Origin of the sequence: Hyphomonas sp. CY54-11-8, from assembly GCF_000682735.1 — a bacterium.
Classification (GTDB): Bacteria; Pseudomonadota; Alphaproteobacteria; order Caulobacterales; family Hyphomonadaceae; genus Hyphomonas.
The window spans coordinates 1-54,249 of record NZ_AWFD01000002.1; the positions used below are offsets into that span (position 1 = coordinate 1).

65 protein-coding genes and 3 tRNA genes (1 of these 68 only partly in view) are annotated in these 54,249 nt (G+C 60.3%); 32 read left to right on the forward strand and 36 right to left on the reverse strand.

The window, feature by feature from the left end; translation table 11 throughout:
- Positions 1 to 247: 247 nt before the first annotated feature.
- From HY17_RS03430 to HY17_RS03445, 5 genes are all read left to right on the forward strand, one after another.
- Entirely contained in the window at positions 248 to 1,798 is a 1,551-nt protein-coding gene (locus HY17_RS03430) for a hypothetical protein (protein ID WP_034762706.1), read from the forward strand.
- Positions 1,799 to 1,802: 4 nt separating this feature from the next.
- On the forward strand, positions 1,803 to 2,834 hold the full coding sequence (locus HY17_RS03435) for a ribonuclease E/G (RefSeq protein WP_034762710.1): 1,032 nt from the start codon (positions 1,803 to 1,805) through the stop codon (positions 2,832 to 2,834).
- Positions 2,831 to 3,052, forward strand: coding sequence for a DNA gyrase inhibitor YacG (locus HY17_RS19825; RefSeq protein WP_081812956.1), 222 nt, complete (start codon positions 2,831 to 2,833; stop codon positions 3,050 to 3,052). The genes HY17_RS03435 and HY17_RS19825 overlap by 4 nt, the downstream gene beginning before the upstream one ends.
- Positions 3,053 to 3,108: 56 nt before the next feature.
- Positions 3,109 to 3,183 (forward strand) — tRNA-Phe (locus tag HY17_RS03440).
- Positions 3,184 to 3,288: 105 nt separating this feature from the next.
- Positions 3,289 to 3,564, forward strand: coding sequence for a hypothetical protein (locus HY17_RS03445; RefSeq protein ID WP_139068947.1), 276 nt, complete (start codon positions 3,289 to 3,291; stop codon positions 3,562 to 3,564).
- A gap of 14 nt (positions 3,565 to 3,578) precedes the next feature.
- Here the strand turns inward: HY17_RS03445 and HY17_RS03450 are convergent, their stop codons facing one another.
- Complete coding sequence (locus tag HY17_RS03450; protein ID WP_034762716.1) at positions 3,579 to 4,625, reverse strand: acyl-CoA dehydrogenase family protein; 1,047 nt, start codon at positions 4,623 to 4,625, stop codon at positions 3,579 to 3,581.
- A gap of 3 nt (positions 4,626 to 4,628) precedes the next feature.
- Entirely contained in the window at positions 4,629 to 5,822 is a 1,194-nt protein-coding gene (locus HY17_RS03455) for an acyl-CoA dehydrogenase family protein (RefSeq protein WP_034762719.1), read from the reverse strand.
- Positions 5,823 to 5,981: 159 nt separating this feature from the next.
- Between HY17_RS03455 and HY17_RS03460 the strand changes: the two genes are divergently transcribed.
- Positions 5,982 to 6,746 carry a crotonase/enoyl-CoA hydratase family protein gene (locus HY17_RS03460; protein ID WP_034762722.1) on the forward strand — a complete coding sequence of 255 codons (765 nt, stop codon included), beginning with the start codon at positions 5,982 to 5,984 and terminating at the stop codon, positions 6,744 to 6,746.
- Between the two features lie 6 nt (positions 6,747 to 6,752).
- Here HY17_RS03460 and HY17_RS03465 read toward each other — a convergent pair whose 3' ends face one another.
- Entirely contained in the window at positions 6,753 to 7,976 is a 1,224-nt protein-coding gene (locus HY17_RS03465) for a TIGR03862 family flavoprotein (protein ID WP_034762725.1), read from the reverse strand.
- Positions 7,966 to 8,727 (reverse strand): RNA methyltransferase, encoded by a 762-nt coding sequence (locus tag HY17_RS03470; protein WP_034762730.1) that lies wholly within the window; start codon positions 8,725 to 8,727, stop codon positions 7,966 to 7,968. Before HY17_RS03470 ends, HY17_RS03465 begins: the two co-directional genes overlap by 11 nt.
- Positions 8,728 to 8,804: 77 nt before the next feature.
- Here HY17_RS03470 and HY17_RS03475 point away from each other — a divergent pair, with 77 nt between their 5' ends.
- Complete coding sequence (locus HY17_RS03475) at positions 8,805 to 10,025, forward strand: NADP-dependent isocitrate dehydrogenase (protein ID WP_034762732.1); 1,221 nt, start codon at positions 8,805 to 8,807, stop codon at positions 10,023 to 10,025.
- A gap of 55 nt (positions 10,026 to 10,080) precedes the next feature.
- Here the strand turns inward: HY17_RS03475 and HY17_RS03480 are convergent, their stop codons facing one another.
- The 8 genes from HY17_RS03480 to fabD form a co-directional block, all read right to left on the reverse strand.
- Positions 10,081 to 10,269, reverse strand: a complete 189-nt coding sequence (locus HY17_RS03480) for a hypothetical protein (RefSeq protein ID WP_034762735.1) — start codon at positions 10,267 to 10,269, stop codon at positions 10,081 to 10,083.
- 83 nt (positions 10,270 to 10,352) lie between these two features.
- Positions 10,353 to 11,006, reverse strand: coding sequence for a guanylate kinase (gmk, locus tag HY17_RS03485; protein ID WP_034762737.1), 654 nt, complete (start codon positions 11,004 to 11,006; stop codon positions 10,353 to 10,355).
- Positions 10,996 to 11,883, reverse strand: coding sequence for a YicC/YloC family endoribonuclease (locus HY17_RS03490; protein WP_034762739.1), 888 nt, complete (start codon positions 11,881 to 11,883; stop codon positions 10,996 to 10,998). The genes gmk and HY17_RS03490 overlap by 11 nt, the downstream gene beginning before the upstream one ends.
- Entirely contained in the window at positions 11,880 to 12,908 is a 1,029-nt protein-coding gene (mltG, locus tag HY17_RS03495; protein ID WP_034762743.1) for an endolytic transglycosylase MltG, read from the reverse strand. Before mltG ends, HY17_RS03490 begins: the two co-directional genes overlap by 4 nt.
- A gap of 67 nt (positions 12,909 to 12,975) precedes the next feature.
- Positions 12,976 to 14,262, reverse strand: a complete 1,287-nt coding sequence (fabF, locus tag HY17_RS03500) for a beta-ketoacyl-ACP synthase II (protein ID WP_034762747.1) — start codon at positions 14,260 to 14,262, stop codon at positions 12,976 to 12,978.
- Between the two features lie 25 nt (positions 14,263 to 14,287).
- On the reverse strand, positions 14,288 to 14,521 hold the full coding sequence (locus HY17_RS03505) for an acyl carrier protein (protein WP_034762761.1): 234 nt from the start codon (positions 14,519 to 14,521) through the stop codon (positions 14,288 to 14,290).
- Positions 14,522 to 14,633: 112 nt separating this feature from the next.
- Positions 14,634 to 15,371 (reverse strand): 3-oxoacyl-[acyl-carrier-protein] reductase, encoded by a 738-nt coding sequence (fabG, locus tag HY17_RS03510; protein ID WP_034762763.1) that lies wholly within the window; start codon positions 15,369 to 15,371, stop codon positions 14,634 to 14,636.
- A 4-nt stretch (positions 15,372 to 15,375) separates the two neighbouring features.
- Positions 15,376 to 16,323: an ACP S-malonyltransferase gene (fabD, locus tag HY17_RS03515; protein ID WP_155843524.1), complete on the reverse strand. Its 948-nt coding sequence runs from the start codon at positions 16,321 to 16,323 to the stop codon at positions 15,376 to 15,378.
- 213 nt (positions 16,324 to 16,536) lie between these two features.
- Between fabD and rpsF the strand changes: the two genes are divergently transcribed.
- The 4 genes from rpsF to HY17_RS03535 all read left to right on the forward strand — a co-directional run bounded on the left by rpsF (position 16,537) and on the right by HY17_RS03535 (position 19,411).
- Entirely contained in the window at positions 16,537 to 16,875 is a 339-nt protein-coding gene (gene rpsF, locus HY17_RS03520; protein WP_034762768.1) for a 30S ribosomal protein S6, read from the forward strand.
- A 14-nt stretch (positions 16,876 to 16,889) separates the two neighbouring features.
- The gene (gene rpsR, locus HY17_RS03525) at positions 16,890 to 17,147 is read left to right on the forward strand and encodes a 30S ribosomal protein S18 (RefSeq protein ID WP_034762771.1); all 258 of its coding nucleotides are present in this window, start codon (positions 16,890 to 16,892) and stop codon (positions 17,145 to 17,147) included.
- Positions 17,148 to 17,159: 12 nt separating this feature from the next.
- Positions 17,160 to 17,747 (forward strand): 50S ribosomal protein L9, encoded by a 588-nt coding sequence (gene rplI, locus HY17_RS03530; protein WP_034762773.1) that lies wholly within the window; start codon positions 17,160 to 17,162, stop codon positions 17,745 to 17,747.
- A 164-nt stretch (positions 17,748 to 17,911) separates the two neighbouring features.
- Positions 17,912 to 19,411: a replicative DNA helicase gene (locus HY17_RS03535; RefSeq protein WP_034762776.1), complete on the forward strand. Its 1,500-nt coding sequence runs from the start codon at positions 17,912 to 17,914 to the stop codon at positions 19,409 to 19,411.
- 3 nt (positions 19,412 to 19,414) lie between these two features.
- On the opposite strand, the gene HY17_RS03540 is transcribed toward HY17_RS03535, so the two are convergent.
- Positions 19,415 to 19,900 (reverse strand): CinA family protein, encoded by a 486-nt coding sequence (locus HY17_RS03540; RefSeq protein ID WP_034763064.1) that lies wholly within the window; start codon positions 19,898 to 19,900, stop codon positions 19,415 to 19,417.
- Positions 19,901 to 20,012: 112 nt separating this feature from the next.
- Between HY17_RS03540 and HY17_RS03545 the strand changes: the two genes are divergently transcribed.
- Positions 20,013 to 20,783, forward strand: coding sequence for an SDR family oxidoreductase (locus tag HY17_RS03545; protein ID WP_034763066.1), 771 nt, complete (start codon positions 20,013 to 20,015; stop codon positions 20,781 to 20,783).
- A gap of 19 nt (positions 20,784 to 20,802) precedes the next feature.
- Here the strand turns inward: HY17_RS03545 and HY17_RS03550 are convergent, their stop codons facing one another.
- Entirely contained in the window at positions 20,803 to 21,774 is a 972-nt protein-coding gene (locus HY17_RS03550; protein WP_034762779.1) for an alpha/beta fold hydrolase, read from the reverse strand.
- On the reverse strand, positions 21,771 to 22,691 hold the full coding sequence (locus HY17_RS03555) for a crotonase/enoyl-CoA hydratase family protein (protein WP_051599624.1): 921 nt from the start codon (positions 22,689 to 22,691) through the stop codon (positions 21,771 to 21,773). The genes HY17_RS03550 and HY17_RS03555 overlap by 4 nt, the downstream gene beginning before the upstream one ends.
- 206 nt (positions 22,692 to 22,897) lie before the next feature.
- On the opposite strand from HY17_RS03555, the gene HY17_RS03560 reads away from it, so the two are divergent.
- The 5 genes from HY17_RS03560 (at position 22,898) to HY17_RS03580 (ending at position 27,786) form a co-directional block, all read left to right on the forward strand.
- A complete protein-coding gene (locus tag HY17_RS03560; protein WP_034762781.1) occupies positions 22,898 to 24,205 on the forward strand; it encodes an amidohydrolase family protein in 1,308 nt (435 codons plus the stop codon).
- Positions 24,206 to 24,216: 11 nt separating this feature from the next.
- Positions 24,217 to 25,146 (forward strand): sterol desaturase family protein, encoded by a 930-nt coding sequence (locus tag HY17_RS03565; protein ID WP_034762786.1) that lies wholly within the window; start codon positions 24,217 to 24,219, stop codon positions 25,144 to 25,146.
- Positions 25,143 to 25,544, forward strand: coding sequence for a ketosteroid isomerase-related protein (locus HY17_RS03570; RefSeq protein ID WP_034762791.1), 402 nt, complete (start codon positions 25,143 to 25,145; stop codon positions 25,542 to 25,544). Before HY17_RS03565 ends, HY17_RS03570 begins: the two co-directional genes overlap by 4 nt.
- On the forward strand, positions 25,523 to 26,125 hold the full coding sequence (locus tag HY17_RS03575; protein WP_034762794.1) for a GNAT family N-acetyltransferase: 603 nt from the start codon (positions 25,523 to 25,525) through the stop codon (positions 26,123 to 26,125). Before HY17_RS03570 ends, HY17_RS03575 begins: the two co-directional genes overlap by 22 nt.
- 113 nt (positions 26,126 to 26,238) lie before the next feature.
- Positions 26,239 to 27,786 carry an acyl-CoA synthetase gene (locus tag HY17_RS03580; RefSeq protein ID WP_034762797.1) on the forward strand — a complete coding sequence of 516 codons (1,548 nt, stop codon included), beginning with the start codon at positions 26,239 to 26,241 and terminating at the stop codon, positions 27,784 to 27,786.
- Between the two features lie 80 nt (positions 27,787 to 27,866).
- On the opposite strand, the gene HY17_RS03585 is transcribed toward HY17_RS03580, so the two are convergent.
- Both HY17_RS03585 and HY17_RS03590 read right to left on the reverse strand, forming a co-directional pair.
- Positions 27,867 to 28,250, reverse strand: coding sequence for an EthD domain-containing protein (locus HY17_RS03585; RefSeq protein ID WP_034762800.1), 384 nt, complete (start codon positions 28,248 to 28,250; stop codon positions 27,867 to 27,869).
- The gene (locus tag HY17_RS03590; protein ID WP_255342741.1) at positions 28,247 to 29,194 is read right to left on the reverse strand and encodes an NAD(P)-dependent oxidoreductase; all 948 of its coding nucleotides are present in this window, start codon (positions 29,192 to 29,194) and stop codon (positions 28,247 to 28,249) included. The genes HY17_RS03585 and HY17_RS03590 overlap by 4 nt, the downstream gene beginning before the upstream one ends.
- 80 nt (positions 29,195 to 29,274) lie before the next feature.
- On the opposite strand from HY17_RS03590, the gene HY17_RS03595 reads away from it, so the two are divergent.
- The 5 genes from HY17_RS03595 to HY17_RS03615 all read left to right on the forward strand — a co-directional run bounded on the left by HY17_RS03595 (position 29,275) and on the right by HY17_RS03615 (position 34,693).
- Positions 29,275 to 30,090, forward strand: coding sequence for a helix-turn-helix domain-containing protein (locus HY17_RS03595; RefSeq protein ID WP_158531428.1), 816 nt, complete (start codon positions 29,275 to 29,277; stop codon positions 30,088 to 30,090).
- A gap of 43 nt (positions 30,091 to 30,133) precedes the next feature.
- On the forward strand, positions 30,134 to 31,279 hold the full coding sequence (locus HY17_RS03600) for an aminotransferase class V-fold PLP-dependent enzyme (RefSeq protein ID WP_034762804.1): 1,146 nt from the start codon (positions 30,134 to 30,136) through the stop codon (positions 31,277 to 31,279).
- Between the two features lie 138 nt (positions 31,280 to 31,417).
- On the forward strand, positions 31,418 to 31,873 hold the full coding sequence (locus HY17_RS03605) for a MaoC family dehydratase (protein ID WP_034762806.1): 456 nt from the start codon (positions 31,418 to 31,420) through the stop codon (positions 31,871 to 31,873).
- Between the two features lie 123 nt (positions 31,874 to 31,996).
- Positions 31,997 to 32,398, forward strand: coding sequence for a peptide-methionine (R)-S-oxide reductase MsrB (msrB, locus tag HY17_RS03610; protein ID WP_112073092.1), 402 nt, complete (start codon positions 31,997 to 31,999; stop codon positions 32,396 to 32,398).
- 129 nt (positions 32,399 to 32,527) lie between these two features.
- Positions 32,528 to 34,693: a S9 family peptidase gene (locus HY17_RS03615; protein ID WP_034762810.1), complete on the forward strand. Its 2,166-nt coding sequence runs from the start codon at positions 32,528 to 32,530 to the stop codon at positions 34,691 to 34,693.
- Between the two features lie 41 nt (positions 34,694 to 34,734).
- On the opposite strand, the gene HY17_RS03620 is transcribed toward HY17_RS03615, so the two are convergent.
- The 6 genes from HY17_RS03620 to HY17_RS03645 form a co-directional block, all read right to left on the reverse strand.
- A tRNA-Pro gene (locus HY17_RS03620) sits at positions 34,735 to 34,812 on the reverse strand.
- A 53-nt stretch (positions 34,813 to 34,865) separates the two neighbouring features.
- Positions 34,866 to 35,348: a MerR family transcriptional regulator gene (locus HY17_RS03625; RefSeq protein WP_034762812.1), complete on the reverse strand. Its 483-nt coding sequence runs from the start codon at positions 35,346 to 35,348 to the stop codon at positions 34,866 to 34,868.
- A gap of 20 nt (positions 35,349 to 35,368) precedes the next feature.
- Positions 35,369 to 35,662 carry an integration host factor subunit alpha gene (locus tag HY17_RS03630; RefSeq protein WP_034762814.1) on the reverse strand — a complete coding sequence of 98 codons (294 nt, stop codon included), beginning with the start codon at positions 35,660 to 35,662 and terminating at the stop codon, positions 35,369 to 35,371.
- A 103-nt stretch (positions 35,663 to 35,765) separates the two neighbouring features.
- On the reverse strand, positions 35,766 to 36,737 hold the full coding sequence (locus HY17_RS03635; RefSeq protein WP_034762816.1) for a beta-ketoacyl-ACP synthase III: 972 nt from the start codon (positions 36,735 to 36,737) through the stop codon (positions 35,766 to 35,768).
- A 27-nt stretch (positions 36,738 to 36,764) separates the two neighbouring features.
- Positions 36,765 to 37,799 carry a phosphate acyltransferase PlsX gene (gene plsX, locus HY17_RS03640; RefSeq protein WP_034762818.1) on the reverse strand — a complete coding sequence of 345 codons (1,035 nt, stop codon included), beginning with the start codon at positions 37,797 to 37,799 and terminating at the stop codon, positions 36,765 to 36,767.
- Between the two features lie 56 nt (positions 37,800 to 37,855).
- Positions 37,856 to 38,428: a ubiquinol-cytochrome C chaperone family protein gene (locus HY17_RS03645; RefSeq protein ID WP_139068734.1), complete on the reverse strand. Its 573-nt coding sequence runs from the start codon at positions 38,426 to 38,428 to the stop codon at positions 37,856 to 37,858.
- Between the two features lie 83 nt (positions 38,429 to 38,511).
- Between HY17_RS03645 and HY17_RS03650 the strand changes: the two genes are divergently transcribed.
- Positions 38,512 to 38,991 (forward strand): outer membrane protein assembly factor BamE, encoded by a 480-nt coding sequence (locus HY17_RS03650; RefSeq protein WP_034762824.1) that lies wholly within the window; start codon positions 38,512 to 38,514, stop codon positions 38,989 to 38,991.
- Positions 38,992 to 39,216: 225 nt separating this feature from the next.
- Entirely contained in the window at positions 39,217 to 39,429 is a 213-nt protein-coding gene (locus tag HY17_RS03655; RefSeq protein WP_034762826.1) for a hypothetical protein, read from the forward strand.
- Between the two features lie 8 nt (positions 39,430 to 39,437).
- Here HY17_RS03655 and HY17_RS03660 read toward each other — a convergent pair whose 3' ends face one another.
- Positions 39,438 to 40,079 carry a sigma-70 family RNA polymerase sigma factor gene (locus tag HY17_RS03660; RefSeq protein WP_065382678.1) on the reverse strand — a complete coding sequence of 214 codons (642 nt, stop codon included), beginning with the start codon at positions 40,077 to 40,079 and terminating at the stop codon, positions 39,438 to 39,440.
- 2 nt (positions 40,080 to 40,081) lie between these two features.
- The gene (locus HY17_RS20155; RefSeq protein ID WP_139068735.1) at positions 40,082 to 40,267 is read right to left on the reverse strand and encodes a NepR family anti-sigma factor; all 186 of its coding nucleotides are present in this window, start codon (positions 40,265 to 40,267) and stop codon (positions 40,082 to 40,084) included.
- Positions 40,268 to 40,502: 235 nt separating this feature from the next.
- Between HY17_RS20155 and HY17_RS03665 the strand changes: the two genes are divergently transcribed.
- Positions 40,503 to 41,261, forward strand: coding sequence for a PhyR family response regulator anti-anti-sigma factor (locus tag HY17_RS03665; protein ID WP_034762829.1), 759 nt, complete (start codon positions 40,503 to 40,505; stop codon positions 41,259 to 41,261).
- Here HY17_RS03665 and HY17_RS03670 read toward each other — a convergent pair.
- From HY17_RS03670 to HY17_RS03680, 3 genes are all read right to left on the reverse strand, one after another.
- The gene (locus HY17_RS03670; RefSeq protein ID WP_034762830.1) at positions 41,258 to 42,304 is read right to left on the reverse strand and encodes a sensor histidine kinase; all 1,047 of its coding nucleotides are present in this window, start codon (positions 42,302 to 42,304) and stop codon (positions 41,258 to 41,260) included. The genes HY17_RS03665 and HY17_RS03670 overlap by 4 nt on opposite strands.
- A 234-nt stretch (positions 42,305 to 42,538) precedes the next feature.
- Positions 42,539 to 42,613: transfer RNA gene (locus HY17_RS03675), tRNA-Gly, on the reverse strand.
- Positions 42,614 to 42,711: 98 nt separating this feature from the next.
- Positions 42,712 to 43,176, reverse strand: a complete 465-nt coding sequence (locus HY17_RS03680; RefSeq protein WP_034762832.1) for a helix-turn-helix domain-containing protein — start codon at positions 43,174 to 43,176, stop codon at positions 42,712 to 42,714.
- Positions 43,177 to 43,282: 106 nt separating this feature from the next.
- On the opposite strand from HY17_RS03680, the gene HY17_RS03685 reads away from it, so the two are divergent.
- The 3 genes from HY17_RS03685 to HY17_RS03695 all read left to right on the forward strand — a co-directional run bounded on the left by HY17_RS03685 (position 43,283) and on the right by HY17_RS03695 (position 46,298).
- Complete coding sequence (locus HY17_RS03685; protein WP_158531426.1) at positions 43,283 to 44,353, forward strand: esterase-like activity of phytase family protein; 1,071 nt, start codon at positions 43,283 to 43,285, stop codon at positions 44,351 to 44,353.
- A 275-nt stretch (positions 44,354 to 44,628) separates the two neighbouring features.
- Entirely contained in the window at positions 44,629 to 45,234 is a 606-nt protein-coding gene (locus HY17_RS03690; protein ID WP_034762838.1) for a 5-formyltetrahydrofolate cyclo-ligase, read from the forward strand.
- 329 nt (positions 45,235 to 45,563) lie between these two features.
- A complete protein-coding gene (locus HY17_RS03695; RefSeq protein WP_051599629.1) occupies positions 45,564 to 46,298 on the forward strand; it encodes a family 16 glycosylhydrolase in 735 nt (244 codons plus the stop codon).
- 69 nt (positions 46,299 to 46,367) lie between these two features.
- Here the strand turns inward: HY17_RS03695 and HY17_RS03700 are convergent, their stop codons facing one another.
- The gene (locus HY17_RS03700; RefSeq protein ID WP_034762840.1) at positions 46,368 to 46,688 is read right to left on the reverse strand and encodes a DUF1476 domain-containing protein; all 321 of its coding nucleotides are present in this window, start codon (positions 46,686 to 46,688) and stop codon (positions 46,368 to 46,370) included.
- A 181-nt stretch (positions 46,689 to 46,869) separates the two neighbouring features.
- On the opposite strand from HY17_RS03700, the gene purC reads away from it, so the two are divergent.
- Complete coding sequence (purC, locus tag HY17_RS03705) at positions 46,870 to 47,643, forward strand: phosphoribosylaminoimidazolesuccinocarboxamide synthase (RefSeq protein WP_034762844.1); 774 nt, start codon at positions 46,870 to 46,872, stop codon at positions 47,641 to 47,643.
- Positions 47,644 to 47,735: 92 nt separating this feature from the next.
- Complete coding sequence (gene purS / locus HY17_RS03710; protein ID WP_034762847.1) at positions 47,736 to 47,981, forward strand: phosphoribosylformylglycinamidine synthase subunit PurS; 246 nt, start codon at positions 47,736 to 47,738, stop codon at positions 47,979 to 47,981.
- On the opposite strand, the gene HY17_RS19155 is transcribed toward purS, so the two are convergent.
- Entirely contained in the window at positions 47,972 to 48,529 is a 558-nt protein-coding gene (locus tag HY17_RS19155) for a hypothetical protein (protein ID WP_051599631.1), read from the reverse strand. The two genes, purS and HY17_RS19155, sit on opposite strands and share 10 nt — an antisense overlap.
- Positions 48,530 to 48,695: 166 nt before the next feature.
- Here HY17_RS19155 and HY17_RS03720 point away from each other — a divergent pair, with 166 nt between their 5' ends.
- Positions 48,696 to 49,304, forward strand: a complete 609-nt coding sequence (locus HY17_RS03720) for a TetR/AcrR family transcriptional regulator (protein ID WP_051599632.1) — start codon at positions 48,696 to 48,698, stop codon at positions 49,302 to 49,304.
- A gap of 37 nt (positions 49,305 to 49,341) precedes the next feature.
- Positions 49,342 to 50,148, forward strand: a complete 807-nt coding sequence (locus HY17_RS03725; RefSeq protein WP_034762850.1) for a 1-acyl-sn-glycerol-3-phosphate acyltransferase — start codon at positions 49,342 to 49,344, stop codon at positions 50,146 to 50,148.
- On the opposite strand, the gene HY17_RS03730 is transcribed toward HY17_RS03725, so the two are convergent.
- The 6 genes in view from HY17_RS03730 to sufC are tightly spaced (at most 35 nt apart) and all read right to left on the reverse strand, a layout consistent with a single transcriptional unit that may run on beyond the window.
- Entirely contained in the window at positions 50,145 to 50,642 is a 498-nt protein-coding gene (locus HY17_RS03730; protein WP_034762852.1) for a DNA-deoxyinosine glycosylase, read from the reverse strand. The genes HY17_RS03725 and HY17_RS03730 overlap by 4 nt on opposite strands.
- Before the next feature lie 28 nt (positions 50,643 to 50,670).
- Positions 50,671 to 51,030: an iron-sulfur cluster assembly accessory protein gene (locus HY17_RS03735; protein WP_034762854.1), complete on the reverse strand. Its 360-nt coding sequence runs from the start codon at positions 51,028 to 51,030 to the stop codon at positions 50,671 to 50,673.
- Between the two features lie 35 nt (positions 51,031 to 51,065).
- Complete coding sequence (locus HY17_RS03740) at positions 51,066 to 51,449, reverse strand: SUF system Fe-S cluster assembly protein (protein ID WP_034762856.1); 384 nt, start codon at positions 51,447 to 51,449, stop codon at positions 51,066 to 51,068.
- A 9-nt stretch (positions 51,450 to 51,458) separates the two neighbouring features.
- A complete protein-coding gene (locus tag HY17_RS03745; protein ID WP_051599635.1) occupies positions 51,459 to 52,694 on the reverse strand; it encodes a cysteine desulfurase in 1,236 nt (411 codons plus the stop codon).
- Complete coding sequence (locus HY17_RS03750) at positions 52,679 to 53,905, reverse strand: SufD family Fe-S cluster assembly protein (RefSeq protein ID WP_034762858.1); 1,227 nt, start codon at positions 53,903 to 53,905, stop codon at positions 52,679 to 52,681. Before HY17_RS03750 ends, HY17_RS03745 begins: the two co-directional genes overlap by 16 nt.
- Positions 53,902 to 54,249: the final stretch of a Fe-S cluster assembly ATPase SufC gene (gene sufC / locus HY17_RS03755; RefSeq protein WP_034762860.1), read on the reverse strand. The gene runs 414 nt beyond the window's last position; only the last 348 of its 762 coding nucleotides appear in the window; the start codon falls outside the window, past its right edge — the gene reads right to left on this strand; it ends in the stop codon at positions 53,902 to 53,904. Before sufC ends, HY17_RS03750 begins: the two co-directional genes overlap by 4 nt.

The window sequence follows — 54,249 nt, forward strand, 5'->3', positions numbered from 1 at the left end:
ACGTGCGGCTTGTTACGCTCAAACTTTGCCTTGCCCATCGGGCCTCTCCTTGAATTTGTGTTCTGTCCGGCCCACCGGACGGGATACCAAACCAGGCCGGCGGCCTGTTAAACGGGCCTCATACCCATGTGTGGCGAGGGATTCAAGCGCACATTTGCGTTCGGCTGCACCTATCCGGACCACATCTTGCGCCCAGCGCCGAACCATGGGTAATCCGTGACTTCCAGCAACGGAAAGGACCCGCCATATGAGCGCTGATCTAGGTTCCCTCGCCGCATCCCTCAAGGCCGCGTCTCTGAAGGACCTTGCAACGGCCCGGGCCGGTCGGTCTGCACTGTCCGCTGCTGGCTGGACGGCGGACCTTTCCCGCCAGCACCTGAACGCAGAAGCAGACGCCGCTTTGCTCGCCCATGGTGAGACGGCAGGGCTGGAAGCAGCGGCCGCGTCTCTGTTCGATGGTGACATCGTGAACCCATCGGAGAACCGCCCGGCCCTGCATTGGGCGCTGCGTGCACAAGCGCCGCTTTCCGGAGAAGCCGAAACCGTCCGCCAGAGCGTGCTACCTGCCCTTGAGTTTGCCCGGCGGGTTCAGGAGGGAGAAATCCGGACTATCGCAGGCACGCCCTACAAGGCCGTGCTTCACATCGGAATTGGCGGATCGGATTTCGGTCCCCGCCTGGTCGCGGATGCATTTACAGACCTCGCTGCCCCTGGCATCGACCTGCGCTTCTGCGCCAATGTTGACCCGTGGGATCTGGAACACGCCCTGACCGGCCTAGACCCGGCAACAACCCTGGTTATCGGTGTCTCGAAATCATTCGGCACGGAAGAGACACTCTACAATCTCGGCCGGGCCCGCAAATGGATGGAAGCCTCTCTCGGCGCCGAAGCCAGCCGCCAGATCGCGCTCGTGACAGCTAATCCCGAACGGGCAAAAGCCTGGTTCGCCGGGAATGACGGCTATCTTTTCGACATGCCGCTGTCTGTCGGCGGGCGTTTCTCGCTGTGGTCGGCTGCGTCGCTGGCCTGCATGATCTACCTGAAAGCCGGCACGTTCGAAGCGATCCTCAAAGGCGCGGCCGACATGGATGCGCACACGCGCACCACACCGCTCGCCGAAAACCTGCCGATGCGCCTCGCCCTGCTCGACTTCTGGAATGCCTCATTCGTGGAACGCAGTATGCGGGTCATGCTCGCCTATTCCCATCGGCTTCGTATGCTGCCGACCTATCTGCAGCAGCTGGAAATGGAATCGAACGGAAAGACTGTCGGTCCGGCTGGCACGCCAGCGCCCTACGCCACAGCACCTGCTTTGTGGGGCGGTGAAGGCTCCGTCGGGCAACACTCCTATCACCAATGGCTGCATCAGGGGTCTCAAAACGTGCCCTGCGAATTCATTCTCGCACCGGATTTCGACCGCGACCCGGAAGGCATCACTGCCCTTACGGCCCACGCGCTGGCGCAGGCTGAAGTCTTGGCCAATGGACGCTCGCTGGAAGAGGTGAAAGCTGAAGAGCCCGACCTCTCCGAGGCCGTGGCGAAACAGAAAGTCCATGTGGGCGGCCGGGCGTCTTCCTTCCTGCACCACAAGGCGTTCGGTCCGGAAGCCTTCGGCAGTCTCGTGGCCCTCTACGAGCACCGGACCTATTTCGCCGGCAAACTCTGGGGCCTGAACCCGTTCGACCAATGGGGCGTCGAGCGCGGCAAGACAATGGCCACCCGCCTGAAACCGGCGCTGGCAGGTGATACCGCCGCAGACGACCCGGTGACGACTGCCCTCATCAAGGAACTCGGTTGAGGACATGCCCGCGGCTCGCATTCTTCAGGAAGTATGCGCCGCGGAAACGCGTGAAGTTGCGCTGGATGAAACGGGCCGCCCGGTTTCGGTCCGCCTTTCCCGCCTGACAGAAGACAGGCCCGTTCAGCTCGGCAAGACGGTAACGGGGCGCCTACGCGCAATTGCGCTTGGACAGGGCGGCGGCTTCATCGAGTTGGACAATAGGGCCGGTGAAGCTTTCCTCCGACTTAAAGAAGGCCACGGACTGACGGAGGGCCAATCGCTCGAATTGCGGGTCGTCGCCGAACCCCGTGAGGGCAGCAAGCTCGCCCGGGTGGGCCTTGCCGACCAGACGCCCGAATTCTCCTCTCTCAAGCCCTGGGACTCAGCTCAGATAGAGCAAGTCGAGCCGGGTGACCACACGGTTGCCATGGCGTTCGACATGGTCATTTCAGATGCCGTGAACCTGCCCGCCGGTGGCAACATCACCCTGGAACGCACCCGCGCGCTCGTCGCCGTGGATGTCGATACATCCGGCCGGACTGACACGGGACGGGCGGCGAACCGTGCGCTCAAGGTCAATCAGGATGCTGCCGCCGAACTCGCCCGGCAGATCAGGCTCAGAAACCTCGGCGGCATCGTGGTCATGGACTGCGTCAGCCCGCTGAACCGCGAAGCAGGCAAACAGGTCCGCGACCGGTTCAACCAGGTCTTCCAGGACATCTCCAGCCAACGCGTCCGGGTGCTGCTGCCATCAGAACTTGGCCTCCTGCAGGCCTCGATCGAATGGGCTGAGACCCCCATGGCGGAACGCCTGCTGGCCCCTTCCGGAGAAAAGAATTCGAGAACTGTTTGTTTCGACGGATTCCGGTTGCTGGAGCAGGAAGCGCGGGCCAAACGCATGGACAAGCTTCGTCTTGATCTGCCGGAGCATGCACTCGAATGGCTCAATCGTGAGGGCACGACTGTCAGACAGGCCCTTGCGGAAAAGTACGGCGACCGCTTCACTTACAACTCGACCGATCCGAAATCCCCACTTGTCTCCGTAATCCCATGAGCCAGCCTGTGCCCCCCGAGAAACGCCAACCGAAATGCGCCCAATGCCGCAAGAAACCGGTCTCCGCTGAGTACCGGCCTTTCTGCTCCAAACGCTGCGCCGATGTGGACCTCGGCAGGTGGCTCAATGAAGGTTACGCCATTCCCGGACCGCCGGTGACTGACGACGAGGACTCCCCCCGTCCTGGCGAGGCCGGGGATATGTCAGCAGAAGACTGAAATCGGCATGGACAAGCCCGCAGGGCTCCGTTAGATAGCGCCCTTCCCCACGGCCCGCCCGGGTAGCTCAGGGGTAGAGCAGCGGATTGAAAATCCGCGTGTCGGTGGTTCGATTCCGCCCCCGGGCACCATTTCCCAGAACAATTTGTTATGCCGCCTCGTCGAGTCCCGGTGCACATTCGGCTGCCCTGCGTCAGTTCTGCCAGCGCTCGCCCGTTTCGAACAGCCTCGCCGCCGTGCTCGCGGAATGCCGCAGCGGCGCAGCGCTATGTGCACTCCCCACATTTGTGGAAGCCGCACATCCGGACCTTCAGCGCATCTGCGCCATACCGGAAGCCCGGGCGGACATCAGGTTGTCCTTCCCGGAACGTTCCCGCCAGCTGGAGCGCTGCGTCAACGTGCTCGATTGGCTTCGCGGGTTGCTGGACGCGGAAGACCATCTCTGTTTCCGGCAAAATCCCATGCAGGCCCTGTGCGCAGAACCGGAAACGATCCTGCGCCGTCAGGCCTGACGGAGCGCATCTGATCAGGCGGCGACCAGGCCCTGCAGCTCCGCCGCGGTCTGACGCACCTGTTCCGGGCTGCCGAACAGCTGCCGGTTCACGCCGATGCGTTTGAACCAGTAGTGCAGACCCAGAAGGTCCGTGAAGCCCATGCCGCCATGCACTTCGGTCGCGGTCTTCGCGACGAACGTGCCGACTTCGGCGAGGTGCGCCTTTGCGAGGTTTGCCATGACCAGCGCTTCCGGGTCCTTCGTGTCCATCGCATAGGCCGCGTGCCAGACGAGGGCCCGAGCAGGCTCCAGCTTCGCAGCCATTTCAGCACAGAGATGCTTCACCGCCTGGAACGACCCAATGACACGGCCGAACTGCTTTCGCTCTTTCGCATACTCCACCGCCTTGTCGATCATCGCCTGAGCCGCGCCCAGCGTATCCGCAGCGACCAACAGACGAGCAACCGCCAGCGCTGACGGGTCGGATTGTGTGCTGGCTTCCGCAGCGACGCCGTCGAAGGCGAGTTCCTGGAACGTACGTGTCCGGTCAATCGTGCGCATCGGCTTGGCGGACCAGCCACTGGCCACGTGACAGGCGCCACTCGTGTCCGCGACCAGAACATGTGTCGCGCCAGTCGGCACATCGGCGAGCAGGCTGGTGCCGCTGAGGCGGCCATTGTCAGCCGTCACACCCGAACCATCGCGGCGCGAGGCCAGCTCTGTCAGGGCCAGGCCAAACACCTTCTCTCCATCCGCAATGCCGCTGGCATAAGTTGCCTGATCCTTCGCCAGCAGGTCCGCCGCAACCGTCGCCGCCAGGAAGCCGGAAGGCGCGACAGTGTAGCCCAACGCTTCCTGCACAAGGCAGGCTTCCAGCAAGCCAAGGCCGGAACCGCCCATCGCCTCTGGGACGTACAAGCCCATGATGCCCATTTCCGCGAGGCCGGCATCCAGTCCAGCTTTCGCCTCCGCATTGCCATCGGCAATCTTACGGATCGTGTCGAGGGACGCGTTGTCCTTCAGGAATCCGCTGATCGAATCCTGCAGCATACGCTGGTCTTCTGAGAGTGCGAATTCCATGACTTACACCTTTGCCGGCTTGGGTTCGCGCGGCATGCCGAGGCCGCGTTCGGAGATGATGTTCTTCTGGATCTGCGCCGTGCCGCCGCCAATGATCAGGCCGAGGTCATACATGTAGCGCCATTGCCAGGACCCATCCGCTCTCAGATGGTCTCCCTCGCCATAGAGAATACCAAGCTCGCCCAGCGCGTCGATGGCGAGGCCGGCAATCTGGTGATTGAGTTCACAGCCCTGCAGCTTGACGATCAGGCCCGCGAGGCCTGCGCTTTCCCGCTTCAGGCTGGCCGTCGTCACGCGCAGGCCGTTCGCCTGCATCGCATAGACTTCGCCTTGCAGCTTGATCAGCCGGTCGCGCAGCAACGGGTTATCGATCAGGCGTTCGCCATTCAGCGTCTCGGCCTTCATCAGTTCGACGAGTTCAAGGAACCGCGCCTTGGTGGCATTCGGATCACCCAGCATGCCGCGTTCATGTGTCAGCGTGGCGTTTGCCACCTGCCAGCCCTTGTTCTTCTCGAACACGATCCCGCTCTGCGGCACGCGCACATCGGTGAAGAACACTTCGTTGAAGTTCGCGTTCTCGGTCATGTCGACCAGCGGCCGCACTTCAATGCCCGGAGTCTCCATGGAGAACAGGACATAGCTGATACCTTCGTGCTTCTTCGCGTCCGGGTCCGTCCGTACAAGGCAGAAAATCATGTCCGCCTGCTTTGCGGTGGAGGTCCAGATTTTCTGGCCGTTGATGATGAAATCGTCGCCGTCTTCCACCGCTGCCGTGCGCACCGCAGCAAGGTCCGATCCTGCGCCCGGCTCTGAATACCCCTGGCACCAGATCATCTCACCATACAGCGTTGGACGAATGTAGGCTTCCTTCTGCTCCGGCGTGCCGAGTTCTAGCAGGGTCGGCACCAGCATGGAGATACCCTGCCCGCCCATTGGCCGGGCGATACCCGTGCGGGCAAACTCTTCCGCAATGATCCGGGACTTCAGCAAGTCCGGCTCAGCGCCGTATCCTCCATATTCCTTCGGGATGGTTCGGGCTGTCAGCCCGTTCTCGATCAGGAATTTCTGCCAGGCGAGACGCTTGGGATGTTTCATCCCTCTGTCTTCCGGCCCGGGGGCAAGATGGGAATTTTCCGTCAGGATACGGTTCACGTCCTGCCGGAAGGCTTCGTATTCGGGGCTCAGATTCAGTTCCATGCCGATATGCTGGAGGGGCTTCCCCAAGGTTTGCCAAGCGGAAAATCGCCTTCGCACCCGCACAAAAATCACATCCTTGGCAGGCCTTGCGCGGACGCAGCGTCAACGCGTTTACTTCGCCCGCAACGAGTCAACATGTGCATCAGGGAGTGAAGCCATATGCCAGTCGAATATGAAAAAAAGGGCCACGTCGCCATCATCACAATGAATCGCCCGGAAGCCCGCAATGCCATCAATGGCGAAATGGCCCAGACGATGGAAGCCGCGCTCGACCAGATGGAATCCGATCCGGAAGTGTGGGTGGGCATTCTCACCGCCGTCGGCAAGGCCTTCTGCGCCGGTGCGGACCTGAAAGAAATCTCGGCTGGCAATGGCGCCGCCCTTTCAACCAAGAAAGGAGGCTTTGCAGGCATTGCAAAACGTGAGCGCACCAAGCCTCTGATCGCGGCCATCACGGGCTCCGCGCTCGCCGGCGGCACGGAAGTGGCTCTTTCCTGCGACATGATCATCTGCGCAGACGATACGAATTTCGGTCTGCCGGAAGTGAAGCGCTCGCTCGTCGCTGGCGCTGGCGGCCTGTTCCGGCTGCCGCGCGTCATCGGCAAGTCGATGGCACTCGAAGTCATCCTGACGGGTGATCCGCTGCCGGCCCAGCGCGCTTATGAGCTTGGAATGGTCAACAAGGTTGCCCCGGAAGCCGAAGTGATGGCCGAAGCTGAAAAGCTCGCCGCCCGCATCACGGCCAATGCGCCGCTTGCCGTCGCCGCCAGCCGGTCAGTCGCCATCGAGGCCACCAGCAAGACCGACGAAGAGCTCTGGAAAGACAGCGGCAAGGCCTTTGCCAGCATCGTCGGAACCGAAGACTTCAAGGAAGGCCCGAAAGCCTTCATCGAAAAACGCGCCCCCGTCTGGAAGGGCAAGTAATCCGGACTATTCCGTGGCGCGGCGTGCGAGCCAGTCAAGCACGCCGCGTCCGGCCGCCCGGCCCGTCGCCATGCAGGCCGTGATCAGATAGCCGCCCGTCGGCGCATCCCACGCGATCATCTCGCCTGCGCAGAAATGGCCGGGTTTTGCTTTCAGCATCAGCTGCTCGTCCAGCGCATTCCACGCAACGCCGCCCGCCGTCGAAATCGCCTCGTCCACAGGCACCGTCCCCGTCAGCTTCAGCGGCAGCGCCTTGATCGCTTCCGCCGCGCGGGCCGGATCGTTTAGCGTTTCCCGATCTGCGCATTCGAACAACAGAGCTGCTTTCACGCCCGTGATCTTGAGCGCCTTGCGGAGCCGGTTGGAAAACGACTGCTTCGCCGGGGCCGCCGCGAGCCGCCGCGCCGTCTCCGCCACGTCCAGGTCCGGCAGCAGGTCCAGCCACAGCGTGGCGCTGCCTTTGGCTTCGATTTCGTCGCCAAGAGCGGCCGAGAGTGTGTAGACGCCCCCGCTCTCCACGCCGCGCGCCGTGACCGCAAACTCCTCGCGCGTCGCCTGTCCGCCTGCAGAGAGCTTCACACCTTTGACCGGCGCGCCTGCAAATTGCTCCCGCATCCGGTCTGACCAGTCCACGGTAAACCCGCAATTCGAAGGCCGGAATGGCGCCACTTCGATTCCCGCCTGGTCGAACAGGCTGGCCCATGCGCCATCCGATCCCAGCCGGCGCCAACTGCCGCCGCCGAGCGCGAACACTATCGCTGCAGGTGGCACGATCAACTCGCCTTCGGGCGTATCGAAGGACAGCGCCCCCTCCTGCGTCCAACCGGTCCAGCGGTGTTTGAGATGGAGTCGCACGCCCTGCTCCGAGAGCCGCCTCAGCCAGGCGCGGAGCAACGGGGAGGCCTTCATCGACTGGGGGAAGATTCGCCCCGTCGGGCCGACATGCGCCGGCATGCCGAGGTCTTCCATCCAGCGGGTCACCTCGTCCGGTCCGAAAGCTCCGATATGGTCAGGGAATAGTCCGCTATAGTCACGGAATCGCATGAGGAAGTCATGACCTGATCCGGTATGGGATATGTTCAGTCCGCTTTTTCCGGCCATCAGGAATTTGCGCCCGGCGCTCGGCATCGCCTCGTAGACGTCGACGCCCACCCCGGCTTCCGACAGCACTTCAGCGGCCATCAGGCCAGCCGGGCCGGAGCCGATGACAGCGACGCGATCAGTCGTCACGGATCACCCGCGCCTTGCCCCGGCCGAGCGCCAGCGCCTTGATCGCGCCCCGGAAGGTCTGCACTTCCTGCCGCGTCCAGTCCGCCCGGATGAGGGCCGCGCGGAGGTTGTCTTTCATCAGCGGAGTCTTCTCAGGCGGGAAGAAATATCCTGCTCTTTCAAGCTCTTCCTCGAAGTGCTCGAACATGCGGTAAAGCTCGTCACGCGGGGCGAGATCACCGAGGCCGGCCTTGTTATCCCCCTCGTCGGCACGTGGCCCGATGGCGAGCTTCCCCCACTCCGCGCAGAACACGCAGACGGCCTGAGCGAGGTTCAGGCTCTTGAAATCCACATCGACCGGATAGGTCATCAGGAAATCGGAGACCGCCACGGCATCATTCGGCAGGCCGGACTTCTCCGCCCCGAACATGATGGCCGATTTCCCGGTGCCGAGCCGCTGGTGCGCGACGTCGGCCGCATCCTGCGCATCGCCCACCCGCTTCTCGATCCCCCGCAGCCGCGCCGTCGCCGCGGCGAGCCAGGTGATACCTTCCAGCGCATCCTGCAGTGTTTCATGCACAGACACCGTCACGCCCGCCTCAAAGGCACCGGCCGACATCGTGTCCGCGGCGGGATTCGGCCAGCCGTCGCGGGGCGTCACAAGGCGCAGATCCGTCAGACCAAAGTTGCGCATGACACGGGCAGCAGCGCCGATATTTTCACCCAATTGGGGCGAGTGGAGAATGATGGCCGGACTGCGGTGATCTGCCATGTCGTAACCTGTTTTGACGCCTGCCCGGGCTCTGCTATAGGCCTGCCAGACAATTACAAGCGCAAGGACTTCCAAATATGGCGAAAATCAAGGTCAAGAACCCGATCGTCGAGATGGACGGGGACGAAATGACCCGCATCATCTGGCAGCTTATCAAGGACAAGCTGATCCACCCCTACCTGGACGTCGACCTGAAGTACTACGACCTGTCGATTCAGAAGCGCGACGAAACCGACGACCAGATCACCATCGACGCCGCCAACGCCACCAAGCAATATGGCGTGGCTGTGAAGTGTGCAACGATCACGCCGGACGAAGCCCGCGTGGAAGAATTCGGCCTGAAGAAGATGTGGCGTTCGCCGAACGGCACAATCCGCAACATCCTCGGCGGCGTTGTGTTCCGCGAGCCGATCGTGATCTCGAACATCCCGCGCCTCGTGCCGGGCTGGACGAAGCCGGTTGTTGTCGGCCGTCACGCCTTCGGCGACCAGTACAAGGCCACCGACTTCCTCGTGCCGGGCAAAGGCAAGCTGACCATGAAGTGGGAAGCCGAAGACGGTTCCGACTCCAAGGAATTCGAAGTGTTCGACTTCCCGAGCTCCGGCATCGCGATGGGCATGTACAACCTCGACGAGTCGATCCGTGACTTCGCCCGCGCCAGCATGAACTATGGCCTGCAGCGCAAGTGGCCGGTATACCTCTCCACCAAGAACACCATCCTCAAAGCCTATGACGGCCGCTTCAAGGACATCTTCCAGGAAGTTTTCGACACTGAGTTCGCTGACAAGTTCGCAGAATTCGGCGGCACCTATGAGCACCGCCTGATCGACGACATGGTGGCAGCGGCGATGAAATGGTCTGGCGGCTATGTCTGGGCTTGTAAGAACTATGACGGCGACGTCCAGTCTGACACCGTTGCCCAGGGCTACGGTTCGCTTGGCCTGATGACTTCCGTGCTGATGAGCCCGGATGGCAATACGGTCGAAGCTGAAGCGGCTCACGGCACCGTGACGCGCCACTACCGCAACCACCAGAAAGGCGAAGCGACGTCGACCAACTCGATCGCCTCGATTTACGCCTGGACCCAAGGCCTCGATCATCGCGGCCGGATGGACGGTACGCCGGAAGTGCGCAAGTTCGCCCAGACGCTGGAAGCGACCATCGTGAAAACCGTCGAAGCCGGCTTCATGACGAAAGACCTCGCCCTGCTGGTCGGCCCGGATCAGGGCTACCTGACGACCGAAGGCTTCATCGAGAAAGTCGCCCAGAACTTTGAAGAGGCGATGTCGAAGGCCTGATCCTTCTGACAATCCGAACAAAGAAAAACCCCGCAGCGCCTGCTGCGGGGTTTTTTCATTGGGTGTCGGTTGCTTCTGAAGTCACCGCCGCCTCTCCCGCCGCAGCTTCCGGCGATCTGTCGCCCCTCAGGACAAACCAGACAATTCCAACAAGCGCCGCCATAGGGATCAGCCAGAAAAGCCATACAGGCCGCGCCGGGGCGCGTTCTGGCAGGTCTGGCTTCGGATCACCGGGGTCAGTCATTCAGGGGCCCTGTAGGATTGTGGAAACGCCGCACTACCTTCGAGCGTCGTCAATGGCGCGTGCAAGTCAAGCTCTGTTCTGGTTCAGGCCTCACCCAACAGGCGACGGACATGGTTTTCGAGGTCCAGCTGGCGCAAGCGCTTCAGACGCTCGACCAGCAGGATCCGACGCAGCCGCTGATAAGCGACTTCAAGGTCTTCATTGACGATGACATAGTCATACCGCCGCCAATGCATGATCTCCCGCTTGGCGTCTTCCATACGCCGGGTGACGATCTCGGGTGTCGAGCCCGGCCGAGCGGCCAGGCGCTGCTCCAGCGCGCTGATACTGGGCGGCAGGATGAACACTGAGACCACATCATTCGGCATCTGGTCATGCAGCGCATCGGCGCCCTGCCAGTCGACATCGAAAAGAACATCTTCCCCGGCCTCCAGGCGCGCGACCGTGTCGGCCTTCGGAGTGCCATAATACTTGTCGAAGACATGCGCCCATTCGAGAAATTCGCGCCGCTCGATCATGTCGTGAAACTCTTCGATGCTGCGGAAGAAATAATCCTTTCCGTCTTCCTCGCCCGGACGCGGCGTGCGTGTCGTGGCCGAGACGGAAAGCTTCACATCGTGGAACTCGTCGATCAGCTTGCGGGCGAGCGTCGTCTTGCCGGCACCCGAAGGGCTGGACAGGACCAGCATGAGGCCGCGGCGCTTGCCGCTGTCTTTGGGGTGTCCGCTATTCGACATTGGCGGCCTGCTCCTTGAACTGGTCGATTAGTCCTTTGAGACCGAGTCCCGCATTCGTCAAATCGAGGCTGATGGATTTCGAGCAGAGCGTGTTGGCTTCGCGGTTCAGTTCCTGAGCCAGGAAGTCCAGTTTCCGGCCAACAGGAGAGCCGCCTGCGAGCAGTTCTCTCGCAGAGGCGAAATGCGCGCTCAGCCGGTCGAGTTCCTCGCGCACGTCCGCCTTGGCGGCGCTCAGCGCGATTTCGGCGGCCATCCGGTCCTTGTCGACCCGCCCCCCCGGATCCAGCTCGTCCAGCTGCTTCGTCAGGCGCTCCTTGAGCAAGGCAGGCTGCGACGCGGCAAGCTCCCCAGCTTCGCGCCAGTGCGCTTCCATGCCGGCCACAAGGCCCTCCAGCAACTCCGACAGGACACCGCCCTCGCGCTGCCGCTCGACTTGCAGTGCCTGCAACGCGTCCTCGCCGGCACTGGCCAAAAGCTTGATGACCGCGTCATCTCCCGCCAGATCACGCAGGTTTGAAGCCCCTGGCTCCACGACCCCTTTCACATTCATCAGGCTGGCGAACACATCGCCTGACAAAGCGGTACCAGTCCGCTTCTCGACGGCAGCGGCCAGCGCATCCAGAAGCGCGTTATTGATCGTCGTCGTGTCAGCGCCGCTTGCGAGTTCAATCCGTAGTGCGACCTGAAGGGATCCCCGCTTGAAGAATTTCGTTGCAGCCGATTTGACAGCGCGTTCCAGCGCTTCCATTCCCGGCGGATAATTCACGCGCACGTCCAGCCCGCGGCCATTGACGCTTTTCGCTTCCCAGGCCCAGCTTCCCCACTCGGCTTCACCCGCCACGCGGGCAAAGCCAGTCATCCCCGAAAGTACACTCATTCCGCTGCCCGCTCCCGTGCGATTTCTTTTCGCTCATAGGCGCGATAGGCGGCCACGTTGCGATTGTGCTCCGCCAGCGTCTTGGCGAAGAGGTGCCCGCCCTTGCCGTCTGCGACGAAGAATATGTATTCCGTATGCGGTGGGTTCAGGACTGCCTCGATCGCCCCGCGCCCTGGGTTGCAGATTGGTGTCTTTGGCAATCCGTCGATCTGGTAGGTGTTCCAGTCGGTCTTTGTGTCGATCTCGGAACGGCGGAGCGTGCGCCGTTGTCCCTTAGAATTGTACAGCGGCTCACCGCGCGAAACGCCGTAAATGATCGTGGGATCGCTCTCCAGCCGCATGCCGCGTTTCAGACGGGTCGTGAACAGAGCCGCAATCTCTGGCTGCTCCTCTACAAGACCGGTTTCCTTCTCCACGACGGACGCAAGAATGACGGCTTCATACGGGGTTTTTACCGGAATATCCGGATCGCGTTTCGGCCACAGATCTTCCAGCAGTTCTGTCTGCTTGTCCTGCATCAGCTTGATCATCTCAGCGCGTGTCATGCCGCGATCGAACAAATACGTATCCGGAAGGAGCGAGCCTTCCGGGATGTCTTGCTCCGGCATGTCGCCAACCAGAACCGGATCTGCCTCAATCACTTTCAGGAGCTGCGCCGTAGTACGGCCTTCGGGCAAGGTGATCTTGTAGAGGACACCCTTGCCCTCGATCAGCGTGTGCAGCACTTCGACCATGCTGGCGCCACGCTCGATCTTGAACTCGCCGGTTTTTATATCCGTTTCGGTATTCTCGAGCTTCGCCTTGAGGCGGATCAGCTTCGCATCGCGAATGATGCCTTCCTGTTCCAGTCGTACCGCGACGCTGGCAAGGCCTTCGCCCGGTTCAACATGGAACACGACATCTTCAGCCAGCGGTCCATCGCGGTTCAGCGCATCCTGCATCCAGACCCAGCCAGCACCGGCTGCGGCCCCGCCTATGACGAGGGCAAGGACTATGAGCGACAGCAGGCCCTTTAGGAATTTCATGCGCAGCCTCAATCAGCGGGTTTCCTGCACCGCAGCCTAAGCGGGGTGCAGGACTCCGGAAAGGGACTTACTTCACCTCGCGCAGAACGAGGCTGGCGTTTGTTCCACCAAAGCCGAAGCTGTTCGACATAGCGGCACGCACCCGGCCCTTCTTGGCCTTGTGCGGGATGAGGTCGATCACCGTCTCGAAGCTCGGATTATCGAGGTTCAGCGTCGGCGGCATCACCTGGTCACGAATAGCCAGCGCACAGAAGGCGCTTTCGATCGCACCAGCGGCGCCGAGCAAGTGCCCAACCGCTGATTTGGTCGATGACATGGACATGTTTTTCGCATGATCGCCAAATGCACGCTCGACTGCGCCCGCTTCGCCTTCGTCACCTTTCGGCGTCGAGGTACCGTGTGCGTTGACGTAGTCGATTTCGGTCGGATCGATGCCGGAATTCTTGAGCGCCATTTTCATGGCGCGGTAGCCACCTTCAGCACCTTCGGCAGGGGCCGTGATGTGGTAAGCGTCGCCGGTCAGGCCATAGCCGGACACTTCAGCGTAGATCTTCGCGCCGCGGGCCTTGGCGTGCTCATACTCTTCAAGCACCAGGACAGCTGCACCTTCACCCATGACGAAGCCGTCACGGTCCTTGTCATAGGGACGCGAAGCTTTTTCGGGCGTGTCATTGAAATTGGTCGACATGGCCTTGGCGGCGCAGAAACCGGCAATGCCAATACGGCCGATCACGGCTTCGGAGCCACCTGCGATCATCACATCGGCGTCGCCATACTTGATGAGGCGGGACGAGTCCCCGATGGCGTGGGCACCCGTGGCGCAGGCCGTCACGACCGAATGATTCGGTCCCTTGAACCCGTATTTGATCGAGACCTGGCCGGAGGCGAGGTTGATCAGGGCCGAAGGAATGAAGAACGGACTCACCTTGCGCGGACCGTGCTCGTGCAGCGTGATGGCCGTATCGTAGATGGATTCAAGACCGCCGATGCCCGATCCGATCAGGACGCCTGTGCGTTCCTTCTCTTCTTCATTTTCGGGCCGCCAATTGGCGTCTTCGACAGCCTCCTCTGCCGCCGCGAGGGCGTAGAGAATGAACTCGTCGATCCGGCGCATCTCTTTCTTGGAGACGAATTTTTCCGAATCGAACGCTTCGGGGTCCCCCTCTCCGCCACCACGGCCAGTCACCCATGGCACCTGGAAAGCGATCTTGCAGGGCATATCCTCAGGATCGAACGTATCGATACGTCCGGCCCCGGACTTCCCGGCAAGCAAACGTTCCCAAGTGGCCTCGCGTGTCGCCGCGAGCGGCGACACGATACCAATGCCAGTAATGACGACGCGGCGGTCAGACATGGAGACCCCTCCTGTCCAGGATGTCTTAAATGTGAGCCTTGATATGGGTCACGGCGTCGCCGACAGTGCGGATGGATTCCTGCACATCGTCCGGGATTTCGATATTGAACTCTTCCTCAAAAGCCATGACCAGCTCGACGAGGTCCAGCGAGTCTGCGCCCAGATCGTCGATGAAGCTCGCGCTTTCGACGACCTTGTCACCTTCCACGTCGAGATTGTCGACAACGATTTTCTTAACACGTTCAAGAACGTCAGACATGCTTACCTCTCTTAAATGCCTGAGGAATGGCCCGAAATCCGAACCATTGTGTTGCGCCTAGCACACAGTTATCCGAGCCGCCAAGCCCTTGTATAGCTGTGAACTGTGCCTATCAGATCATGGCCATACCGCCATTTACGTGCAGCGTCTGCCCCGTAACGTAAGCGGCTTCGTCCGAAGCCAGATACACAGCAGCTGCAGCAATATCGCCACCCTGTCCCAGCCGGCCGGCCGGAATTCTCCCGAGAAGCGAACTCTTCTGCGCTTCAGGCAGCACATCCGTCATCGGCGATTCGATGAAGCCGGGCGCGATCGCGTTAGCCGTAATGCCGCGGCTCGCGACTTCCTGAGCCAGCGATTTGGTGAAGCCGATCATGCCCGCCTTGGACGCGCAATAGTTCGTCTGCCCCGGATTACCGGTCACGCCAACGACAGACGTGATGCCGATAATGCGGCCGTGGCGGCGCTTCATCATGCCCCGCACGACACTCTTGGTCAGGCGGTAATAGGAGCCAAGATTGACGTTGATGACATCGTTCCAGTCGTCATCCTTCATCTGCATCAGCAGCTTGTCGCGCGTGATACCAGCATTCGCGACGAGGATGTCGAGCGGCCCGATCACCTCTTCCGCCTTTGCAGCGAGGCCATCAACGGCCTCCGGGTCGGACAGGTTGCAGGTCACCACAGCGCTTTCGCCGGGCAGAGTCGCCGCCACCTCATTCAGCACGCCTTCACGCGTACCGGACAGGACGACTTTCGCGCCGGCTTCAGACAGGGCTTTCGCAATCGCGCTGCCGATGCCGCCGGAAGCGCCCGTAACGAGGGCCGTACGGCCGGAGAGTGTGAACATGGGATTATCCCTTCAAGGCTTGTGCGAAGGCTTCCAGATCCTCAGGCGAACCGAGGGTGAAGCCGTTCAGTGATTTTTCGATGCGGCGCTGCATGACCGTCAACACTTTACCGTTGCCAACTTCGCCCGTTGTGTCGACGCCTTCAGCCACCATGAACTGCACGCTCTCGGTCCAGCGCACGCGGCCAGTGACTTGAGCGACGAGGTTTTGACGGATCGTTTCCGGATCGGTGACCGGCGCCGCGGAAACGTTGGCGACGACCGGAACGACCGGCGCCTTGATATCGGTGCTGGCCAACGCTTCGGCCATGGCGTCCGCCGCAGGCTGCATCAGCGAGCAGTGGAACGGCGCGGACACGTTCAGCGGCATTGCCTTCTTCACGCCATTGGCCCTCGCCCACTCACAAGCCGCGTCGATTGCGGATTTGGAGCCGGACAGCACCAGCTGGCCTGGTGCGTTGTCGTTCGCCAGTTCGCACGCCCCACCTGCCTCCCGGCCAGCGGCACAAGCGGCTTCGGCCTGCGCCACATCGGCGCCCAGAAGCGCCGCCATGGCGCCTTCACCGGGCTGGACGGCCGACTGCATGGCATTACCGCGAATGCGCAGCAGACGTGCCGTATCGGCGATGGTCAGCGATCCTGCTGCAGCCAGCGCCGAATATTCGCCTAGCGAATGGCCAGCCACAAAGGCGGCGTCCTTTGCGGAAATGCCGAATTCGGCCTCCAGAGCCTTCATGGCAGCCAGCGAATGGCTCATCAGAGCGGGCTGGGTGTTTGCCGTGAGCGTCAGCTCTTCAATCGTGCCATTCCACATCAGGTCCGACAGCTTCTGGCCGAGCGCCTCATCGACGGTCTGGAACACCTCACGGGCGGCCGGATAGGCATCGGCCAGGGTCTTGCCCATGCCGATTTCCTGGCTGCCCTGGCCAGGAAAAATGAAAGCGAGTTTGATCATCGGCGATTCTCCCGAAATTTTCGCCGTGCCTAAAGGTGACACCGCGTGTGCGCAAGCTATTGAAATTCCTTGCCAGATAGGCTTTACAGCCGCCTTCATGGACAGGGATGCGGTCCTTGGTACTCCGGAATGAGCCGGGGGAAGAGGGGCCATCGTCCGGCAGTTTCCCGCTGTCAGGCGCCGCACCCCTTTGATTTTGGGAATGAAAACATGGCTTTTTACGAGCATGTCGTGATCACACGACCTGACATCTCGCCGGCCCAGGTCGACTCTTTTGTCGAAGAACTGTCCGGCTTTCTCAAGGAAAAAGGCGCCACCATCGGCAAGACCGAATACTGGGGCCTTCGCAACCTTGCCTACCCGATCAAGAAGCAGCGCAAGGGTCACTACTCGCTGATCAACATCGACGGTCCGGCTGAAGCGATCCACGAACTGGAACGCCGCCAGCGCCTGTCCGAAGACGTGATGCGCTACATGACCATCCGCGTGGAAGAGCTCACCGACGAACCGTCGCCGGTCCTCTCCCGCAAAGAACGCCGCCGCGACTAGGAAAGGGACAGGACATGGCTCAGAAACTGAACATTACGAATATCCCGGCCCGCCGTCCGTTCGGCCGCCGCCGCAAGGTTGATCCGTTTTCGGGCGATAACGCCCAGGCGATCGACTACAAGGACGTGAAACTGCTCCAGCGCTACATCTCTGAAAAAGGGAAAATCGTGCCGAGCCGTATCACGGCTGTGAACCTGAAGAACCAGCGCAAGCTTGCCCAGGCCATCAAACGTGCCCGCATGCTCGCCCTGCTTCCCTTCGAAGTGAAGTAAGGAGAGACTGACATGCAAGTGATCCTCCTTGAGCGCGTCGAAAACCTCGGCGGTATCGGCGAAGAAGTGAAAGTGAAGAACGGTTTCGCCCGCAACTTCCTTCTCCCGCAAGGCAAGGCCCTGATGGCCAACGACCGCAACCGCGCCCGTTTCGAGCGTGAACGCGACGCCATCGAAGCCCGCAACGCGGAAGCCCGCGCAGCTGCTGAGAACGAATCCCAGAAGCTGGACGGCGCAATCTTCGTGCTGATCCGTCAGGCTGGCGACACTGGCCACCTTTATGGCTCCGTCACCGCCCGTGACATCGCAGACGCTGCTGAAGCAGCTGGCTACAGCGTGCCGCGTTCCGGCGTGCGCCTCGACAAGCCGATCAAAGAGATCGGCATGTACGACGTGTCCGTTCGCCTCCACGCGGAAGTGACTGTCACTGTGCAGGCAAACGTCGCCCGCTCGCAGGACGAAGCTGACCGTCAGGCCAAAGGCGAAGACATCGTTGCGGCGCTGCAGGCTGCAAACCAGGCGATGGCTGACGAACAAGCCGGCGAACTGGCCGAAGCAGCTGCCGACCGCGCTGCTGAAGGCCCGGCTGAAGAAGAATAAGCTTCCCGGCATCCAAGATTAGAAAGGCCGCACTTCCGGGTGCGGCCTTTTTCTTTGGCATTTCCGGGGCTTCGCGGGTCATCCACCGATGAGAGGTATTTATCCACAGGTCTGGCCGCTCTATCACCGTGCACTCTCACCTGAGGTAAGGTAGGGTTAATATCATGCCTCTTGACGACACAGCTTCCCCCAAAGACACCATCGCGCCGCCGCACAATCTGTCGGCCGAAGCCGCTGTGCTGGGCGCGATCCTGTTCGACAACAACTCCTATCAGCGCGTCGCGGATATCCTGCGTGCGTCGGACTTTTACGCTCCGGCCCACCAGGAACTCTATGAGGTCGCATCCGTGATGATTCAGCAGGGTCGCATCGCCGACGGCGTGACCCTGCGAGAGCATTTCGAAAAGGCCGAGAAGCTCTCCGAAATCGGTGGCGCCCGCTACCTTGAACAATTGCTCGACTCTGCGGCCTTCGGCGCCGAGGTGAGCGACTACGCACACATGATCCGCGACCTCGCCATGCGCCGTTCTCTGGTCGGGATCGGCAGCGACCTGCAGGGTCGCGCCCTCCACCCCTCCCCGGATGAAAGCGGCGAGCGGCAGATCGAACTCGCTGAACGCCAGCTGTTCGATCTTGCCGAACGCGGCGCGTCCGGGCGTGGCTTTACCAGCTTCGCCGAGGCGCTGACGGAATCGCTGAAAACTGCCGAGGCGGCCTACAAGCGCGAAGGCAAGATTGCCGGCATCCCGACCGGCCTGCGCGACCTCGATGAAAAGCTCGGCGGCATGCACCGGTCCGACCTCATTATCCTCGCTGGGCGCCCATCTATGGGTAAGACCTCGCTCGCAACCAACATCGCCTACAACGCAGCCTCAGCCTATCGCGCCGAGATGCAGGAGGACGGCTCCAAGAAAACAGTAGACGGAGCGATCGTTGGCTTCTTCTCACTGGAGATGTCGAACGAACAGCTCGCCACGCGTATCATCGCGGAACGCACTGGCATCACCACGCACCGCATTCGCCAGGGCGATCTCGACAAGGGCGATTTCGAACGCCTGCGCGAAGCCACGGAAGAGCTTCAAAACCTTCCGCTCTACATCGATGATACCGGCGGCATCTCGATCAGCCAGCTGGCTGCCCGTGCCCGCCGCCTGCAGCGGTCTGTCGGCCTCGACATGATCGTGATCGACTACCTGCAGCTGATCACGGTCAGCACATCCGGCGCCAATTCCAGCCGCGTGCAGGAGATCACCCAGATCACCACCTCTCTGAAGGCGCTGGCAAAGGACCTGAACGTCCCCATCATCGCACTGTCCCAGCTATCCCGTGCCGTGGAGCAGCGTGACGACAAGCGCCCGCAGCTCTCCGACCTTCGCGAATCCGGCTCCATCGAGCAGGATGCCGACGTCGTCATGTTCGTCTATCGCGAAGAATACTACCTCGCCCGGACCGAACCCGGCGCCGATCCGAGCGATCCGGCTTCAAACGAAAAATGGGCCAAGTGGCGCCAGCGCATGGATGAAGTCTACGGCAAGGCCGAATGTATCATCGGCAAGCAGCGTCACGGTCCAATCGGCCGTGTCGAACTCGCCTTCGATTCCAACATCACGCGCTTCGGCGACCTGACCAAGGATCAGCAGGGTTACGGCGCCGACTTCGAGTAAAACTCAGGTCAGCGCAGCGTGCAGCAGGTCCAGCGCCTCGATGGCGAAGCGGCGCATATTGTCTTCCCGATCGTTAAGGCCCGTTTCCAGGGTGCGGGAAACCTCGAAACCGTCGGGCCCGCAGACCGCGACGCAGGTGTGTCCCGCCGCATCGCCATAGCCATTGCCAGTTGGGCCGGAAGCCCCTGTCTCGCAAAGCCCCCAATCTGCCCGCAGCTTCCTGCGGATCGTCCGCGAGAGCAGCCGAGCATAGGGCTCCGTCGAGGAGCGCATGTCGCCCAGGTCTTCCTTTGTGAGGCCCAACAGGCCGCGAAACGCCTGAGGCGTATAAATCACCCCGCCGCCCCGGTAGAAGGCTGACGCCCCCGGCTGAGCCAGCAAGGCTGCCGAGATCAGTCCTCCCGCCGAGGATTCCGAAATCGCGACGGTTTCGCCGCGCTGTCTGAGGTGCTCACCGATGTCGGCAGCGATGGAGAGAAGGTTTTGCATGCCTTCCATGAACCAATGGCGGGCCGGGCTGGCAAGTCTCTACGTTACGACAGGTGTTGGATTTACCCGCCTTTACCGTCACACTCGCGAGAAACCGCAGGAGGAAACCGAAGTGGATCTGCATCTTAAAGGAAAGAACGCCGTCATTCTTGGTGGCACACGCGGCATTGGCCGCGCCATCGCCGACACGCTCGCAGGCGAAGGCGCGAATGTCGCTGTCTGCGCCCGGAACGAAAAACAGGTCGCCGAGACCGTCGAGGCGCTTCAGGCCAAAGGCGTGAAAGCAACCGGCGCTTCGGTGGACATCACGGATGAAGACGCCCTCAAATCATGGATCCGGAAAGCCGGCGTCGAACTCGGCGGCATCGACATCCTGGTCTCCAATGCGGGTGCCATGGCGCAGGGCAATACGCCGGAAGCCTGGACGCAGAACTTCCAGCTCGACGTGCTGGGCGCCGTCAACGCGTTCAACGCAGCCGAGCCCTTCCTGGACAAGGCCGCCAAATCGCATGGCGATGCTGCCTTCGTCATTATCGCTTCTGTCTCTGCCGCGCAGGCAGACCGGGCAGACTCCTACGGCCCTATCAAGGCATCACTCATTCACTTCGCCAAAGGCCTCGCCCGCGAGAACGCTGCCAATCGCCTTCGCGTGAACGTCGTCTCGCCGGGCATGGTCTATTTCGAGGGCGGTATCTGGCACATGATCGAGACGAACCAGCCGGAATTCTTCAAACAGGCCAATTCCCGCAACCCGACCGGTCGCTGCGCCACGCCGCAGGAGATCGCGAATGCGGCCGTATTCCTGGCCAGCCCCGCCTCTTCCTACACAACGGGTGTGAACCTCGTCGTGGATGGCGCGGTCTCAAATCGCGTGAATTTCTGAGCGTGCCGGCAGGCGGGCCTTACAGCCCGCCCAGCCACTCGATCAGGTGACGGTTCACTTCTTCCGGGCGCTCTTGCTGGGTCCAGTGGCCGCAGCCTTCCAGCAAGTGGCATCCGCGAAGGTCCGCCAGGTTCGGCTTCATCGCCGCGACGACATCTCCTCGGAACATCTTCAGCACGAGGTCCTTCGTGCCGCCGATGAACAGCGACGGCTGCTGGATCACCGGATTGGCCGGATGGTTCTTCAGGAATGCATAATCGCGCGCATGATTGCGATATCGGTTCAGCGGCCCGCGGAAACCGGACTTGCGAAACTGGCTGTCATAATAAGCGACATCCTCCTCGCTCAGCCAAGGAAGCGGCATCGGCGGCTCCGGCAGTCGGAGCAGCAGCGTGTCGCCATGCTTCTTGTCGGTTGGCCATGTGCCATCCGGTGCATCGCCGGAAATCGCATAGTAGAACCGGCGGATGGTTGCCGCAGGATCAGATTCCAGTTCCGCTTCCGGCGGGCCGACATCCTGGAAATAGACCTGGTAGAAGAACAGGCCCCGCTCAGTGAACACCTTGTGCACCATGTCCAGGAACATGACGTCGCCCATCGGCGTGTAAGGCACGGATAGCCCGGCAACCGCCCGGAACCTGTCTGCATGCAGACGGGCTGTGTTCCACGCAATCGGCGCGCCCCAGTCGTGCCCGACGACGACAGCCTTCTCTCCCGGTGACAAAGCCTCTGCCAGTCCGGCGATATCGCCGGTCAGGCTTTCAAGGTCATACGCCTCGATCGGCTCGGGACGTTCGGATTCGCCGTAACCACGCACATCCGGCGCAGCGACCCGGTAGCCGGCCTCGCTGAGCGCCTTGATCTGGTGGCGCCAGGAATACCAGCTCTCCGGGAATCCGTGGACGAGCACGACAAGCGGCCCGTCCCCGGCGGTCGCCACGCGAAGCGTGACGCCATTCGTCTTTACAAACTCGAAGTGCTGCTCACTCACGAGCCGTCACCGCCAATCCATTTGAATTCCGGCTCGTCCCACCACGGGAAGAAGCTCGGCATGCCGTCGGACACTTTCACCGGATAGGTCGGCTTGCGCTTCTCAAGGAAGCTCATCACGCCTTCACGGGCGTCTTCCGTCTTGCCGCGCGAGTAGATCGAAGCGGAATCGACAATGTGGGCTTCCATCGGATGGCTGGCACCCAGCATGCGCCACATCATGTGACGGGTCAGCGTGGTGGACACCGCCGCGGTATTGTCTGCGATCTCGCGGGCGAGTTCCTTGGCCTTATCGAGAAGTTCCGCCTGCGGATAGACGGCTTTAACGAAGCCAGCGTCCAGCGCCTCCTGTGCCGGGAAGATCCGGCCGGTAAAGCACCAGTCCAGCGCCTGCTGAATACCCACGAGGCGCGGCAGGAACCAGGAAGACGCCGCTTCCGGGTTGATGCCCCGACGATTGAACACAAAGCCGAAGCGCGCATTGTCAGATGCGAGGCGGATATCCATCGGCAGCTGCATGGTCACGCCGATACCGACTGCAGCGCCGTTGATGGCGCCGATGACCGGCTTCAGGCTATTGAAGATGCGCAGCGTCACGCGGCCACCACCGTCACGGCGGATGTCTTCCTCGGACGACCGGCCAGCCTCGCCGTCACCGGCACGCTTGTCGTAATCGAACGTCTTGGCGCCGGAGGACAGGTCGGCCCCGGCGCAGAAGGCGCGGTCGCCATGGCCCGTCACGATGACGACGCGGATGTCGTCGTCGGCGTCGGTGATGTCGAAGGCTTCAATCATCTCCTGCATCATCTTGCCCGTGAAGGCGTTCATCTTGTCCGGCCGGTGGAGGGTCAGGATGGCGATGCCATCTTCCTTCTCCAGCTTGATTTCCGTGAATTCCTTTAGCGCCGTTGCTGCCATTGGCTTGTCTCCCTATTGCTTCGACGGCCAGTGAGGCGGGGTTCCGCAAGGTTCGTCAAGCGCCGAGAAAGGACAATCGTCTCCCTCGCCTCGACGTATGCCCGGCGATTGAGATCGATACCCGCCGCTACGCGCGCTTGACGCACGGGGTCAACGGGCCGGATAGTTCATCAAAACACCGAGAGCCAGTACAGGACTGCCCTATAATGCGACTCCTACCCACCTTCACCGCGATTATATTTGCTTCGGCCCTCACAGCACCCGCCATTGCCGAAACCACCTACCTGACGGCGGACCGTTTTGTAGATCCGGCAGCGGGAAAAACGATCCGGAATGCCGCCTTCATTATCACTGACGGCAAAGTGACGGCGAGAGGCACCAAATCCTCCCTTCGGGCACCTGAAGGGGCGGACGTCATCGAATTCGGTAGCGGCTCCACCCTCATGCCGGGCTTCATCGACATGCACGTTCACCTGACAGGCGATGCGGAAGACCCGCCCTATTACTCGCTCAGCTTCTCCGACGAACGCATGGCCATCACCGGCGTGAAGAATGCGAAGCTCACGCTGCTCGCGGGTTTCACAACGGTGCGCAATGTCGGCGCGGAAAGCTATGGTGACGTGGCCCTGCGTGATGCGATCAATGAAGGCGACGTGCCCGGCCCGCGCATGTTTGTCTCCGGCCCGCCGGTTGGCATCGTCGGGGGGCACTGCTCGGACAACAACCTTCTGCCGTCCGAATACGCCCTGTCGGGAGAGGGGGTCGCGACCGGCCCATGGGAATTTCGTGCGCAGGTTCGGGAAAACATCAAATACGGCGTCGACCTCATCAAGACCTGCTCCACCGGCGGCGTTTTCTCCAAAGGGACAGCCCTGGGCGCCGCGCAAGGCACGCTGGAAGAGCTCACCGCCGCCGCAGAAGAGGCCCATGCACGCGGCCTGAAAATTGCCAGCCATGCGCATGGCACGGTCGGCATCAAAAATGCCATCCTCGCGGGCATCGACACGATCGAGCACGCCTCCATCCTCGACGACGAAACGATCCAGCTCGCCAAGGACCGCGGCGTCTGGCTGTCCATGGACATCTACAATACCGAATACACACTTTCCGAAGGCGAGAAGAACGGCATCCTCCAGGAGTCACTCGACAAGGAACGCGCCATCTCTAAAATCCAGCGCGACAGCTTCACCCGTGCCGTGAAGGCTGGCGTGAAAATGGTGTTCGGGTCGGATTCCGGTGTCTATCCGCACGGCCTCAACGGCAACCAGTTCTTGCGCATGGTCCAGTTCGGCATGACGCCGATGCAGGCCCTGCAGGCCGCCACCGTCAATGCTGCGGACGCGCTTGGCAAGACGGGGATTGTCGGATGTGTGGAAGCCGGCTGCTCAGGTGATTTCGTCGCCGTGACGGGCAACCCCCTTCAGGACATGTCGCTGTTGGCGGACGTCGACTTCGTCATGAAGGAAGGCGTCGTCTACAAGTCAGATGGCAAACCGCAGGCGTCCGCTTTCTGAGGCGACCACACATGGAGTTTCACGATTTCCCACCCGTCACGACCTATGCGGCACCTTTCTTCGTGCTGTCCGTCGTGCTGGAATGGTGGGGCGTAAAGACCGGGCGCTTCCACGGCCGGTATGAGACGAAGGACGCGTTCACCTCGCTTGCGATGGGCATCGGCAATGTCGTCGTGAATACGCTGACGGCGACAATCTTTTTCTGGCTGCTGATTGTCGCCTGGCCGTACCGGGTACTCACCCTGCCCTATACGTGGTGGAGTTTTGTCGCCTGCTTCGTGCTCTATGACTTCATCTATTACTGGAAGCACCGGTTCGCCCACCGCGCGCGCTGGTGGTGGATGGAACATGTCACCCACCATTCCTCTGAGCACTACAATTTAACCACCGCGCTGCGCCAGCCATGGTTCGGACCGTTCACCGGGCTCTATATCCTCGGCCTTCCGATGGTGATCCTTGGCTTCCACCCCTATCTCATCGGCTTCGCAGCGGGCTGGAACCTGCTCTACCAGTTCTGGATCCATACCGAGGCCATCAACAGGATGCCAAAATGGTTCGAGGCGGTGATGAACACGCCGTCGCACCACCGGGTGCACCACGCCACGAACCCGCGCTATCTCGATACCAATTATGCAGGGGTCTTCATCATCTGGGACAAGATGTTCGGGACCTTTGTGCCGGAACTCGATGAAGACAAACCGGTCTATGGCATCGTGAAACCGGTCGGCTCCTACAATCCCTTCACCGTTGCCTTCCACGAATTCTTCGCCCTGATGCGGGACTGCGCCAGTGACGGCCTGCGCCCGGACAAATGGTTCGGCCGGTTAATCAATGCGCCGGGCTGGAACCCGGATGGCCACCACAACCGCTCCGTCGAGCTGAAACGCGACTTTGTCGCCGAACACCCCGATCAGGCCGGCAAGCCGGGACTGCCCAGATGAACGATACCGAAGCGCTGATCCATCGCTACTATGAAGCCTTCAACGCCAAGGACTGGGAAGGCATGCTCGCCTGCCTGGCCGACGATGTCCGCCATGACGTGAATGAAGGCGGCGCCCGCGGCGGGCGGGACAAGTTCCGCGCCTTCCTCGCCCATATGGACACCTGCTACGATGAGACGCTGACCGACATGGCAATCATGGTGTCCCGGAACGAACGGCGCGCGGCGGCAGAGTTCATCGTCAACGGAACCTACAAGACGACGGACGGCGACCTGCCGGCCGCACGCGGCCAGACCTACCGCCTGCCCGCCGGGGCTTTCTTTGAAGTGGAGGATGGCTTCATCCGCCGCGTCACGACCTACTACAATCTCAGCGAATGGGTCCGACAGGTCTCGTGAAGATCCGCCCGCTTTCCGGCGCGGATCTGGATGCGGCGCTGCCAGCGCTCGCCCGCCTGCGGATCGAGGTTTTTCGCGCGTATCCATACCTCTATGAAGGCTCGCTCGCCTATGAGGAGAGCTATCTGCAGAAACTCGCACGTGCCAGGGATGCCTTCATCGTCGCGGCAGAAACCGGCGATGGCGAAATCGTCGGCTGCGCCACCGGGTCCGGCATAGACGACCAGCATGCTGAGTTCTCCCAGCCTTTGCTGGTCGCGGGCTACGACCTGCCGACGACCTTCTATTTCGGGGAATCGGTCCTGCTGCCAGCATATCGTGGCAAGGGCACCGGCCACGCCTTCTTCGACGCCCGCGAAGCGCACGCCATCGCCCATGGCTACAAGCGCGCCTGCTTCTGCGCCGTGGAGCGGCCGGACGATCATCCGAAGCGCCCTGCCGGCTACACACCGCTTGATGCCTTCTGGCAGGCCCGTGAGTACCGGAGACTGCCCGGCGTGACCGCCCATTTCACCTGGCCCGAGACGGCCGGTGGATCGGAGATCAATCACCCGATGGCCTACTGGCTGCGGCAGTTCTAACGCTTTCCGCAACGTCTCCGGTGGACGCCATCGCCAGTGTGAGTATGGTCACTTCTGACTATTTCGAAGGGGCCGGGCACAGGCGCCCCCGAAATTCGTGAGGAGACCCTGGAATGCATCCCCATCACCACGCAAAGACCAACCCGGACAAGCCCGCCTACATTATGGCCGGATCGGGTGAGATCGTCACCTATGGCCAGCTCGAAGCGCGTTCCAACCAGATCGCGCACGCCCTGCGCGGCGCGGGTTGCAAGCCGGGCGACACGATCGCGCTGTTTGCTGAAAACTCGCCGCGGTTTTTCGAGGTCTGCTGGGCTGCCCAGCGAGCCGGGCTGTACTATGTCGCCATCTCGTCCCGCCTGACGGCGCCGGAAGTGGAATACATCCTGTCGGACTCCGGCGCGAAACTCTTCATCGCAGGCGCTTCCAAGCGTGCCGTGGCAGAAGAAGTGAAAGCCCTCACCGACCTCGGGCACTACTGGTCCATCGATGGCCCCATGCCGGGCTTCATGCCGCTGGAACAGATCCGGAGCGAGTTCCCGGAATCGCCGATTTCCGACCAGACGGCCGGCACGGACATGCTCTACTCCTCCGGCACGACCGGCCGGCCGAAAGGCATCCGCCCGGCGCTGGAGCCGGACACGCCGATCGACGACACCAATGTCCTGGCGCAGGTGCTTCAGGCCTTCTCCGGTGCAGGAGAGGATAGCGTCTACCTGTCGCCCGCGCCGCTCTATCATGCGGCGCCGCTGCGCTACTGCATGACCTTCATGAGGTTCGGCGCCACGCTGATCATCATGGAAAAGTTCGATGCGGAATCGCTGCTGAAATACATCCAGCAATACAAGGTCACCCATATCCAGATGGTGCCGACCATGTTCGTAAAACTGCTGAAGCTGCCTGAAGAGGTCCGCAAGTCCTACGACGTTTCCAGCCTGAAATGGGTCGTCCACGCCGCCGCGCCATGCCCGGTGCCGGTGAAGGAACAGATGATCGAATGGTGGGGGCCCATCATCGACGAATACTATGCCGGCTCCGAAGGCAACGGCATGACCTGGGCGAAGAGCCCGGAATGGATGACCCACAAGGGAACGGTCGGCAAGGCCGTCTATGGCGAGGTCCACATCTGCGACGAGGAAGGCAACGAAGTCCCGGTCGGCGAAGAAGGCCAGGTCTACTTCTCCGGCACCACACCGCCGAACTATCACAACTCTCCGGACAAGAACGAAGCCGCCCTCAACCCGAAGCACAAGGACTGGTCATCCCTCGGCGATGTCGGCAAGCTGGATGAAGACGGCTATCTCTACCTGACGGACCGCAAGGCGTTCATGATCATTTCCGGCGGTGTGAACATCTATCCGCAGGAGACCGAGAACGTCCTGATCACCCACCCGAAAGTGGCTGATGTCGCCGTGATCGGCGTGCCGGATGACGAGTTCGGCGAGTCCGTGAAAGCCGTCGTCCAGCCGATGCCGGGGGTCGCGCCCTCCGATGAACTTGTCGCGGAGCTGATGGAATTCGCGCAGGCCAATCTGTCGAAACTCAAATGCCCGAAAAGCATCGACTTCGATCCGGAACTACCCCGCCACCCGACCGGCAAGCTCTACAAGCGCCTCATCCGCGACCGCTACTGGGGCAAGAAAGACAGCCGCATCGTATGATATGGAAACGGCCCGGGCGGGAAAGCACCCGGGCCGCCGATGACTGCGCGATCTTAGGGAGCGGCGCTCCAGCGGAATGATCAGTGTGGACCTGTACCGAAGACGGTCGTTTCCTCGACAACGAACATCGGTGAGTTTTCGAGATCGATGAATTTGAGTTCGTCTTCGCGAAGGGCAGCCAGCGCAGCAGCAGAACTTGGGCTGCTGGCGACTTCCACAAGATCCTCGATTGAGAGGAACCAGGCTTGCCCGATGCCGTCATACTTCTCCGGTCCATTACGCTGTTGGCGCAGGACCGCACTGACGATGTCCTCATTCGCATTTGACTGGACGTAACGCACAATTCTCAAATCGTCTTTCAACCGATCAATCAGAGAAGCGTGCATATTCATCCAGTGGTCCTCGAATTCTTCGCGGCTAAGTCCTGGCTTGCGGCGGATGCACATGATTGTTTTGACGGTCATTTCCTGATCCTTTCTACAGGTAAACTGGGAGAGAAGAGTTTGGCCACGGCAGATATGTTCTGCGATTTCCAGGGACGTGCGCGGTCAAGCAAATCTTGCGCGCAATTTGTCATTGGCAATGACGTACCCAGATAGTCAGAGGCAGAAGCAAGGTACTCAAGATCCTTGAGCGCCATTGAAATCGGGAACAGTGGATCGTAATTTCCTGCTGCGATCTGCCGCAAAGTCGCCATGGTGATCGGGCTGGCAACGGGCGTCTGCGCAAGCAGTTTTGAAACCGCATCCAACGAAAGCCCGGCCCGTTCAAGGAATCCGCAAGCTTCGGCCGCCGCCACGACCTGGCAAGCCAACATTCCGTTTACGGCAAGTTTCGACAGGCTTGCGAGCGGTGGTGACCCGAGATCATGCACCCCCTTCCCGAGATGCCGGAACACAATGCCGGCCTCTTCAATATCTCTCTCGGCACCACCAGCCAGAAACATCAGCGTTCCTGCTTCTGCCTGAGGAAGTGACCCCGATACAGGAGCCGCAACAAATCGCATCCCCAGCCGCCCGGCTCGCTCAGTCAGCGCTTGGGTGCGGACAGGAGACAGCGTACTGCAGTCGATGGCAATCGCATCCGGTCTCAGACCGGCAAACACGCCATCCTTCCCGTTCCAGACAGCTTGTGACGCGGAATCCCCCTCAACCATTACCACTACAAAGTGCGCATGACGGACGGCCTCTGCCGCAGAGTTGGCAAATTTGGCGCCCTTCCCGACAAGTGGTGCTGCCCGTTCCGACGTGCGGTTCCAGACTGTCAGGGAGGCTCTCGCATCCAATAGCCGGGTCGCCATCAGGCCACCCATGGTCCCGGTTCCGATCCAGGCAATAGACCGTCCTGATAGATCCTGCATTGTGTCGCTCCGTTCGTTCCAGGCGATATGTGCAGAAACTTCCGCCACCGGCGATAACCAGCAAGGTCATGTTGCACACCGACGCTTTTGCTAAGATGGTCCGCGAGAGGTGTTCGGGAGCGAACTGGGTGACCAAAGATGGAAAAATAACCGGACCGGAAGGTTACCTGCCAGCAACACTAGGCAATCTGCTTCGGCAGTGGCGCCAAGCGGCTGGCCTCAGCCAGCTGGATCTCGCCCTCGACCTTGGCACTTCCACACGCCACCTGAGTTTTCTCGAAAGCGGCAAGGCCCGCCCCAGCGAAGCGATGCTGAATGCCATAATGCTGGGGTTGGATGTTCCATCCTCCGAGCACAACACATTACGTCTGGCCTCAGGGTTCAAACCTCTGCCAGACATAAACCCAAAAGCTCCGCAGGAACGCGGGCAGGTGCGACGTATTATAGAACAGGTCAAAGTTGCGAATGCGAGCGTACCCCTTCTGGTCAAGGATCAGATTTGGGATGTCATCGATGCCAATGACCTGGCGCGCAACGTTTTCAGGGGATTGCTTGGCCGAGACATATTTGCCGCCTCTCCTTTCATAAACGTTCTGGAACTTGTTTTCGCCTCAGATCTTTTGCGGCCCAAACTGATAAACTGGGAGGAGATTGCCGACGCCACAGTCCGCCATGTCCGTTACGAGACGGGCCTCGCCAGCGAGAACCCTGCTTTCAGAGCAGTCCTCGAACGGGTTTCAACCATGCCCGGATTTGCCAGTCGCTGGACCAGTATTGCGACTGGAAGTGCCGGCGGGCTTGCCACCCGGTATATTTTTGACCTGCCGGACGGACAGCGAGCCTATGACTCCATCCTGACCTCGCTCGGCGCCCCATATGAATCATTATTGAGTGGCGTTCGCTTCGATACGTTTCACCCGGTAGCGACAAGCGTCAAATACTGATCGACCCACTGGCACGGGCACTCGACACACGTTACCAGATGCCATGACCCAGATCCCGAACCAGCGCCACCTGTTCGACATCCCCGACGATGTCGCCTATTTCAACACCGCCACGATGGGGCCGATGACGAAGGCCGCGGTCGAGGCCGGGCAGAAAGGCCTCGCGCGAAAGCTCCATCCGTGGACCATTCCGGACACGGAGTTCTTTGCCGATACAGAACGCCTGCGCCCACTGCTCGCAGAGCTGATCGGCGCGGACACAGACGGCATCGCCTTCTCGCCCTCCGTCAGCTATTCGCTGGCCACGGCGGCGCGGAACCTGCCCCTGTCGAAGGGGCAGGAAATCCTGCTGCTGGAGGATCAGTTCCCGTCCAACGTCTACACTTGGCGTCAACTGGCGAAGGAAACAGGCGCCACGATCCGCACGATCGGTGCCCACGACAACGAAACCCTGTCGGATGCATTGCTCGGCGCCATCGGGCCGCAGACTGGGCTCGTCGCTTGCGCGAATGTCCGCTGGACGGACGGGGCGGGCATGGACCTCATTGCCATCGGCAAGCGCTGCCGCGAGGTCGGCGCCGCCCTGGTGCTGGACCTGACGCAGAGCTGCGGCGCGCTCGCCTTCGACGTGAAGGACGTGCAGCCAGACTTCGTAGCCGTCGCCGCCTATAAGTGGCTGCTCGCACCCTACGCTACCGGCTTTTTTTATGTCGCCCCGCAGCACCGGAACGGCACGCCGCTGGAGCAGAACTGGATCACGCGGGAAGGCTCGTCGAACTTCGCGCGCCTGATCGACTATACCGACAATTATGGCCCCGGCGCCCAGCGCTTCGACATGGGCGAACGGTCCAACTTCGCCCTGCTGCCGGCGTTCGAGTCGGCGATTCGGACGATCCTCGACTGGGGCGTCGCCAACATCCAGGAAACGCTCGGCGCCCGGAACGCGACGCTGGCCGGAAAACTGGAGGCGATCGGGCTCGACTGTCCGCCGGCAAGTGTCCGCGGCGCGCATTATCTCTGCCCGCACCTCCCGGACAGCGTGCCGGCCGACCTTACGGCCCGGCTAAAGGAGGACGGCATCTATGTCTCGCGGCGGGGCGACCGGCTGCGCATCACCCAGCACCTCTTCACCAGCGATGCCGATGTGGAGCATTTTATCGCAAGGCTTGCGCATCATCTGAACGCCTGAGGTCACGCGATGATCCGGCATAGTCCGGTATGATCATGGCGTAATCTCCGGGTTCACGGGCGAATTACCCTACCGTCAGGCTTGCCCCGACCCGGCCGACGCGCCAAAACAGGCCAGCACATTTATTAGGAGGACTCCATGGCTAACCCACGCGTCGTCGCCTTCGATGACCTTGAATCCATTGCAGGTCAGGAAGTCGGCGTGTCCGACTGGCACCTGATCGACCAGGACCGCGTCAACCTGTTCGCCGACGCAACCGGCGACCATCAGTGGATCCACGTCGACGTCGAGAAAGCCACCAAGGCCATGGGCGGCCCGATCGCTCACGGCTTCCTCACCCTGTCCCTGCTGCCGATGCTGGGCGCCGAAGTCATGCGCGTGACCGGCACGACCCGCGGCATCAATTACGGCTCCGACAAGGTGCGCTTCACGAACATGGTGCCGGTCGGCTCCAAGGTTCGCCTGCGCCAGAAATGCCTGTCGGTGGAGCCGAAAGCCGGCGGCAAGCAGATGAAAATGGAAGCCACCGTCGAGATCGAAGGCCAGGAGCGTCCGGCCCTCGTCGCAGAGTCCATCACTGTCCTCTACGCGTAGGCCACTGAAGACGTGACACTTTTTCGGCCGCTCCGTCTTCCGGGGCGGCCGTTCTGTTTTTGGCGCTGGTGAAAAATGCCGCCGCCACGCCTATATGATCCTGCCCGGCTAAGGAGACCCCACATGACCCAGCGCATCGACCGTTCGGACCGCGAGTGGCGGGAACTGCTGACCGAAGAGGAATACCGCGTCGGCGTGAAAGAAGGCACAGAACGCGCCTTTACGCCCGGCAACTATAATGACGAAAAGCGCGCCGGCACCTATCACTGCAAGGGCTGCGACACCCCGCTCTGGTCGTCCGAGCACAAGTTCGACTCCGGCACCGGCTGGCCGAGCTACTGGCAGCCGATCACGCCCGGCGCGGTGGGCACCAAGACCGACTTCAAGATGATCATCCCCCGCACCGAGTGCCATTGCGCCACCTGCGGCCTGCACATGGGGCACGTCTTCAAGGACGGTCCGCCGCCGACCGGCGAGCGCTGGTGCATCAATGGGGTGGTCCTGGACTTCCGTCCGGACGAATAGGTCTGGACAGGCCCATCCTCCGCTGCTCCATTCGCAACCAAGGTAGGAACACTCTGGTTGGAGCAAAAAATGCGAAACTTTTCCCTGCTGGCTGGCGTCGCCGCAGCAGCCCTTCTCTCAGGATGTACAATGAACGAGAAAACTGACCTCGCCGCTGCACCGGCTGCCGAAGCGCCCGATACCGCGCCGGCAGCCCCAGTGGCAAAGCGGGTGGATTTCGAAATCACCCAGGTCGGCCGCACGCGTGTGGATCCGTATCACTGGATGAAGGATGACGCCTGGCAGGAAGTAATGCGCGACCCGTCCGTCCTGCGCGCAGACATCCGCGAGTACCTTGAAGCTGAAAACGCCTACACAAAGACAAACTTCGAGGAACCGACCGCGGAACTGCGGGAAACCCTGTTCCAGGAAATGAAAGGCCGGATCAAGGAAGACGACTCCACCGTTCCGGAGATTGACGGCCCATACGCCTATTATTCCCGTTACCGCGAAGGCGGCGAATATCCGATCATCGCCCGGAAGGACGCCGCCGATGCCTTCACTCCGGATGCCGAAGAGACCATTCTGCTCGACGGCGACAAGATGGCGGAAGGCACTGACTATTTCTCGTTCGGCAGCATCGATACCTCACCGGATCATAGCGTGATCGCCTACGCGCTCGATACACAGGGCAGCGAATTCTACACAGTCACGATCACCAATATCGAAACTGGCGAAGCAGCGGCAGAACCGATTTCGGACAGCTACGGCTCGTTCGAGTGGAGTGAGGACGGCAAGTCCATCTTCTGGGTGCACCGCGACGAGAACGCCCGGCCCGACGCCGTCTACGAGCGCGACCTCGAAACCGGCGAAGACACGCTGATCTATGAGGAAAAGGATCCCGGCTTCTTCGTTGGCGTTTCCAAGTCCGCCAATCGCGAGAAGATCTTCGTGACGTCCTCGAACCACACGACATCTGAGTGGCACTGGTTCGATGCGAGCGAGCACGCCCCGACGCTGCACACCATTGCTCCCCGTGAAAACGGCGTGGAGTATTCGGTCGTCGTCTGGGATGACCAATTCTACATTACCACGAATTCAGGCGGGGCCGTCGACTTCAAGGTCATGCGCGCGCCATTCGAAGCCAGTTCGCGTGATCATTGGGAAGAAGTCATTGCCCACCGGCCCGGCACATTGATTCTCGGCCTGCAGTCTCAGCAGGATTACCTCTCACGCATGGAGCGCGAGAACGGCCTGCCCCGGATCGTCGTACGGGCCCGCGGCGATGGCGCAGAGCATGAGATCAGCTTCGATGAAGCCGCCTACGATCTCGGGCTCGACTCTGGCTACGACTACGACGTGCCGATGCTGCGGTTTGAGTACGCCTCGCCCACCACACCGGACCAGGTCTACGACTACGACCTGAACACGCGCGAGCGCATCCTTCGCAAGACGCGGGAAGTGCCATCGGGCCACAATCCCGACGACTATGTCGCCGAACGCGTCATGGCGCCCAGCTGGGACGGCGTGGAAGTGCCCGTCACCCTGCTGCACCGCAAAGACACGCCGATCGACGGCACCGCGCCGATGCTGCTCTATGGCTACGGCTCCTACGGTATCACCATCCCGGCGGACTTCCGGACAAGCCGCCTGAGTCTCGTCGATCGCGGCTTCGTCTACGCCATCGTGCATCCGCGCGGCAGCATGGCGAAGGGCTATCAGTGGTACCTGGACGGGAAGCTCGAGAAGAAGACCAACACGTTCAAGGACTTCATCGCAGCCGGACACTACCTGGTCGACAATGGATATTCGGCGCCGGACAAGGTCGTGGCGATGGGCGGCTCCGCTGGCGGCCTGCTCATGGGCGCTGTCGCCAACATGGACCCGGAACTGTTCGTTGGCATGATCGCCGCAGTGCCGTTCGTGGACGTGATCAACACCATGTCTGACGAGAGCCTGCCGCTGACGCCGCCGGAATGGCCGGAATGGGGCAACCCGCTGATCAGCGCCGAAGACTACGACCAGATCGCCACCTACAGCCCGTATGACAATGTGAAGGCCCAGAACTATCCGGCGATGTTCATCACCGGTGGCCTTTCGGACCCGCGCGTGACCTATTGGGAACCGACCAAGTGGGCGGCAAAGCTCCGTCACGATGCGCCGGAAGGCGGACCGTACTTCCTCAAGATCAACATGGAAGCGGGCCATGGCGGCGCCTCAGGCCGCTTCGAAGGCCTGAAAGAAGTCGCCACGGAATACGCCTTTGCCCTCGCCGCAGTCGGCCAGATTGAAGACGTGGATTTGTCCAAGAAATAAGGCTTTCGGAGTGACGACCATTTCTCCGCACGACGGAGAAATGGTCGGAGCGGCGGGATTCGAACCCACGACCCCTAGTCCCCCAGACTAGTGCGCTAACCGGACTGCGCCACGCTCCGACGAGAGCGGCTTGTAACCAAGCCGCCCGGTGTGTGCAATGAATTATGTGGGTTCAGGCTGCGCGCCGCCCGAGCGCTGCGTCGATGCGGGATTTGATGTCGGTCAATTCCGTCAGAGCCCCTTCCAGACGAGCACGGCGATCGTCCGTCAGGCCTTTTGCAGCGTCTTCTGTGAACGCCTTCGCGACGCTCTCCTGAAGGTCCCGCGCCGGGCTGCTGCCGACAGGTGCACCTGCACCAAGCGTAGCCTCTCCATTCAGCACGGCAGACATGCCCTGTTCCGCAATCAGTGACTTGGCGCCCTTCAGAGTCATGCCGCGCTCATGCACCAGGATCTGGATGGCGCGTAGTGCGTCAACGTCCTGTGGACGAAACATGCGCCGCCCGTCGGGGCGCTTCACAGGGCGGACTTCACGCGGAAACTTGCTTTCCCAGTAGCGGATGACATGCGTCTCGATGCCGAGTTCCGAAGCTGCTTCTCCGATGGACCGGAATGCGGTCGCGGATTTTTCGATTCGGGCCCGGCTGGCGCTCATGTCTGTTCCTTCCTGGATATCTAATTATTGTCGACCTGCGCCTTCAGCATCGGCGACGGGCGGAAGGTGACAACGCGCCGTGCAGCGATCGTGGCCTCCTCCCCGGTTTTCGGATTGCGGCCCTCGCGGGCGGCCTTGGACCGCACCACGAAATTGCCGAACCGGGAGAGCTTCACTTCGTCTTCATGCTCCAGCGCCGCGCCGATCATATCCAGCGTCCGGTCGAGCAGATCCGACGATTCCTGCCGGGTCAGACCGACTTCGCTGACGATCTTGTCGGTCACTTCGGCGCGGGTGATGGTCTGGTTGGACATGGGATTCTCCCGATCTGGTTAAGATATAGCCAAGGATTGTTAACGGATTACTAGCGCATCCGTCAGCTAATATCCGTGAAATAATGGAGCTTGTCGCCTGAATTTAAAGGCGGAACAGGCTAGCGCCCCAGGAAAAGCCACCACCCATCGCCTCTGACAGGATCAGGTCGCCCTTTTTCGCCCGGCCGGAACGAACCGCATGGTTCAGCGCCAGCGGGATGGACGCTGCCGATGTATTGGCGTGCTCCTGGACAGTGACGATCACCTTCTCTTCGGCGATGTTCATCTTCTTTGCGACGCCATCGAGAATCCGCTTGTTGGCCTGGTGCGGCACGAACCAGTCGATGTCATCGCCTGTCAGGCCGGTCTCATCATAGATGGCCTGAATGGCGGACGAGATATTGGTCACGGCGTGCCGGAACACACGGTTCCCTTCCATGCGCACATGTCCGATCGTGCCGGTGGAGCTGACACCGCCGTCGACATAAAGAAGATCTGATTTCGTGCCGTCGGTCCGGATGTGGTGCGTGATCACGCCAGCGAGGTTGTCACCCGTCCACTCTTCAGCCTGCAACACAGCCGCGCCGCCGCCATCCCCGAACAAGACGCAGGTGCCACGGTCCGACCAATCGAGAATGCGCGTGAACGTTTCCGCGCCAATGACAATCGCTGTATTGAAGAGCCCCTGCCTCAACATGGAATCCGCCGTTGCCAGCGCAAACAGGAAGCCAGAGCAAACAGCCTGGACATCGAAAGCGGCGCCGCCCGTCATGCCAAGCTTGGCCTGGACGGCCGTCGCGGTGGCCGGAAAGGTCTGGTCCGGAGTTGTCGTCGCCAGCACGATGAGATCGACATCGGAGACCGGCACGCCGGCCGCCTCCAGCGCAGACCGGGCTGCAGCTGTCGCGATATCCGATGTCAGTTCACCTTCGGCAGCAACATGGCGGCGTTTGATGCCTGTGCGCTCCTGAATCCATTCATCGGATGTGTCGACCATTGCCGACAGATCGTCATTCGTCAGAACTTTTTCGGGAAGATAACCACCTGTCCCGCGGATGAAACTACGCCGTGCCATCTTGTTTCCTTCTTTGGGGTGGCTCACTCAGCCAGCCGCCGCCCCTTTCTTCTGGATACGCGCGAGATTTGCAGCAACCTCTTCCGGATAGTGACTTGTCGCAAGGTCTGCTGCCAGTCGGCATGCCGTGGCAAAGCCCTGCGCGTCTGTGCCGCCATGGCTCTTGACGGAGACACCGCCCAGGCCGAGCAGGACACCGCCATTGGCATTGCTGGGGTTCATCTGCTCACGGAGCTGTTTCAGGCCTGAAGAAGCAAGCACCGCCCCTGCCTTCGTCGCGAGGCTTTTCGTCAGGGCCTCCCGCACTCGAGTGCCCAGCATACGGGCCACCCCCTCACCCGTTTTCAGGGCCACATTTCCTGTGAAGCCGTCAGTCACAACCACGTCGACAGCGCCCATGGAGATATCATCGCCCTCGACGAAGCCCCGATAATCGAGGTCCAGACCGGAAGTCCGCAGGATCTCGTGGGCCTGGCGCACTTCGTCATGCCCCTTCATTTCTTCTGAGCCAATGTTCAGCAGGCCGATCGTCGGACGCTCCTTGCCCAAGGTCGCACGGGCGTATGCCTCGCCCATGATCGCAAACGAGACCAGCTGTGCGGCATCTGCCTCAACATTCGCACCGACATCCAGAACGACTGAGCGTCCAGCGAGGGTTGGCCACATGGCTGTCATGGCTGGTCGGTGCACGCCATCCATCTTGCGCAAGACAAGCATCGAGATGGCCATAAGCGCGCCGGTATTCCCTGCAGAGACAGAGGCGTTCGCACGGCCTTCTTTCACGGCTTCCAGCGCATTCCACATGGAGGAGCCTTTGCCACGGCGCAGCGCCTGGCTTGGCTTCATGTCGCTGGTGATCTTGTGCTCGCAGTGGACAATTTCGCAACGGGCCGAAAGCCCGGCATGCGCGGCCACCAGCGGGGTCAGGGAAGGCTCGTCACCAAACAGCAGGACGCGGGAATCAGGACGCTCCTTCAGGAATACTGCAACGCCATCGACGATCACGCCCGGTGCGTGGTCCCCGCCCATTGCATCAACTGACAGGATCGTTCCGCGAGTCATGGTGCCTTCCGGATTCAGGCCCTGCTGAGAGCCGTTCGCGCTGTTTAAGGCGCGCCTCAGACCTTGGCAACGCCGGGTCTGCTTGTCGCAGGGAAGGTCTGCCAAGGAGCCGTGCCAGACAAAAAGGCGTCTGAAGTGGCTGTCTCGAACGCTTTGGCGACTGCTACCAGATATTGTGAAAGCTCCGCTTCACGCCCAGCAGTTGCAACACCATTCCGCTTCAGGACCTCTTCAAGTGCACCAGCGCGCTCAATGGTTGGCCGGGAAAGAGCATCTGCGGTTGAGGTGCCGAGACCGTAATAATGCTCGCCCAGCTTGCGAACTTTCCGGGCAATTGACGCGTCGCCGACCCCGGTTTCCCGCAAAGACGCGTCAAACCCGTCGAAAACACGAGCGTGAATCAAATGCGGTAGCCGTTGCAGCACTTTTTCCGGTCTCCTGGTCAACTGCCAGACAAGCACAGCGGCGTGGAGACCAACCATCTGGACGCGATGATCCATGTCATCCGGCACGACGCCTGCTGCATAAGCTTCCGGAGAGAGCGCAGCGCCCATCAGGCCTCGATACAGTGTATCGGCCCGTCGCTTTTGTGCGTTAGCGTTCCGAAACGGGTTCCAGATGCCTGCCAAAGGTATTCTCCTGCACTGATGCGCTTGCCAAAGCCGTATCGCTACCGCTAGGTCTGACGCGGACCACTATCAGGAGTTTGCCGATGGCGCGACGCGCAATTCTGGCCGTAGGCCTTCTGGCCCTTCCGCTGACTGCGTGCCTGACGCCCAGCCGCGACTACCATGGCTATGTCGCTGACGAGGCGCAGCCCGGTGACATCCAACCCGGCGAAGACACGCGCTCGACCGTGCTGGCACAGCTCGGCTCCCCGTCGACCAAGAGCCTCTTCGACGACAACACCTGGATCTACATGTCCGAACTTCAGGAGCGGATCGCGTTCTATCGCCCCAAGGTGAAAACCCGGAAAATTACAGCCATCGCGTTCGGAACCGACGACAAGGTTGAAGAAGTTCTCGAATACAGCGCAGAAGATGGCCAGGTGATTAATTACGCTTCGCGTGAAACCCCGACTCGTGGACGCGAACTGGGCCTTTGGGAGCAGATCTTCGGCTCGGTCGGCAATGTTCGCCTGCCGAATTCCGACGAGATTACCCCAGATAATCCGACGGGACGACGCCGCTAGCGGACTTTTTGTGCAGCGCAACAAAAGCGTCTTTAGATCACCCTTCTGGCGAGTCTAAGGAAAATATAATTCGTCAAACAGGCGTATTCGCGGTAATAATTCTTCATAAGCTCCATAGGAGCAGCTGGGCGGCGCGACAGCCCCGGGCATTTCCGAGAAAGCGGCCCGCTCACCCAGCGAACCATGCCATCGGCGTGTTTTGCAGGGATGCAAGGAGATTGGGTTATGGCAATCAGGTTCTCCCTGTTCGGCCGGCGGACAAGCGCCCCGAGTTCCAGACAGTCCCGCGCCTATGCGTCGCTCAAGGACGCAGCTGCGGAAGCGGGTCTGCTGCCACCAACTGAGACGGTGAAACATATCCGGGACCGTGCACGCGAACGGCTGGCGCGCGCCGATCAGGCCTTCGACCAGTTCGAAGGAACAGAAAATATAAACTGACATCTACGTCAGGCGGCGCTGAACATGCCCCGCGCAAGCGCTTCGATATCGGTTATCAAATCGATATGGCCGTTGGCTGTGCGGCTATCGTCCCGCGTCGAGCCTCCGATTTGACCTGTATCTGCTCTCTGCATTTTGAACACGACCGCTTCGCGGGCCCGGCTGACCCGGCTTTTGATCGTGCCTGGCGAGCAGTTGCAGATCTCACCCGCTTCTTCATAGGTATAACCGGCCGCGACGACGAGAATCAGCGCCTCGCGCTGCACATCCGGCAGATCGGACATGGCTGCCTGCAGAACCTTGAAATCTATCCTGGCATCCAGATCGGCTGGCGCCACCAGCGTATTTTCAGCAACTTCCTGTTCGAGCGGCGCTGAACGCCATGAACGCCGGGAATACTGATAAAATTCGTTTCGAAGAATTCGGAACAGCCATGGCCGCATCGGCGCACCCGGCTCGAAAGAATCGATCGCTTGCCAGGCTTTCAAACACGTATCCTGAACAAGATCATCCGCGAGTTCGCGCTCACGACACAAACTCCGGGCAAAGGCCCGCAACTCCGGAATCAGCCGCTCAAGTTCATCAACGAACGACCATTCATTTTCGGAACCCGGCAGTTCTTCCTGACAAACCGGAGACACTTTGGTCACAATCAACGGCCTTTCTTTTGTTGTTCCTCTATACGCAACTTTTCGATCATTTCCTTCAGACGCTCAGGCAGAGGTTCATCCAATACAGGCTTGAAGTTTGCTCGCAGCGCGTCGCCAATTGCTCCTTCCAATACCCTCTGTCTTGCTAGTGATGGTGCCGTGCGCTTGAACGGCTCGATTGTCGCCACCCGCGACCTCGCCAGATACCCCAATAGAATGTCCCCACAGTGCTTCACCTAGGACTCATGAACGTACCCAATCGCTCATTTGCCCAACAATGACCTAAAAGGTGCCCTTATGGGGTTAAGAATGCGTTCATAAACGACCGTGTTTCGTCACGACAGGATAGCTAAACGGTTTTATTGCCATTTTGTTATTCTATGGAATCTACAAGATATAATCCTAATCCAAGAAGGCCGCTGCGTGTTATACGAACTCGTTACCAAGGAATTGCCTTATCTGCGCCGTTATTCCCGGGCGATGACAGGCGACCAAGTGACAGGAGATCTGTGCGTCGAAGCCATGCTTCAGGAGTATGTCCTGAAGCCGCAGCCATCAGATGCACCACTTCCAAAAGATCGAATCGACCTGTTTGCGCTACTTGATTCAATCCTCGCAGACCCAGCCCAGTTGCCCACGCCGACTGAGTCTATTCCTGCTTTTCAGAGTCTGTCATCACTGTCCCGTCGCGCGCTGTTTCTGACTGCCGTCGAGCAGCTGGAATCGGGCGCTGTGGAAATGATTCTTAAAATCGGGCCAGAAGACCTGACGAACATTCTGAAAGAGGCCGAACGAGACCTTGCTTCTTCGCTGGCAACGGACGTTCTGATCATTGAAGATGAAGCGATGATTGCCTTCCAGCTGAAGGAGATCATTGAAAGCCTGGGCCACAACATGGTCGCCCGGGCAACCACACGGGAAGAAGCGGTCAGAGAAGCTCGTGCGACCAGTCCGGGTCTTATGCTGGTTGATATTCAGCTTGCAGATGGTTCATCCGGCCTGGACGCAATGGACGAGATCATAAAGTTCCACAAAGCTCCCAGCATCGTTATCACCGCCTTTCCGGAACGCCTACTCTCAGGCCGCGCCAATGAGCCTGCTTTTCTCATCCCCAAGCCATTCCGGGCCGATCACGTGAAAACGGTTATCAGCCAGGCCCTTCTGACCAAAGCGGCGAGCTAGCTTTCTGCCGGCCAGTTATCGTCCACTTCCGCTTCCTCGATGACGAGTTCGATCGGCACGGTATACTCGATCGTCAGCCCGGTATCCTTGTAGTCGCGTGTCACTTTCGCATTGGGCAACATTTCTGTCAGGCGCGTACCAAACCCAACTCTTTTGGGCGGTTTGACCCCGGTCAGGCCTGATTCGACCCACAGGACCCGAAGCAGGTTTCCCGATACGCTCCATTCCACATCCAGCTGGCCTTCCGGTTGAGAAAAGCAACCATGTTTCAGCGCATTGGTGACGAATTCATGGATGACCATGCCGCCATCCCTGGTTGACTTCAGCGTAAGCTGAACATCTTCTCCCTTCAGATTGTATCGGATAGCTTTCTGACTCGAAATTTGAGCCAGTTCGTCTTCAAACAAGCTCCTCAACTGCAGGCCCTTCAATCCCGAAGATGACATGCGCGAATAGATTCTTGCCATTGAATCAATGCGGCTGCAGAAATCATCCGTGAACTGCTCTACTGACGTTGCCGAAGCACTTGTGATCCGGGCCGTTGCAAGGATAACAGAGACAAAATTCTTCACCCGATGGTCCAGCTCAGCTGTCATGACATCATGACTTTGCTGGAGTTCAACCAGGTGGGTGATGTTCTCCACACGCTGGACAACATACTGAACCTGCCCATCGGATCCATAGAATGGTTCCTGAGTGGACTGCCAGTGTATTGGACGACTGGTACCGTCCCGCCCTTTGACAATGGACTTCTGAACTTCGGAACGCGTTCTCTTTCCCTGGAAGGAAAGTATCCAATTCTTCCGGAAAGATGCCTCGACCTCCGGAGCCACATCGAACACATCGAACACATTCCTGCCGATCAGCTGCTCTTTCAAAACGCTGAACGATTTGCAGTATGCCGCATTTGCAAAAACAAAGCGCAAATCCCTGTCCAACGCCATGGTCGGGACCATCGACTGTTCGACAAATCCAGCGACAACGTGCTGGCTGACTTCAGCTGCACTCGTGTCCGAATGTTCTGGAGTGGGCAAAGCCGACATTGCGCCGTTCCTCACACTGATGCTCGATAGGAAGCTTTTATTATTGCTCTATCCTGACGACAGAGTCTGCATAGGCCGTTAATCCATCACCAGCCGTAAAATGCAGAAGAGCCATGGGGCAGGCATGTCCGTTTCGGCTGGGGCACTTTTGGCGAGGCTTCGATCCTTGCCCGGCAGCGGCTGGATGACCAACCGCCACAGGCGGAAATGCCTTAACTCTTTCTGAGATTAAATTGGAGCGGGCGATGAGATTCGAACTCACGACCCCAACCTTGGCAAGGTTGTGCTCTACCCCTGAGCTACGCCCGCGTCCTGATAGGGTATGCGGCAACCGGGGCTGCCGAGAGGCGTGATTAAGCGCATAGCGCACGGCTTTGCAAGGCCGAATTTCGGCGCCACTGCACAAATCATCCGCGAAGGACGGGGCGGATCTGATCGGGGCGCACTTCTCTCCCTTCAATATCCACAAAAGCAGCGCGGATCGCTGATTTGGAGCCTGCTTTTGTGAAACTGATTGGCGGCGTTTCCCCCTGACCAAGCCAGGCATCGCCCCACTGGGTCAAGCCGATAAGAATCGGTCGCAAAGACAAACCCATGGGAGACAGGACATATTCCGGACGGGAGCGTTTTCCCGGCGATTTATAAGTTCGTTTCGTCAACAGGCCGTCTTCGACCAGCTTTTTTAGCCGGCCAGACAAGACTGTGCGCGGACAGGCAAGTTCGGCCTGAAAGTCGTCGAACCGGCGCACTCCATAAAGTGCGGCACGCAGGATCAGCAACGTCCATCGGTCCCCGACCACATCAATCGCCTTTGCGAGATTACAGGCGTCCGGCTGAACGGGTGAGCGGCGGGCAAGAGGAATCTGCGTCATATCCAACTCCTGAATGGGTTCGCATTTGAAATCCAGACTTCTTCGCGAAGCCTTCACGTTTTTGCCGCAAGGCACAGGCAGACGCTCCCTTGAAACCGAGGTCCCGATGCTGCGCCGCTCAATTCACTTTGCCACCCTGCTTCTGCTCGCAACCTGCACCGGTACGCCGGACATGCCGGAGGCGCCCAGGGTCGCCATGCCAGACGCAGACTCAGCCTGGAGTCTGGACACGGTCGCAGAGCGCCTTTCCGAGGCTTCCTGCCCGGCAGGAACTGGCTATTCGACTCCAGCCCCGATCAGGATTTCCGCCAGTCCAATCGAACTTGGGCCTGAAGACGAGATCGCCAAGCGACTTTCCGATGATGTATCGTATGCTGGTGGATGGGCACTGACGTCGGATAATGCGAGCTTTGGCGGCCTTTCCGATCTCGCACTCGACGGCGACGGCAACCTGCTCGCGGTTGCCGATGATGGTGCGTTTGTCTGGATCAACCTTGAGAACGACACACCCAACGGTAACGGTCAGCTTGCCTACATGCTGGGAGCAGACGGTAATCTGCTCCAAGGCAAGTCATTGGGGGATGCTGAGGGTCTGGCGGTCCGGAATGGTCTTGCCATAGTCAGTTTTGAGCGCACCCATCGCATCTCGGCATTTGACCTGGATCGCTGCGGGGCGGCCGCGGTCGAGGCCTCCATCAGCCCGTTGCCGGACACATATGCAGACCGCCTCGTCGATGAGAATCGCGGTGCTGAAGCCCTCACAGTCACTCCAGAAGGCAATATCCTGTTCGGGTACGAGACAGTGGAGAACGGTCATTCGCCTATCGGCGCGGTGGCAAACCTCCAGGAAGCTGGCTGGACAGACGAAGTCGCGCCCAATCCGGCCGGTTACGCCTTTGTCGGGTTTGATACTGTTCAAATTGACGGCGAGGACGAGACCTTCTGGCTATTCCGCAGCTACGATCCCATCCGCGGCAATCGCAATGTGTTGCACTGGCGGAACGGCGACAGGGAGATCGTTCTCACCCGCCCGCTGGCTGTCGACAATTACGAAGGCATCACCGTCATGGACCTTGGAGACGGTATGGCCCGGGTCTGGATTATCTCCGACGATAATTTCAATCCACAGCAGCGCACGCTCCTGCTCGCCTTCGACATTGCAGTCGCTTCAGAATAATCCCGCTTACAATCGAGCGCGTTCACGCCTACATCTGATCTTGCACAAGGGCTGCGGCGTGCGCGAAGGGACTGATCTCCGGCGACCTTACTTTCCGTCAGGGAGCTGGCAATCTGGATGGGGCCGTGGCCCCGTCTCATCCGGCGCCCACCTAGTCTCTAGGTTGACGGGAGTGAATATGCCCTGCGGCGGTTGCGGTTCTTGTGCACATTTCCCGCAGCCTTTGCGTTTAAGAGGGCGTGACGCCCTGGCCGGACCTCTCTAAGGCTGGCTGCATGACCTCAGCTCCGCCCGATAAGATCCAACTACGACACCGAATGCGCACCATTCGCGCCGAAGCCGCTGCGCGCGATCCCGACGCTGCAGAGAAAATCGCTGACCTGTTTCCGATGAAATTGCTGCAGCGCTACGGTCCGGTCGTTTCCGGCTATGTCCCGATCAATGAGGAACTGGACCCTATGCCGCTGATGAAGCGGCTGGCTGACGCAGGGGCTGAACTGTGCCTGCCTCGGATGTTGCCGAAAGGCGGGATTTCATGGCGCCTGTGGAGCTTTGGCGAACCGCTGGAGCGACGCCCGTTCGGCTTAAGCGAACCCACGGAGGATGCTCCTGAAGCCCACCCAACGCTTATCCTGACCCCATTGCTGGCGTTCGATGCGAAGGGCAATCGCCTCGGCTATGGTAAAGGCCACTACGATCAGGCGCTGCAAACGTTAAGATCCGAAGGCCGGGCATTTGCCTGTGCGGTAGCTTATGCCGCCCAGCAGATCGACGATGTTCCTGCTGAACCGCACGATCAACCGCTTGATTGGGCCATCACTCCGGCAGGCTCCATTCCGCTGTTCATGATGCGCAATATGGCGGCTCTGAAACAGGGTTAATGGCCCGTTTCTTGCGATGGCCCGAATTGAGATCGGACCATCGAATGCCAACAGACACTACAGATCGCAGCCTGAAGAACTTCTTACAGGACTGGCAACCCCGGGCCGTCGTGGCTGCGGTTGTGGTGGCTTTTGCCCTTTGCGTCGCCATTTTTTCGGCTCTTCGACACCCGTCGGAACCTCCCGAGTCACCCACCAACCGGGCTGCTGCCCCGCGGGTCGCCGACATGGCCCCCGTGGTCCCCTGGATCCCCAACCGCTCGGTAAACACACATCAGAAAATTCCTGCACGCCGGGAAGGTCCCTACACTCTGCAGCCTGATGCACCGATGCTGAAGTCAGATGGCGCGTTCATTTCCATTCTCGGAAACGGCCTGCCAGCAGAGCGATTTTACATTTCCGAGCATAGCAATGACGACAGTTTCCAGGGCGGCGACTGGGTTCGCGAAAATGTGGTGTCTGGTCCTGACGGGCTCCGTCTGGACGTCACAGCGACGGGAAATCCGAAAAAGCCGTACGGACTGGCAGAGGTCTCGGTACTCGGCACCTATGGTTACGGTCGCTATGAAACGATCATGCGCCCGGCAAAGGGATCCGGGCTTGTGTCAGCTTTTTTCACCTACACCGGCCCCTATTTTGGCAACCCGCATGACGAGATCGATATCGAATTCGTCGGGAAAGACACCAGCATCGTTGAGCTGAACTACTTCCATAAAGGCAAAACCGGCAACAGCGCGCGGATCAAATTGCCGTTTGACGCTTCCCAGCAGGATCACCTCTATGCTTTCGACTGGAAACCTGAAGGCATCAGCTGGTATGTCGATGGGAAGCTGATCTACCAGACGCCGGTGAACGATCCGCATTTGCCCAAGAATGCCGGGCGACTGTTCGTGAGCAATTGGACCGGAAAGAAAGAACTGCAGCAATGGCACGGCGCTCCGGACTTCGGTGACCGCGGTTCAGCTTACTATTCCTGCATCTCCTACACGCCGCTTGGCGAGAATACTCGCCGCTGTGCTGATATTTTCCAGCCCGGCACGCAATTCCCGGCAGCCGGCGAATGAGACATCCATAAAACGGCGCCACTCCACCGGAGCAGCGCCGCTTTGTTTGAATACAATAAAGATACTCTATTATTCGTCGATGACCTGCGAACGGGCTTCCGGAAGCAAGACCGCCATTTGCTCGCGGATCTCCGCATCGCTGGTGCCCGTCTTGGCCTTGTCGAGGTCTGCACGAACCTTGCGGAAAACATCCTCGTCGCCTGCTTCTTCGAGGTCCGACAGTACGACCGTTTTCGCATAGGCTTCTGCGTCGTCTTCCCCCATGCCCATGACACCCGCGGCCCACAAGCCGAGCAGCTTGTTCCGCCGGTTCATGACCTTGAACTGTTGTTCCTCGGTGAGCGCAAACCGCGCTTCTTCCGCGCGCTCCCGATCGTTGAATGTGCTCATCACAGGACCTTTCCAATAACTAGACCTTGGCGGGATATAGAGTCCTCGGCAAGGTGTGTGCAATAATTGTTTCCCGCGACGGATTGGCGTAACAGGAGCCGCTAGCGGAGGGGCTGCGGCGATTCCTGTCCAGTGAGACCGTCCCGGCCCCATTACAGGGGCTCATGAAAGGGGTTTATCCATGAACAAACGGCGTGTCGTTTATGAAGGCAAGGCCAAGATTCTCTATGAGGGTCCGGAGCCAGGCACCCTTATTCAGTATTTCAAGGATGATACGACGGCTTTTGACGCCCAGAAGCGCGCTGTTCTGGATGGCAAAGGCGTTCTGAACAACCGCATCAGCGAGTTCATGATGACCCGCCTGGCTGGCGTTGGCATTCCGACCCACTTCATCCGCCGCCTCAATATGCGTGAGCAGCTGATCAAGAAGGTCGAGATCATCCCCCTGGAGGTTGTGGTGCGCAATGTGGCTGCGGGCTCTCTGGCCAAGCGTCTCGGCATTGAAGAAGGCCAGGTCCTGCCTCGTCCGATCGTCGAGTTCTACTACAAGGACGATGCGCTGCATGATCCGCTGGTGACAGAGGAACACATCGCCGCCTTCGGCTGGGCCGGCCCTCAGGAATATGACGATCTGGTTTCCCTCGCCCTGCGCGTGAATGATTTCATGTCAGGCCTGTTCGCAGCCGTGGGTATCCGCCTGATCGACTTCAAGCTGGAATTCGGCCGCTATTTCGAGGGCGATGCGGAGATCCCGCGCATTCTGCTGGCCGACGAGATCAGCCCAGATTCCTGCCGCTTGTGGGACTTCGAAACAGACGACAAGCTGGACAAGGACCGCTTCCGCCGCGACCTCGGCGGGGTAACAGAAGCCTATGCAGAAGTCGCGCGCCGCCTCGGAATTATCCGGGAATCCGGAGAAACCGACAACGTCGTCAGCTTCAACAGCGGCAAGTAAACCGGACTACCCTGTTACTGCCGAAAATATTCCAATCGCCGGGCAATTGCGCTAGATGAGGCGCGACTCGCACCCCGCCAGGAGACCATCGGATGAAAGCCATTGTGCATGTTGCCCTGAAGAACGGCGTGCTGGACCCTCAAGGCAAGGCAGTTGCCGATACGCTGGCACGTATGGGGTACAAGGAAGTGGAAGGCGCCCGCATCGGCAAGGTCATTGAACTCGACCTCGAAGATGGGCTCAGCGAGGCAGACGCAAATACCCGCGTCAAAGAGATGTGCGAGAAACTCCTCGCGAACACTGTGATCGAAAGCTATCGCATCGATCTTCAGGGCTGATCGGCTTCCTCGTCCTTGCGCACATAACGCCCGACAAACCAGTCAGACCATTTGCCCGTTTCGGTGTCTTTTTGCCGGAAGTGCTGTGTGACTGAGCCATCTGCATTCAGAGTCCACTCCCCCGTGAATGGCGCCACGCCGACTCCACCACGATTGCGGATCTCTCCCTCCAGCAGCATGGATCCGGTATCGGTCGGCCCGCCGGAATAGTCGATTATACCGCCTGCATTCACCCAGATCTGGCGCCATTTCCCGGTACCGGGATCGAAGAAATTGTAGCTTTGTCCGGTACCGCCCCCGCTATTGGTCCAGTGCTCAATCAGGAGACAACCATGCTCCGCTGGCTGGATCGAATTCGTGCCCGCGAGATTTCCGGCCTGGTCGTAAACGTTCCAGTCCCCAATCCAGAAATCGAACTGGTGATAAACCGCGTCACTGCATGGCGGCGGTGGGTTAGCGGCTGGCGCCGGCGTGGATTGACCGGCCTCGACGGTTAAAGCCAAACAGGCAGTCACAGCAAGCGCCGGTAAGACGAGTATTTTTCGCATGGGGCTTCTCCGGTATCTTCCAAAAGAAAGCCAGACATAGCTCCCATAATCAAATCACTATCGATTTCCGGATAGGCGTTCTGGTCTCAACACCAAAATATAAGTGAGCATTCACTTGCATATATTGCATTTCGTGCTATCTGTTTAAGTGAGCACGGAGCCTTCTATGACAAGAAATATCGCGGCGACCAATACCACTGCCAAGAAAACGCGGGCGCGTAATGCGCGGCCAAAAATCGAGCGCGCGGCGTTGAAACTCTTCGTCCATGAGGGGGTGGATGCCGCAACAACGCGAGAGATCGCTGAAAAGGCCGGCGTGTCGGAAGGAGCGCTGTACCGGCACTACAAAGGCAAGGACCAGCTGGCCCTCAGTCTGTTCATGGAAACCCACAATCGCCTGGGCCAGATGATGCAAGAAGCCCTCTCCGGGGACGGCACGCTGGAAGACAAAGTGCACGCAGCCGTGAAAGCCTATTGTGAACTGGCGGATGAAGACTTCCTTCTGTTCTCTTTCCACCTTGTCTCACTCAACCGGTACCTTCCCTACGATAAAAAGCGCGAGGACGATCCCGTCTCCATTACAGAACGCATCATCGACGGATTGATGAATGAAGGCATGATCCCAAAAGGGGACCCTGCGCTGAAAGCGGCGATGGCACTCGGTGTGGTGATGCAGGCCGGTCAGAACAAGATCTACAACCGGTTGCCCGGTCTTTTCGCTCAGCATGCTGACGCTATGGCACGCGCCGTCGTGGCCGTGCTGAAATCAGAATAATCGCCCACGATTGCCACAAGACAAAAGGAAACTCGCCATGCGCGCAGCCCTGTTTACATTTGTCTATTACCTGCTTTCTGCCCTTTACGTTCTGACCTCTGTGCCCTTCCTCATTCTGCCAGGGCACACACCAGTTCGGGCGATCATCCGCAGCTATACCCGCGCCATGAACCTGAACCTTCGGTGGGTGGCAGGTATCCGCAAAGAAGTGCGAGGCCGGGACCAACTCCCCGAAGGGGCATTTATCCTTGCATCAAAGCACCAGAGCTGGGGGGACGGCTACCTTGTGTACCCGGAGGTCAAGAATCTCGCCTTCGTGACGGGTGACCATCTGGAGAAGTTTCCGCTCGTCGGCGGTATCCTGCGCAAGCTGGGAGCCATTGTAATCGACACCTGCGGTGGTGGGGACCGCAAGGCGGCATCCCTGCGCGAAGGCATGGAACGGGCCAAGCAGGACGGCCGGCGCATTCTCATCTATCCCGAAGGTCATCTGGCACCGGTCGACTATCACTTCCGTTACAAGCCCGGCGTCTGGCACATGGCGCAGGCCATGCAGGCACCAGTCGTACCGGTCGCGACCAATATCGGCCTATACTGGCAGCAGCAGGAAAAGGAAAAACGTGCCGGCACGGCGGTCATCGAATTCCTCGAGCCTATCCCCTGGAACTTGCCGAAAGAGGAATTCATGGAACGCCTCACTGAAGTGGTGGAACAGCGGACCGCTGAACTGGTCGCAGAAGGCCGCGGCACGCCGGTCAAACGCGCCACTCTGATCCCTGATCCGCCGAAGGGCATGGAAGCCAGCCCGACGATGTCCGATCTCGCGGCCTTCAAGAAGGCTTAGGCAACCGGTCCGAGCAGCGCCGCCCGCCACAATTCGCATTTCCGTTCGAAAGTCATCGAAGCATAGGCCGGGCTCGTGGAGGGCACAGCTGTCGATACAGCGCCGGCGGGTGAATATGCAGCGGCGTATTTGTCGAAACTCTTCGCAGCCTTACCGCCATTCAGTGCGATACGGCGGATCTTTGGATGAGTGGCAAAGAAGTCCGAAAAATCGTTCGCCACTTCGGCCTTGATGTTCGCGTCGAGGCTACCTTCGCGCCGGCAAAGCTGCAGGACATCCCAAACTGCAACGCCATTTTCCATAAGGATCGCCTGGCGCTCAGCATAGGGCTTTTCCGGTCCTGCTCCGAACAGTTCACCCATGATCGGCCAGAACGCGTTCCGGCCGTGGGCATAGTACTGACCTGCTTCCAGGGACGCGACGCCAGGCATACTTCCAAGAATAAGACGCTGAGCGTCCGGCGCGGCTATCGGATCGAAGCCCTGAATGATCAAGGCAGACCTCCTGCCCAGTGGGTCAGCTTTACGCTTCAGCGGCAGGGACGATCGTCACGCTCTCGCCACAGCCACAGGCATCTGTCTGGTTTGGATTGTTGAAGACAAACTTCTCGTGCAGCGGCGTCACTTCAAAATCGACTTCACTGCCTAGCAGGAAAAGTACAGCTTTGGCGTCAATCAGGATGGTGACGCCATTGTCTTCGACCACTTCGTCCAGCGGTTCCGGCGCCATGGCATAGTCCATGACGTATTCCATGCCGGCACAGCCGCCATTCTTCACGCCGACGCGCAGATAGCCTGCGCCGCGTTCTTCCATGATCTCTTTCACACGCGCGGCAGCGGCGTCTGAGAGCTTTACGGGCTTGGGTCTTGGTCGTCTGGCCATGAGGGAAAGATAGGGGCGCACCCCTTCCCGTTCAATCAAAGCATGTTCAGCGCGAGGCGGGCTTCGTCGGACATGCGCGACGGATCCCATGGCGGATCGAAGGTCAGCTGGACTTCGACATCCTTCACGCCTTCGACGGTGCGGGCGGCATTCTCCACCCATCCCGGCATTTCGCCGGCCACCGGGCAACCGGGCGCAGTAAGTGTCATTTCGATATCGACCTTGCGGTCATCATCGATGTCGACTTTGTAGATCAGGCCAAGTTCGTAGATGTCGACCGGGATCTCCGGATCGAACACGGTCTTGAACGCAGCGATCAGCGCATCGGTGATCTGGTTCAGCTCATCCTGTGGAATCGCTGAAGGCGCTGCAGTTTCAGCGGCAGCGTCCACGTCTCGGGAGGTCATGTCATCGGCCATATGAGCCACCTATACCAGCATTTTCCGGGCCTTGGCGAGCGCCTCTATGAAGGCATCGACTTCGGCCAGGGTGTTGTAGATGGCGAAGGAGGCGCGGGCTGTCGAGGGGACGCCGAGATGTTCCATCAGCGGCTGGGCGCAATGATGTCCTGCGCGGATCGCGACGCCGTAGCGGTCCAAAATCTGAGCAATATCATGAGGATGTGCGCCTTCGAGGCTGAAGGTCAGCACGGCACCCTTGCCCGGCGCTTCGCCATGGATCCTGAGGCCGTTGATGCCGCGCAGCCCCTCCACGGCATGACTGTACAGGACCATCTCGTGTGCATGCACTGCTTCTGAGGGATGACTGCGTATCCAGCCCAGGGCTGCACCAAGGCCAATCGCTTCCAGGATTGGCGGGGTGCCGGCCTCGAATTTGTGCGGGGCCGTATTGTAGGTGACGCGGTCGCGGGTGACGATCTCGATCATCTCCCCGCCGCCCTGATACGGTCGCGCCCGGTCCAGCGCTTCCGCCGTGCCATAGAGCACACCGATGCCCGTTGGCCCGTACAGCTTGTGGCCGGTCATGACATACCAGTCGACACCAAGCGCCTGTACATCCACCGGGATGTGCACAGCGGCCTGGCTGCCATCAGCCAGCACTTGTGCACCGGCGTCATGCGCCAGCCGCACGATTTCCGCCATGTCGGTCACCGTGCCCAGCACGTTCGACATGTGTGTCATGGCGACGAATTTCGTCTTCGGCCCGATAACCTCCGCCAGTTCGGCCATGTCGAGCGCGCCATCATCGGTCAGGCCGACCCAGCGCAGTACCGCGCCGTGGCGTTCACGCAGGAAGTGCCAGGGGATGATGTTCGAATGATGCTCCATCACCGACAGGACGATCTCGTCGCCGGGCTTGATCTCGCCCGCCAACGCCGAGGCAACCAGGTTGATCCCCTCGGTCGATCCCTTGGTGAAGATGATGTTCTCGTGGCCGGGGGCGTTGAGGTAGGCCCGCGCGGATTCACGCGCCGCCTCATAGGCTTCGGTCGCCTCGTTCGACAGCGTGTGGATACCGCGGTGCACATTGGCATAAGCGGTACGCGACTGGTTCGCGACCGCATCGATCACGGCATTCGGCTTCTGGGCACTTGCCGCATTGTCCAGATAGACCAGCGGATAGCCGTTCACTTCCCGCGACAAGATCGGGAATTCCGCCCGGATGGCGTCGATATCCAGAACCGTACTCATCGTGCCAGCCATGCCCGCGCCTGCACCCGCAGGACGTCTTCCAGCTCGCCCGCCTCTTCCAGCGCCTCGGCGATGAAGGCTTCGGTCAGCAGGGCGCGCGCCTCTTCTTCGGCAATGCCACGCTGGCGCATGTAGAACATCTGGTTCGCATCGAGCGCACCGGACGTGTTGCCGTGCGCGCATTCCACGTTATCGGCATAGATTTCGAGTTCGGGCTTCGCGAAGACTTCGGCGCCCTCCTCTAGCAGCAGCGCATTGTGCTGCATGTCGGCATCGGTCTTCTGGCCGACATTTCGCGGCACGAAGAACTTGCCCTGATAGACACCGCGCCCACCGTCCAAAACCGCGCCCTTGGTCAGCTGGCGCGTCACGCAGGACGGCGCACCATGGCGCACTTCGGTTGTGATGTCGGCATGATGGCCGTCTGCGCAGAGATAGGCTGCGTTCAGCGTGGCCTTCGCGCCGGTCTCCTGATGGGTCAGGCGCGTTTCCAGCCGCGTGAGCTTGCCACCAAAGGCCAAGGTCGTCTGACGATAGTCGGCGCCTTCATCGAGCTGGACAGCAGCCGTTGCCGCCAAAACCTCTGCCTTCCCGGTCCGCTGGTAGACAGTGCGCGAACACTCCGCGCCCGCCTGCAGCGAGAATTCCATGAGCGAGGCCGTGAAGCCCGCACCGCCGAGATAGGACTCGCTGACGGCCAGCTTGGCTCCGGGCCGCACGATAATCTGGACGCGGGCAAAGTTTGCTTCGCCAGCGCCGGAGAAACGGAAATGGAGCCGCGGCAGGTCCTGCCCGGTCACTTCAATCATCAGCGTGCCAGGTTTGGTCTTGCCGCCAGCCAGAGCCGCGGCGAGCGCGCCAAGCGGCATGTCTTCCGATGCGCCAAAGGCTTGCGCCTCCGGTTTGGCCAGCACGCGGATGCCTTCCGGCAGGCTCTCCGCCCAGGTGAAGCCGGTGGGCGTGAAGCTAAACAACACGGCGTCGTCTGCTGGCAGCGGGTCTTGCGCGGTACCAGGCTGCGCCGGGGTTTCGATCACAGGAAGCGACGCCTTGAAGTCGCTCCAGTGCCAGCCTTCCACACGACGGTGAGGCAAGCCGCCCTTGGCAAAGGCTTCAAACGCTCGCTCGCGGCGCGCGTCTTCCGGCAGCATGCCGTAGCGCGCGATGAGCTCCAGCTCCGCCGCGTTGGGGTTGGCAATCAGGTCGCGCAGCGCGGTGCTCACACCGCTTCTCCCACGACGCCTTCATAGCCCTCGGCTTCCAGCCGGTGGGCGAGGTCCGCCCCGCCGGTCTTGATGATGCGGCCGGCGGACAGAACGTGCACCTTGTCCGGTTTGATATAGTCCAGCAGGCGCTGATAGTGGGTGATTACCAGCATGCCGCGCTCCGGGCTGCGCATGGCGTTCACGCCTTCGGCCACGGTTTTCAGCGCGTCGATGTCGAGGCCTGAATCGGTCTCGTCGAGGATCAGGAAGTTCGGCTCCAGCATCATCATCTGATAGATTTCGAGGCGCTTCTTCTCACCGCCCGAGAAGCCGACATTCACCGGGCGCTTCAACATCTCCGC

Bases quoted from the DNA above. Each gene is read 5' to 3' on its own strand.
- rplI (WP_034762773.1), top strand. From the start codon at position 17,160: ATGCAAGTGATCCTCCTTGAGCGCGTCGAAAACCTCGGCGGTATCGGC.
- HY17_RS03690 (WP_034762838.1), top strand. From the start codon at position 44,629: ATGACCTCAGCTCCGCCCGATAAGATCCAACTACGACACCGAATGCGC.
- mltG (WP_034762743.1), bottom strand. From the start codon at position 12,908: ATGAAATTCCTAAAGGGCCTGCTGTCGCTCATAGTCCTTGCCCTCGTC.
- purC (WP_034762844.1), top strand. From the start codon at position 46,870: ATGAACAAACGGCGTGTCGTTTATGAAGGCAAGGCCAAGATTCTCTAT.
- HY17_RS03585 (WP_034762800.1), bottom strand. From the start codon at position 28,250: ATGACCGTCAAAACAATCATGTGCATCCGCCGCAAGCCAGGACTTAGC.
- HY17_RS03725 (WP_034762850.1), top strand. From the start codon at position 49,342: ATGCGCGCAGCCCTGTTTACATTTGTCTATTACCTGCTTTCTGCCCTT.
- HY17_RS03740 (WP_034762856.1), bottom strand. From the start codon at position 51,449: ATGGCCGATGACATGACCTCCCGAGACGTGGACGCTGCCGCTGAAACT.
- HY17_RS03460 (WP_034762722.1), top strand. From the start codon at position 5,982: ATGCCAGTCGAATATGAAAAAAAGGGCCACGTCGCCATCATCACAATG.
- HY17_RS03745 (WP_051599635.1), bottom strand. From the start codon at position 52,694: ATGGCTGGCACGATGAGTACGGTTCTGGATATCGACGCCATCCGGGCG.
- HY17_RS03560 (WP_034762781.1), top strand. From the start codon at position 22,898: ATGCGACTCCTACCCACCTTCACCGCGATTATATTTGCTTCGGCCCTC.
- HY17_RS03450 (WP_034762716.1), bottom strand. From the start codon at position 4,625: ATGGAATTCGCACTCTCAGAAGACCAGCGTATGCTGCAGGATTCGATC.
- HY17_RS03490 (WP_034762739.1), bottom strand. From the start codon at position 11,883: ATGAGTGTACTTTCGGGGATGACTGGCTTTGCCCGCGTGGCGGGTGAA.
- HY17_RS03630 (WP_034762814.1), bottom strand. From the start codon at position 35,662: ATGTCCAACCAGACCATCACCCGCGCCGAAGTGACCGACAAGATCGTC.
- HY17_RS03685 (WP_158531426.1), top strand. From the start codon at position 43,283: ATGCTGCGCCGCTCAATTCACTTTGCCACCCTGCTTCTGCTCGCAACC.
- HY17_RS03480 (WP_034762735.1), bottom strand. From the start codon at position 10,269: ATGACTGACCCCGGTGATCCGAAGCCAGACCTGCCAGAACGCGCCCCG.
- HY17_RS03475 (WP_034762732.1), top strand. From the start codon at position 8,805: ATGGCGAAAATCAAGGTCAAGAACCCGATCGTCGAGATGGACGGGGAC.
- HY17_RS19155 (WP_051599631.1), bottom strand. From the start codon at position 48,529: ATGCGAAAAATACTCGTCTTACCGGCGCTTGCTGTGACTGCCTGTTTG.
- HY17_RS03735 (WP_034762854.1), bottom strand. From the start codon at position 51,030: ATGGCCAGACGACCAAGACCCAAGCCCGTAAAGCTCTCAGACGCCGCT.
- HY17_RS03430 (WP_034762706.1), top strand. From the start codon at position 248: ATGAGCGCTGATCTAGGTTCCCTCGCCGCATCCCTCAAGGCCGCGTCT.
- HY17_RS03470 (WP_034762730.1), bottom strand. From the start codon at position 8,727: ATGGCAGATCACCGCAGTCCGGCCATCATTCTCCACTCGCCCCAATTG.
- HY17_RS03605 (WP_034762806.1), top strand. From the start codon at position 31,418: ATGGCTAACCCACGCGTCGTCGCCTTCGATGACCTTGAATCCATTGCA.
- HY17_RS03680 (WP_034762832.1), bottom strand. From the start codon at position 43,176: ATGACGCAGATTCCTCTTGCCCGCCGCTCACCCGTTCAGCCGGACGCC.
- HY17_RS03505 (WP_034762761.1), bottom strand. From the start codon at position 14,521: ATGTCTGACGTTCTTGAACGTGTTAAGAAAATCGTTGTCGACAATCTC.
- HY17_RS03655 (WP_034762826.1), top strand. From the start codon at position 39,217: ATGGCAATCAGGTTCTCCCTGTTCGGCCGGCGGACAAGCGCCCCGAGT.
- plsX (WP_034762818.1), bottom strand. From the start codon at position 37,799: ATGACTCGCGGAACGATCCTGTCAGTTGATGCAATGGGCGGGGACCAC.
- HY17_RS03435 (WP_034762710.1), top strand. From the start codon at position 1,803: ATGCCCGCGGCTCGCATTCTTCAGGAAGTATGCGCCGCGGAAACGCGT.
- HY17_RS03575 (WP_034762794.1), top strand. From the start codon at position 25,523: ATGGGTCCGACAGGTCTCGTGAAGATCCGCCCGCTTTCCGGCGCGGAT.
- fabF (WP_034762747.1), bottom strand. From the start codon at position 14,262: ATGTCTGACCGCCGCGTCGTCATTACTGGCATTGGTATCGTGTCGCCG.
- rpsR (WP_034762771.1), top strand. From the start codon at position 16,890: ATGGCTCAGAAACTGAACATTACGAATATCCCGGCCCGCCGTCCGTTC.
- HY17_RS03535 (WP_034762776.1), top strand. From the start codon at position 17,912: ATGCCTCTTGACGACACAGCTTCCCCCAAAGACACCATCGCGCCGCCG.
- HY17_RS03635 (WP_034762816.1), bottom strand. From the start codon at position 36,737: ATGGCACGGCGTAGTTTCATCCGCGGGACAGGTGGTTATCTTCCCGAA.
- gmk (WP_034762737.1), bottom strand. From the start codon at position 11,006: ATGTCGAATAGCGGACACCCCAAAGACAGCGGCAAGCGCCGCGGCCTC.
- purS (WP_034762847.1), top strand. From the start codon at position 47,736: ATGAAAGCCATTGTGCATGTTGCCCTGAAGAACGGCGTGCTGGACCCT.
- HY17_RS03540 (WP_034763064.1), bottom strand. From the start codon at position 19,900: ATGCAAAACCTTCTCTCCATCGCTGCCGACATCGGTGAGCACCTCAGA.
- HY17_RS03670 (WP_034762830.1), bottom strand. From the start codon at position 42,304: ATGTCGGCTTTGCCCACTCCAGAACATTCGGACACGAGTGCAGCTGAA.
- msrB (WP_112073092.1), top strand. From the start codon at position 31,997: ATGACCCAGCGCATCGACCGTTCGGACCGCGAGTGGCGGGAACTGCTG.
- HY17_RS03580 (WP_034762797.1), top strand. From the start codon at position 26,239: ATGCATCCCCATCACCACGCAAAGACCAACCCGGACAAGCCCGCCTAC.
- HY17_RS19825 (WP_081812956.1), top strand. From the start codon at position 2,831: ATGAGCCAGCCTGTGCCCCCCGAGAAACGCCAACCGAAATGCGCCCAA.
- HY17_RS03600 (WP_034762804.1), top strand. From the start codon at position 30,134: ATGACCCAGATCCCGAACCAGCGCCACCTGTTCGACATCCCCGACGAT.
- HY17_RS03455 (WP_034762719.1), bottom strand. From the start codon at position 5,822: ATGGAACTGAATCTGAGCCCCGAATACGAAGCCTTCCGGCAGGACGTG.
- HY17_RS03720 (WP_051599632.1), top strand. From the start codon at position 48,696: ATGACAAGAAATATCGCGGCGACCAATACCACTGCCAAGAAAACGCGG.
- HY17_RS03570 (WP_034762791.1), top strand. From the start codon at position 25,143: ATGAACGATACCGAAGCGCTGATCCATCGCTACTATGAAGCCTTCAAC.
- HY17_RS03565 (WP_034762786.1), top strand. From the start codon at position 24,217: ATGGAGTTTCACGATTTCCCACCCGTCACGACCTATGCGGCACCTTTC.
- HY17_RS03555 (WP_051599624.1), bottom strand. From the start codon at position 22,691: ATGGCAGCAACGGCGCTAAAGGAATTCACGGAAATCAAGCTGGAGAAG.
- HY17_RS03700 (WP_034762840.1), bottom strand. From the start codon at position 46,688: ATGAGCACATTCAACGATCGGGAGCGCGCGGAAGAAGCGCGGTTTGCG.
- fabG (WP_034762763.1), bottom strand. From the start codon at position 15,371: ATGTTCACACTCTCCGGCCGTACGGCCCTCGTTACGGGCGCTTCCGGC.
- rpsF (WP_034762768.1), top strand. From the start codon at position 16,537: ATGGCTTTTTACGAGCATGTCGTGATCACACGACCTGACATCTCGCCG.
- HY17_RS03615 (WP_034762810.1), top strand. From the start codon at position 32,528: ATGAACGAGAAAACTGACCTCGCCGCTGCACCGGCTGCCGAAGCGCCC.
- HY17_RS03625 (WP_034762812.1), bottom strand. From the start codon at position 35,348: ATGAGCGCCAGCCGGGCCCGAATCGAAAAATCCGCGACCGCATTCCGG.
- HY17_RS03695 (WP_051599629.1), top strand. From the start codon at position 45,564: ATGCTGAAGTCAGATGGCGCGTTCATTTCCATTCTCGGAAACGGCCTG.
- HY17_RS03650 (WP_034762824.1), top strand. From the start codon at position 38,512: ATGGCGCGACGCGCAATTCTGGCCGTAGGCCTTCTGGCCCTTCCGCTG.